We start from the raw sequence: 54,958 nt of genomic DNA, 5'->3' as shown, positions 1-54,958 counted from the left end.
CGGGCGTAGTCGCGGCCAATGGAACCTTCACCGTCGCCATCCAGCCGGCCCAGCTCGACGGGCAGGTTCTGTCCGTGACCCAGTCGGACGCCGGCGGCGCCTCTCCGTCGGTGACGGCGACGGCCCCGGACAACACCGCTCCGCCTGCCCCGACGGGCGTTGAGGTTTCGGCGGACGGAACGACCGTCACGGGCTTCGGCGTCGTGGGCCTCACTGTCACCCTGCGTGGTCCTGGCGGCGTCGTGCTCGGGACCGGGGTCGTCGGCCCCGATGGACGTTTCACTATCCTGCTGCAGACGGCCATGATCGATGGACAGGTCGTGTGGGCGACGCAGGCGGACGCCAGCGGCAATGTTTCCTCCCCGGGAACCGCCGTCGCGCCGGATTCGGACGCCCCATCCGCCCCGACCAATGTCGAGGTGTCGGATGACGGTGTCCTGGTGACGGGCTCCGGCCTGCCCGGCGCGACGGTGACGGTTCGCGGCGCCGATGGCCAGATCATCGGCACCGGGCTGGTGGCGGCGGACGGGACCTTCTCCATCGTCGTCCAACCGGCCCAGATCAATGGCGAGACCGTCTCGGTTACCCAGGCCAATCTCGAGGGCGTCTCGCCCCCCACGACAGCCGTGGCCCCGGACGTCACCGCTCCGCCCGCGCCGACCGAGGTCGCCGTCTCGGCCGATGGCGACACAGTGACCGGCGTCGGCATCGTCGGCGCCCCCGTGACGGTGCGCGGCGCCAATGGCGCGATCCTCGGCACGGGCGTCGTCGGAGCCGACGGAACCTTCTCGATCTCCATCTCCCCGGCGCTGACGGACGGGCAGACGGTGTTCGTCACCCAGGCGGACGCGGCCGGGAACATCTCGACGCCCGCCACGGCCGTGGCGCCGGACCTCGACGCGCCGGCCGCCCCGACCAATGTGGATGTGTCCGACGACGGGGCGACCGTGACCGGCTCGGGCCTCCCGGGCGCCAGCGTCACCGTGCGTGGCCCCGGCGGCGCCATTCTGGGGACCGGCGTGGTCGCCGCCGACGGAACCTTCTCCGTCCTGATCCAGCCCACCCTGCTCGACGGGCAGGTCGTTTCGGTGACCCAGGCCAACGCCGAAGGCGTGTCGCCGCCCGCCACCGCCGCCGCTCCCGACGTGACCGCGCCTCCGGCCCCGACCGACGTGGGCATCTCCGCCGACGGCGCGACGGTGACCGGATCGGGCGTGGTGGGATCGACCGTGACCGTGCGCGGGCCCGGCGGAGCTGTGCTCGGCACGGGTGTCGTCGGTGCTGACGGCACGTTCTCGATCGCGATCCAGCCGGCCCAGACCGATGGCCAGATCCTGTCCGTCACCCAAGCCGACGCCGCGGGCAATGTGTCCCCCGCCGCCACCGCGACGGCGCCGGATCCGGCCGCGCCGACCGCGCCGACCAATGTCGATGTCGCGGACGACGGCGCTGCGGTGACGGGCTCCGGCCTGCCGGGCGCCAGCATCACGGTGCGCGGCGCCGGCGGCGTCATTCTCGGCACAGGTCTGGTGGCCGCCGACGGCACCTTCTCGATCACCCTGGCGCCGCCGCTGGTCAACGGCGAGACCGTCTCGGTGACCCAGGCCAATGCGGAAGGCGTGTCGCCCCCGGCACAGGCCGTGGCGCCGGACCTGTTCGCCCCACCGGCGCCGACCAATGTGGACGTCTCGGACGACGGCGCCTTCGTCACGGGCTCGGGCCAGCCCGGCGCCACGGTGACCGTGCGCGATCCCGGCGGCGCCGTGATCGGCACCGGCGTGGTGGGCGCGGATGGCGCCTTCTCCATTCCGTTGCAACCGGCCCAGACGAATGCGCAGACGGTTTCGGTCAGCCTCAGTGACGGCGGCGGCGCCTCGTCGCCGGTCACCGCCCTCGCGCCGGACCTGACGCCTCCGCTGGCGCCGACGAATGTCGACGTGGCGGATGACGGCGCGTCCGTCACCGGCTCGGGCCAGCCCGGCGCGTCGGTGACCGTGCGCGGCCCCGGCGGCGCCATCATCGGAACGGGACAGGTCGGCGTTGACGGAACCTTCTCCATCCCGCTGCAGCCGGCCCTGACCAATGGCCAGATCGTCGCGGTCACCCTGACCGACGCCGGCGGAACCTCGGCGCCGGGAACGGCGGTGGCGCCCGACACCACGGCTCCGGGCCTGATCGTCAATCTGGATGTGGCGGATGACGGCGCATCGGTGAGCGGCATCGGCGAAGCGGGCGCGACCGTGACCGTGCGCGGCCCCGGCGGCGCCGTGCTGGGCACAGCGGTGGTCAACGTCGACGGCACCTTCACTGTCCCCCTGTCGCCGGCGCTCATCGCCAGCGAGGTGGTGACGGCGACCCAGGCGGACCCGGCGGGCAATGCATCCGGCCCGGTCTCGGCGACCGCGCCGGACCTGACCTTCCCCGGCGGTCCGCTGGGAACGGACGCGCCGACCGTGGTCATCGGAGAGGCGGCCGGCGGCGTGAACGGCGCCGAACTGGCCGATGGAATCCAGATCCGCGTCCTGCTGACGCCCGGCGCGCAGGCGGGCGACACCACCACCCTGACCATCGTCACAGGCGGGGCGCCGATCGTCCTGTCGCGCGCCCTGACGGCGGGCGAGATCGCGGCCGGCGTGATCGAGTTCACGGTCAGCGGTCCGCTCGCCGACGGCGGCTATTCCGCGACCGCGATCATCACGGATGCCGCCGGCGTGGCCTCGGGCACTTCGCCGTCGCTGACCTTCACGGTTGACGCCGTGACCTCGGCGCCGGTGATCCTGAGTGCGAACGGGCAGGGGCTGTCCGGCACGGCGGAAGCCGGCGCGACGGTGACCCTGCTGAACGCCGCGGGCCAGCCGATCCTGAACGGCGGCGTGGCCGTCACCGTGGTCGCTGACGCCAACGGCGCCTGGAGTCTGCCTGCTTCGGCGGTTCCCGGCGGACTGGACCAGTTCTCGGGCTCGGTGCGAGCCACCGACGTGGCGGGCAACACCGCGGTGTCGACGGTCGGTCCCATCGACGGCTCGACCCTTGCGCCCGTCATTACGGGCGCCAACGGCCTGGGGCTCACCGGCACGGCGGAAGCCAATGCGACGGTGACCCTGCTCGATGCATCCGGTCAACCGGTGCTGAACGGCGGCGTGCCTGTGACGGCGACGGCGGACGCGAACGGCGTCTGGACCATTGACGGCGCGGACATCCCGGGGCTGGACGGCTTCACGGGTTCGGTGCGGGCGGTCGATCTGTTCGGCAACGAAGCGACGACGCCGGTCGGACCGATCGACGCCGATGTGTCGGTGACCATCAGCGTGCTGACGGTGGCGGGCGACAATGTCCTGAACATCGCGGAGGCCGGAAGCGCCTCGGTCGCGGTGACCGGCGTGGTCACCGGCGACTTCACCGCCGGAGACCTGGTGACGGTCACCCTGAGCACGGGCGTTCAGGCGACCGGTCTGGTGGGCCTCGACGGGACCTGGACGGTCAACTTCGCAGGCGCGGCTCTGGCGGGTTCGACCCTGGCCACCGCCAGCATCAGCACCACCGACACCTCCGGCAACTCGGTCACGGTCGAGGGCGGTCACGGCTACAGCCTCGATCTGTCCGCGCCGGCCGCACCGGTGGTCGCCCTCGCCAACGGGACGGGTCTGTCCGGTTCGGCGGAGGCCGGCACGACGCTGGAGCTGCGTGATGGCGGCGGCGTCCTGATCACCACGGTTTCGGTGGGAGCTGACGGGGCCTGGTCCATTCCGAGCACCCTCGTGCCGGGAGGGCTGGACGGCTTCACCGGCTCCCTGACCGTGATCGACGCCGCAGGCAACGCCACCCCGTCGGGCATCGGTCCCGTGGACGGCGCCACCAGCGCTCCGGTCATCACTGTCGCCAATGGCGCCGGTCTGTCCGGCACGGCGGAGGCGAATGCCGTCCTGACCCTGCTCGACGCCAATGGCGCGGTCATCACCGGCCCCGGCGGCGCGCCGGTCACCGTGACCGCCGACGCCAACGGCGCCTGGACCCTGCCGGCCTCGTTGTTCCCCGGTTCGCTCGACGGCTTCACCGGCTCGCTGCAGGCCTCCGACATGGACGGCAACGTGGCTGTCGCCACGGTCGGGCCGGTCGATGGCGCCACTCCCGCGCCCGTGGTCACCGCCGCCAATGGCGGAGGCCTGTCCGGCACGGCCGAGCCCGGAGCGGTCATCCTGCTGGGCTCGGACGGAGAGCCGGTGCTCGGCGCGGACGGCCAGCCGATCAGCGTCACGGTCGCGCCGGACGGCACCTGGACCATCCCCGCGGCCCTCGTGCCCGGCGGTCTGGACGGGTTCACCGGTTCGGTGCAGGCGGTGGATCCGGCGGGCAACGTGTCCGCGGCCTCGGTCGGACCGGTCGATGGTTCGGTCTCTGTCTCTCTGACGCTGGATGCGGTCGCCGTCGACGGTGTGGTGAACGCCGCGGAAGCGGCCGGAACGGTGACTATCACCGGCTACGCCACCGGCGAATATGTCGTCGGCGAGGTCGTCACCCTGACCCTGGCGCCCGGCGTGACCTATACGGCCGCGCTGCTGGCCGACGGCAGCTTCAGCGTGCAGATCCCGGGCTCGGCCCTGGCCGCGTCCACCAACATCACGGCGACCATGACCGCCGAGGACGGGGCAGGGAACGCCGTCACCGTGTCCGCCGCGCGACCCTATCAGGTCGATGTCACGGCCGAGACGCCGGTCATCACCAACGCCAACGGTCTGGGCCTGTCCGGCACGGCCGAGCCGGGCGTCAGCCTGACCCTGCTGACCGCCGGCGGGACGCCGATCACCACGGTCACCGTCGGATTTGACGGGCAATGGACCATCCCGGCTTCGGCGGTGTCGGGCGGACTGGATGGCTTCGGCGGTTCGGTGCGCACGGTGGATGCCGCAGGCAATACGGCGACCGCTTCGGTCGGGCCGGTCGACGGTTCGACCCTGACCCCGACGATCGAGACCGCCAATGGTCTGGGACTGACCGGCACGGCGGAGGCGGGCGCCACGGTGACCCTGATCGGCGCGGGGGGAACCCCGGTGCTGGATACCTTGGGCAACCCCGTGACCGTCACGGCCGACGCCTCGGGCGGCTGGTCCATTCCGGCCTCCAGCCTGCCGACCAGTCTGGACGGCTTCACCGGTACGGTCAGCGCGACCGATCAGGCGGGCAACACCGCCTCTGCCGGCGTCGGCCCGGTTGACGGCGGCATCGCGACCCCGGTCGTCAACTCGGCCAACGGACTTGGACTGACCGGGACCGCCGAACCGGGCGCCGTCATCCTGCTGGATGTGAACGGCGTGCCGATCAACGGCACGGACGGACAGCCGATCCAGGTGACCGTCGCGCCGGATGGCACGTGGAGCATTCCGGCCGGACTGGTCCCCGGTGGACTGGACGGCTTCACCGGCTCGGTCCGGGCGGTCGATCCCGCCGGCAACAGCGCCAGCGTCGGCGTCGGCCCGATCGACGGCGAGGTCACCGTGTCGCTCAACGTCACTGCGGTGGCGGGCGACAACATCGTCAATCTGGCGGAGTCGACCGCAGGCGCGGTCACCATCACCGGCGCGGCCATCGGCGACTATGACGCCGGTCAGATCGTGACGCTGGTGTTGTCCAACGGCGCCTCGGCCACGGCGGTCATCGCCCCTGACGGCAGCTGGACCGCGACCTTCGCCGGCGCCGACCTGGCCGCCTCGACCTCCGTGACGGTCTCGACCACCACCACGGACGGCTCCGGCAACTCGGTCACGGTGGATGACACCCACACCTTCATCGTTGACGTCACGCCGCCCACGGCGCCGCAGATCACGACGGCGAACGGCGGCGGGCTGACCGGTACGGCCCAGCCGGGGGTGACCATCGTCCTGACCGGCCCGGGCGGCGCGCCTGTCGCCGAGGTGACCACGGGCCCTGGCGGCGGCTGGACCATTCCCTCGACCGCCATCCCCGGCGGGATCAACGGCTTCACCGGCACGGTCACGGCCGTGGACACGGCAGGCAACCAGACCTCCACCCCGGTCACCACCATTGACGGCGTCACCACCACGCCTGTGCTGACCGGCGCCAATGGCGACGGACTGACCGGCACGGCGGAGGCCGGCGCCACCGTCACCCTGCTGAATGGCGGAGGAACGCCGATCCTCAACGGCGGCGTGCCGGTGACGGCGGTCGCGGACGGCAACGGCGTCTGGACGATCCCGGCGGTTCAGGTGCCGGTCCCGCTGGACGGGTTCACCGGCGCGGTTCAGGCGACCGATCCCAGTGGCAACACCGCGACGGCCTCGATCGGCCCGATCGACGGCGCCACGCCGGCGCCGGTGATCACCGCGGCCAACGGCTCAAGCCTGAGCGGCACGGCCGAGCCGGGCGCTGTCATCCTGCTGGACTCCAACGGCGCCCCGGTCATCGGGACCAACGGCCAGCCGATCCAGGTGACGGTCGCGGCGGACGGAACCTGGACGATCCCGGCGGGTCTGCTGCCCGGCGGTCTGGACGGCTTCACCGGCTCCGTGCGCGCCGTGGATACTGCGGGCAATGAGTCCGAAACCAGCGTCGGCCCGGTCGATGGCGACATCAGCCTGACCCTGGTGGTCAATCCGGTCACCGCGGACAATGTGCTGAACGGCGTCGAGGGCGCGGCGGCTTCGGTCGGCGTGTCCGGCCGGGCGGTCGGCGAGTTCAACGCCGGCGATACGGTGGTGATCACCCTGTCCACCGGCGTGTCGCGCACCACGACCCTGGCCGCTGACGGCAGCTGGAGCGTGACGTTCACGGGTGCGGAGCTGCGCGTCTCGACCTCGGTCACCGCCTCGGCGACGACGACGGACACCTCGGGCAACACCGTCTCCGTGACGGATGTCCAGCTCTATACGGTGGACCTGACGACCGCGGCTCCGGTGATCTCGGTGGCCAATGGAACCGGCCTGTCGGGCACGGCGGAGGCCGGCGCCACCATCGTCATCCGCAATGCGTCCGGCCAGACGGTCGGATCGACGACGGCGGACGGAACCGGCGCCTGGAGCCTGCCGGCCGCCGGCTTGTCGGCCAATCTGAACGGGTTCACCGGCTCGGTGCAGGCGACGGATGCGGTGGGCAATGTCGCGGCTTCGCCCGTTGGTCCGGTCGATGGCGTGGTCACGCTGGGCGTCACCGTCGCCGCGATCACGGCGGACAATGTGCTGAACATCGCCGAATCCGCCGCCACCCAGACCATTTCGGGTACGGTGACGGGCGAGTACCGTGTCGGCGACACGGTGACCGTGACCCTCAGCAACGGGGTGACGGCCTCCACGACCGTCCTGGCGGGCGGAACCTGGTCTGTCGGCGTGGCCGGTTCGGCCCTGGCGGCCTCGACCGGATTGACGGTCGCCGTCTCGACGGTGGACGCCGCCGGGAACACCGCCACGGTCACGACCCCGCATGCCTATGGCGTCGATCTCTCGGCCCCGACGGCGCCGGTGCTTGTCAGCGCCGGGGTGCCCGGACTGACGGGTTCGGGCGAGCCGGGCGCGGTCATCCGTCTGCTGGACGGCTCCGGCTCTCCGGTCCTGAACGGCGCCGGTCAGCCGATCACCGCGACGGTCGGGGTGAACGGAACCTGGACCATCCCGGCGATCGCCTTCGCCGGCGGTGCGGTTCCGGCCAACTTCAGCGGCCAGCTGGCCGCGGTCGATCCGGCGGGCAATGTGTCCTCGCCGACGGCCATCCCGCCCATTGATGTGACCCCGCCGAACGGCTCGACCACCACGGTCACGCTGAACGCCATAGCCGGCGACGACATCGTCAACATCACGGAGTCGCAAGGCGCCGTGACGGTCACCGGTCAGGTGACCGGGGAGTACCGTGTCGGCGACGTGGTGACGCTGACGGCCGGGGCGGCCACCTTCACCGGCATGGTGCTGGCGGGCGGCGGCTTCTCCATCAGCGTGCCCGGCGCGGCGCTGACCGGCGGCAATCTGGGCGTCAGCGTCGCGGCCAGCGATGCGGCGGGCAACGTCGGCCTGATCACCGGCAGCCGCGCCTATGCGGCGGACCTGCTGGGACCGGGCGGTCCCCTCGGGACGCAGGCGCCGGGCCTGACCATCGCCGCGGCGTCGGACGGCCTGATCACCTCGACCGAGCTGGGCGCGGGCGTGTCGGCGGTGGTCACCCTGACCGCCGGTGCGCAGGCGGGGGACACCCTGACCCTCACCCTGACCCACGGGGCGACGGTCCAGACCATCCCGATCGTCCTGAGCGCCGCCAACATCAGCGCCGGTTCGGTGACCATTCCGATCTCGGCCAATCTGGCGGACGGCCTGTTCACGGCCCGCGCCATCATTCGCGATCCGTCGGGCAACGCTTCCGGCCCGTCCACCCTGCTGAATTTCGAGGTGGACACGGTGCCGGTGAACATCGGCCAGACCTCGGCCAGCGTCAGCGAAGCCACGCTGGGGCAGGAGATCGTGGGCACGATCCCGATCACCGGCACGACGGGCACAGTGACCGTGGCCCTGCAAGCGCCGGCCACGCCACTGACCTCGCACGGGGTGGCGATCACCTGGGCCATCGACGGAACCGGCGCCCTTGTCGGCTCCGCGGGTGGCCGTCAGGTCATCCGCGCCACGATCAACAGCTCGGGGCAGTACCGTATCACCCTGCTGGACGGGGTGGACCACCTCGGCGCCAACGCCGCCAGTCTGGCGACGCAGATCGGCGTCACCGTGACGGACGCGACCGGAACGGCGACCGGCTCCATTGGCCTGACCATCGTGGACGGCGTTCCGCAGCCTCACGCGCCGGTGGTCCTGACACCGACCGCGCCCGGCGTCATCGTCGGCGAACTGATCGACAGCTTCGGCGCGGACGGCGGTCGCATGACCTCCGTGACCGTCGACGGCCGAACCTTCACCTGGAACCCGACGACCGACACGGTCAGCGTGTCGGGCAGCAACACCACCATCCTGTCGTATGGGGTGCGCGACGGCATGCTGTCGGTTTCGACCGTTCGGGGAGAGGCCATCACGGTCGACTTCGAAACCGGCGAATACCGGGTGCAGGTCACGGGGCAGGACGCCGCCATTCCCGCCTCGGTGCGCCCGACGGCGGCGTTGGGCGGCGGAAACGGCCTGCTGGGACTGGTCGACGCCAATGTGCTGGGGCTGATCCAGCTGGGCCAGCAGCAGTTCTTCACCGCCTCCGACGTCAACAATGACCTCGCGTCGGTGGTGGTCCGTTACTCGGCGGCGATCGGTCTGGGGCTCAAGACCTTCAGCTACAACGCCGCCCTGGCGGCGGAACTGGGGCTGTCGGTGGTTCAGGCCAACACCTTCCTCCTGCCGGGCTCATCGCAACTGACGATCACGGCCATCGGCGGCGGGGCGGTGGACAACCTGAAACTCAATGAGTTCCTGGGGTCGATCACCATCAGCGGCGGCCTGTCCGGCCTGCTGGACCTCAACGTCGCCCAGACGCTCAGCATCACGGCCACTGATCTGGCCGGAAACGTCACCGCCGCATCGAACAGCAGCCTGGCCAGCCTTGGCGTTCTGTCGGGCCTGCTGGGCGGCAGCCAGATCTCGCAGATCATCACCGGCTCGGCCGCGGGCGAGACCCATACGGCCTCTGATGTCGGGACGGGCGCGGCGCTGGACAACCGCATGTACGGCTACGGCGGCGACGACACGCTGAACGCCGGACTGGGCAATGACATCCTGCGCGGTGGTTCGGGCAATGACAGGCTGAACGGCGGCGCGGGCAACGACCTGCTGATCGGCGGAACCGGCAATGACATCCTGAACGGCGGCACGGGCAGCGATGTCTTCCGCTGGGAAGCGGGGGATCAGGGCACCATCGCCCAGCCCGCCGCCGACATCATCCAGGACTTCAACGTCGCCAGCCTGAACCTGGGCGGGGATGTGCTGGACCTGTCCAGCCTGCTGGTCGGTGAAGGGCGGATCGGGAACAACCCCGGTAACCTGTCCAACTTCATCCACTTCCAGCTGACGGCCAACGGGACGCTGATCCACATCAGCACGACGGGCGGCTTCGTCGGCGGGTTCGGTTCATCGACCGCCAGCGGCGCGAACCAGACGATCCTGCTTTCGAACGTGGATCTGGTGACGGGCCACGGCACCGATCAGGCGATCCTGGCGGATCTGCTGGCGCGCGGGAAGCTGATCGTGGACACGCTCGGCGTCGACGGCTCCACCGCGCCCAACACCCTGACCATCGGCGGTTCGGCTGTTGACGGCGACGGAGACACAGCCGCCGGTGGCGGCGTCAGCATCAACACCGGCGGCGTGACGCCGCTTCCGCCTCTGGCCGGAAACGTCGCGCCGGTGGTCGAGGCGGCGGCCCAGAACCTGCTCGGCCTGATCGGTCTGGGTGCGCTCGGTCTGAACCTGAACAGCCAGGATCTGCTGGCGGCGGACGCAAACAACAACCTCAGCCGCGTCGAGGTGGAGTTCGCCCCGCTGGTGTCGGTCAGCCTGTCGCCGCTGACCTTCGCCTACTCCCAGGCCCTGGCGGCTCAGTACGGGCTGAACGTCGAGGTGACGCGCTCATCAGGTCTGCTGGGCATCGTCGCGCCGAGCGCCCGGATCAGCGTCACCGCGCTGGACGGTGGGGTGATCGACAATGTCGCGATCAACCGGTTCCTGGAGAGTATCCACCTGACCGATCTGAACGGCGGACTGCTTTCGGCGTCCACCCTCAGCCTGAACCTGCTCAACGCCCTGACCATCACGGCCACGGACGCTCTGGGTCTCAGCAGTTCGGCGGTGATCGGCTCTGTCGTCAACGTCAACGCCTTGAACAGCCTGGATGGGCCGGACGCGGCGATCCCGCTGGTGCAGCCGGTCATGGCGGAAGAGAAGTCCGCCTTCTCCGACGAAGGGCCGCTGGTGCGACCGACCGTGTCGGATGATCCCGTCAGCAAGGCAGCGGGCGAGGAGGTCCGACCGGAGGTTCGACCCGCCCTGTCCGACGAGGTGGTCAGCAAGGTGCTGGTCGGCGCGGACGATCCGCAGGTCCGCCCGGGAGTCCCGGAGCTCGCGGATAGTCTGATCTCAAGCGGAGGCCCTCGCCCCGTGCGCGCTCTGGGTGTGAGCGACGAGGACACGATCAGCCTCGGCTTCGAGCAGGATCGCCAGGAGGCATACGAGGGGATGCCCGCCGAACATCCGGCCTTCGACGCCTCCGGCTGGATCGACGCCTGGGTCGAGGATGCGCCTGACACCATCGGTGACGAGGAGCCCATGGTCCTGCCGCCGGCAGCGGAGACGGCGGGCAGCGACTACTCCGGCTGGGTTCCCCCGCCGCCGGAAGACGATCTGGTCGTGCATCCGTGAGGCGGTCGGCCCGCGCGACAGGACAGGGTGTGGCGACGGCGATCGTGCTGTGCGGCCTCGCCTGTCCCGCGTGGGCTGATCCTCTCGGCGACGCCGTCCTGCGCGCCCTGGCCCGCCATCCGGAGGTGCGTCTGGCCGAGGTCGAGGTCAGCCAGGCCGCGACCGAGGTCGAGATGGCGCGCAACGGCTATCTCCCCGCGCTCAACGCCTCCAGCGGTCCGGCCGCCGCCGGGCTGGGTTATGATGTCACCCTGACCCAGACCCTGATGGACTGGGGCGAGACGGCGGGGCAGGTCGATCAGCGCCGCGCCTTGCTGGCACGCCAGCAGGCCAATCTCGAAGTGGTGCGCGATGACGCCGCTCTCGAACTGGTCGAGACCTGGATGGACATCGCCAGCGGGCGCGCCCGGCTAACCGTCATCGACGACCAGCTGGCCCGACTGCAGGAACTGGCCGACATGGCCCAGACCCGGGTCGAGGGGCGCTATTCCGATCAGAGCGAAAGCGGACGGGTCGCCCTGGCCATCGCGACGGCCCGTGGCCAGCGGGCAGGCATCGAAGGCGAACTGGCCGAGGCGCTGGACCGCTATGATCTTCTGGTGGGCGCGCCGGCCAACGGCGTCAGCCTGCCGCCGTCCCCGACCTTCATGGACTCCGTCCGGGAGGAGGGGGCGCTTGAGGCGGCGATCGCCGCGGCGCCGCTGTTCCGCAAGGCCAGCCTCGGCGTCGATATCGCTGACGGCGGCGTGCGCGAGGCCCGCGCCGCCCGTTTCCCCCGCCTGAATCTGGAAGGATCGCTGCAACGCCGCGAGATCGGCGGCCGGATGGTCGATGACAGCGCGGTCGCGGTGCGCTTCCGCATGGACACCCAGCAGGGGTTCAGCGCCCTGCAACGGCCCAGGCTGGCGATGCAGCGCCGTGAGGCGGCGCGGTGGGAAGCCGAAGGCGTCGGACGTGATCTCCAGCGCCTGATCGAGTCCCTGATCCGCTCCGACGCCGCCCTGGGCGCGCGCATCGCCGCGCTGCAGACCCAGGTTGAACAGGCCGACGCGGTCAGCGGCCTGTATCAGGAGCAGTTCATCGTCGGTCGTCGCGACATCCAGGATCTGGTGATCATGGAGACCGAACGGTTCGAGACCGAACGCCAGCTCATTGACCTGAATATCGAACGACTGCGCCTGCAGTACCGCGTCGCCGCCCAGCTGGGCCTGCTGACCCGGGCCATGGCGGGGGACCAGATGCAGATGCCGGTGGAGACGCCATGACGCTTGCGTGGGACAGCGCGGTCGCCGCTTCATCGGGCGATCCCTTGCGTGAGGGGCTTTGCCTGCTCGCGGCCCGGCTGGGCCGTCAGGTCACCGTCGCCCGGCTGGGGGACGGCCTGCCTCTGCGCGAGGGGCGGTTGCCGCTGGAGGAGGTCGAGAAGGCTATGCGCCGCGCCGGTTTCGCCGCGCGGGCCGTTCGCATGGCGCCGGCCGAGGCGCCGGGGAGCCTGCTGCCCGCCTTGCTGCTGATGAATGACGGCCGCGCTGTCGTTCTGGCGGGGCGCGACGGGGATGAGGCGATCCTGCTGAGCCCCGAAACCGGCGGCGGCGAGGTGCGGACGCCCTGGCCCGAGGTGCAGGCCCTGCACGGAGGCGTCATCATCTTCGCCCGTCCGCTCTACGCCGGGGACGAACGGGCCGGCGGCTATGCCAGGACCGCGCCCCGCCACTGGCTGCGCGGCACGATCCGCGACGCCTGGCCGTCCCTGATCGAGGTCGGGGCGGCGGCGGTGTTCGCCAACCTTCTGGCCATCGCGACGTCCCTGTTCTCGATGCAGGTCTATGACCGGGTCGTGCCGACCTCGGCCTTCGGCACCCTCTGGGTGCTGGCCAGCGGCGTCGCCCTCGCGGTCGCGGCGGAGTGGCTGCTGCGCATGCTGCGGGCGCATCTGCTGGATGTGACGGGCCGGAAACTGGACCTGCAACTGTCCTCGCGGCTGTTCGAGCAGGTCATGCAGATCCGGCTGTCGGCCCGACCCGGCTCGACGGGCGCCTTCTCCGCCCAGGTCCGCGAGTTCGAGACGGTGCGGGAGTTCTTCACCTCCTCAACGCTGGCGGCGCTCAGCGACGCCCCCTTCATCATCGCCTTCCTGGGGGTGATCTTCCTGCTCGGCGGGCCGGTGGTTCTGGCCCCGGCCGCGGCGGTGGTGCTGATGGTGGTTCCGGCCCTGCTGCTGCAGAAGCGCATGGCCGCCCTGTCCCGCGACAACCTGCGTGAAGGGGCCGTGAAGCAGGGCCTTCTGCTGGAAACCGTCGAACATCTGGAGACGGTGAAGGCGACGGGCGCCGAGGGTCGCAGCCTGCGACTCTGGGAGATGCTGTCCGACCAACTGGCCGAGTCCGGGGCCAAGGGGCGCAACATCTCGACCGCCCTGACCCTGTGCGCGTCCGCTGCCCAGCAGTTCGCCTTCGTCGGCGTCATCCTGATCGGCGTCTATCAGATCGCCGCCGGCAACATGACGATGGGCGCCCTGGTGGCCTGCTCGCTGCTGGTCTCCCGCGCCGTTTCCCCCACCACCCAGTTCACCGGCATTCTGGCCCGCTGGCAGCACGTGAAGGTGGCGCTGGAAGGGTTGGATCAACTGATGGCTTCGCCCGTCGAGCGTCCGGCGGGGCGCCAGTTCACCCGTCTGCCGGAGGTTCACGGCCGCCTGATCGTCCAGGAGCTTCAGGTCCGCCCAGATCCGGAGGCGCCGCCGATCCTGATCGTGCCGAAGCTGGAGATCGCGGCGGGCGAGAGGATCGCGCTGATCGGCGGCAATGGCGCGGGCAAGTCGACCCTGCTGCGGGCCTTGTCGGGCTGGGCCGACCCCTCGACCGGGGCGGTGCTGATGGACGATGTCAGCCTGACGCAGATCGACCCCGCCGACCGTCGGCGGGCCATCGGCTACCTGCCGCAGGACAACGCCCTGTTCCATGGGACACTGCGCGAGAACCTGACCTTGGACGGGGCCGCGCGGTCGGACGCCGAACTGCTGGAGGCGCTGGATGTGGTCGGCCTCGGAGCCTTCACCCGCGCGCATCCGGCGGGGCTCGACCTGCCGCTGGCGGGCTCCCGCAGCGTCTCTGGCGGGCAACGGCAGGCCATCGCTCTTGCACGCCTGTTCCTGCAGGATCCGCGCGTGGTCCTGATGGACGAGCCGACGGCCGCCTATGATCAGACCAATGAGCGCCGGGTGGTCGACTTCCTGCAGACCTGGACCGCGGGGCGGACGGTGGTGATCGCCACCCACCGCCGGGCGGCGCTGGCGGTCGCGGACCGCATCGTCGCCCTGTCCGGCGGTCGCATCATCGGCGACAGCCCGCGCGACGCCGGAGGCCAGGTGACCCTGATGAGGAGCTCCAATGCTTGAGGCCGTTCACGACGAGAAGGCGCTGCGGCGGCTGTTGTCCGGCTCCCGCGTCGGGGAGGCCCATCCGGCGGCGCGCCCCATCCTCTGGGCCTGTGTCGCCATCATCGCCATCTTCGTCGGCTGGGCCGCGTGGGCGCCGGTGGATGAGGTGTCGCGGGGCGAGGGCAAGGTGGTGCCCAGCAGCCGGGTGCAGGTGATCCAGAGTCTTGAGGGCGGCATCCTCAGCGACCTGCTGGTCAAGGAGGGGGATATCGTCCAGGCGGGCCAGCCGCTGGTTCAGCTGGATCGCGCCCGCTTCGAATCCTCGGCGCTGGAATCGGGAGCCCAGGTCACCGCCCTGACCGCCGCCATCGCTCGACTGGAGGCCGAGGTGCTGGGGCAGGGCGCGATCGGGTTCCCCGCCAGCATCCCGGCCAATGATCCGGTCATCGCCTCGGAGCGCGCCCTGTTCGCCGCCCGACGCCACAACCTGAACGCCACCGTTCAGGCGCTGGCGCAGGAGACGGCCTATGCCCGCCAGCAACTGAACCTGATCGAACCGCTGGCCGCCCGCGGCGCCGTGAGCGAGGTGGAGGCCCTGCGCCTCAGCAAGGATATCGCGGCCCTGACGGGACGTCAGACCGAGGTGCGCAACACCTATATGCAGGAGGCCTATGCGGAGCTGGCGGCGAAGAAGGCCGAGCTGGCGGCCCAGACCCAGATCTTCAACCAGCGCGAGGACCAGCTCAACCGGACCCGACTGGTCGCGCCGGTCCGGGCGCGGGTCAATGATGTCCTGATCACCACGCGCGGCGGCGTCGTGCAGCCGGGCGAGCCGATCATGCAGCTGACGCCCGTGGATGATCAGCTTCTGGTCGAGGCGCGCATCCTGCCCCGCGATGTCGCCTTCCTGCGGCCCGGCATGCCGGCGCGGGTGAAGATCACGGCCTATGACTACACCGTCTATGGCGATCTGCCGGGACGGGTGGAGCAGATCAGCGAGGACACGCTGGAAGAGGACACGCCGCGCGGCAAGGTCGCCTACTACAGCGTGCTGGTTCGCACCGACCGCGCCTTCCTGCGACGCGGCGCGGAGACCCTGCCGATCCGCCCCGGCATGGTGGCCCAGGTGGATGTGCAGTCCGGACGCCGCACCGTGCTGAGCTATCTCCTGCGGCCACTCCTGAAGGCGCGGCTTGGTTAAGGGGGATTGGTTCCATGACAAATACGTGCGTTTCAGCCGTTTCCCTCCCGCGCGGGCAAGCTATACAATCAGAGGTATTGCTTCGGTTTTGGATTCGGGATGGCGTCGGTCGAACGCAGTCACCTTTCGCTAGCTGAAAGAACCTTCCGCGATTTCGCTGAGGACGATGTTGTCCGTGCTGAAGGGCGGGCGGCGGACGCGATCCGCTCCGCCGACTGGTCCGGTACGCCGCTGGGCGATATCGGCGGCTGGGACCGCGGATTGGTCGCCGCGCTGAATCTGATCCTGGATGCCCGCTTCCCGATGTTCATCGCTTGGGGCGAGGCGCTGCATCTCTTCTACAACGACGCCTACGAGCCCGCCCTGTTGGGCAAGACCGTCCCCCAGGGGCAGCCCATGCAGACGGTCTTCCCGGAGGCCTGGAGCAGCATCGGTCCGCTCATGGGAAAGGCGTTGCGGGGCGAGGCCAGCTATTTCGAGGACTTCGAGGTTCCGCTGGTTCGCAATGCGGTCCTGGCCAGCACCTGGTGGTCGTTCTCCTATTCCCCCCTGCGCGCGGAGGACGGTCAAATCGGCGGGGTGCTGGGCGTGGTCTATGAGACGACCCGCCGTCTCCTGTCCGACGAGGCGTTGAGGTCCAGCGAGGCCGCCCTGCTCACCGTCACCGAGATGACGCCGGGCCTGCTCTGGCAGTGCGAGGCCGACGGGCGGCTGACCTGGGTGAACCAGCGGCTCCTCGACTATTTCGGCCTCGAACACATCGGCGACGCCCACTGGGATGACTTCGTCCTGCCCGAGGACATCGAGGCGGCGCGGAAGGTCTATCGGGTCTGTCTGGACGAGCGACGCCCCTTCCACTGCCAACAGCGGCTGAGGGGCGTGGACGGCCGCTATCGCTGGTTCATGGTCCGTTGCCAGCAGATGTTCGATAGCAAGGGCGATCTCGCCGGCTGGTGCGGCTCCGCCATCGACATTGATGAATGGCGACTGGCGACGGACGGGCTGTCCGATCAGAACGAGCTGCTTCGCGACCTGAACGGGGCCGATGCGACCCTGCTGTGGGTGGCGGACGTCGAGAGCCGGCAGGTGACGCCGGTCAACGCGCAGTCCAATCCCGCCTGGGCCCTGCCTGCGGATGGCGCGTCCTTCACCTGAGACAGCTGGACGGACACGGTCCACGCCGACGATCGCGCCCAGTTCCTCGCTGCGTTTGATCGCGCCGCGGGGGGAAAGACCGCCCAGTGCAAATTCCGCCGGCTGGCCGGGGCGGGGCCCGCCAGGCGGTTCCAGCTGACCGCCTTCCCGATCGTGGATGGGCAGGGGCATCTGCGCCGGATCGGCGGGCTGATGGTGGAGATCGGCAGGGAGATCGACCCGCGGGCCTATCTGGTGGATTCCGATCCCGTGCGCGCCAGCGCCTTTTCGCAAGCCTTCGCCCGCAAGGGCTTCCGCATCCGGACCTTCACCTCGCCCGGCGAGCTGGAGCACGTCGCGGATGATCTGGTGGCCGGTTGTGTGATCGTCGGGGTGGATCACGACATGGACGCCGTGCTGAAGGCGGCGGCCACGCTCAAGCAGGCGTCCCATCTGCGCTGGCTTGCGGTCGGCGACTTCTCCCATCGGCTGGAGGATGTGGTTCGGCTGATGAAGCTGGGCGCGGCGGATGTCCTGTCCTGTCCCGACGCCGCCACCGTGGTGGAAGCCGGGCAGGCGGCGCTGGCCCTGGCGCGTCCCGAGCCGGACAAGACCTCCGCCCCGGAAAGCGCCCGCCAGAGGGTCGAACTGCTCAGTCGGCGCGAACGCGAGGTCCTGGACGGCCTGGTCGCCGGCGGCACCAACAAGACCATCGCCCAGAAGCTGCAACTCAGCCCGCGCACGGTCGAAACGCACCGCGCGCACCTGATGGATCGTCTGGGCGCCTCCAGCCTCGCGGACCTGATCAAGCTGGCGGCCGAGGCGGGTATCTAACTCGCCTTCGGGTCAGGATTTTCTTCTCGGAGTTATACTCAGTAGCCCCCCGGATGACGGTGCCGGGGCTTTCCGGATGATGGTCGAACGCCGGGGATTCCAGGCAGAGACAGAGGAGAGTTCCTGATTGGCCGCGAATGACCAGTCGATGCCCGAAACCCAGTTTACGGCCCTGAGAGCCGAATTGCTTCGCGTATCGGGCAAGATGTCCTGCACCCAGGCCCTGGACCTTGCCGACCTGCTTCACACCGTAATCCGGATGCGGAAGCCGCATCGCCCGCTTCAGAACCTCGAAGCGCTGTTCGGCGACACCAACTGCTCCTGAGGCAGGCGCGGAAGCGCGACCCGGACTTCAGAACACCCCGAGGCAGCCGCGATCCGCTGATGCGGCGGATCGCGCCCGTCGTCGTGCGGGGGCGAAATCGGTCAAATGGGGATGCGGACCCGGCGCCCGCGGTCAGCAGGCGCCCTGATCAGGCCGGTGGCGGAGAGGGGGTCCGCCTTCCTAGCCTTCGCGGGCCTTCGCTAGCATCCACAGAATTGCCGCCAACCCTCTTGAATTCCTCGCTTTTCCGTCGCTGACATTCGCGGGCCTTCGCGGGAAGCCTCTGCACGTTCTTAGGGAACGGCTTAGGGATGCGACCAATCCTGACGTAGGTGTATGTTCTCGTTCCGTTCTAGGTGAGACATGAGCCGCGTTACGAACAGACTGACCAGTAGAGGAGCCCTCGCAATCCGCGCGCCCGGCATGCACGCGGACGGGAGAGGACTCTATCTGCGGGTCGATCAGGCGGGCGGCAGAAGCTGGGTGCTGATCTACCACCTCAACCGCCGACGTCGGGAGATGGGGCTTGGCGGTCTGGATGCTGTAGGCCTCGGGCGGGCCCGAGAACTGGCCGAGGAGGCCCGCGAGGCCGTCCGCCGAGGTGACGACCCCATACTCATGCGCAAGGCCGCCAAGGCCCCGCCGCAGGGCCGAACATTCGAGGCCGTGGCGTCCGACGTCCTGGATGAACTTGAGAAGGGCTGGAAGTCACCGAAGTCGCGGCCGCAATGGGAAGCCTCGCTGACCCAGCATGCCCCGGCGATCTGGAAGGCTGACGTCGCCGAAGTCGACACCGACATGGTGCTGGAATGCCTGAAGCCGATCTGGACGACCCTGCCGGAGACGGCGCGGCGGGTCCGGGGGCGGATCGAGCGGGTCTTGGACGCCGCCAAGGTGAAGGGCCTGCGGACCGGGGAGAACCCGGCGCGCTGGGGCGGGCACCTTGCTGTTCTTCTCGCCAGCACCCGGGCGATGAAGAAGCACCACGCCGCCATGCCCTACGCCGAGGTGCCGGCCTTCATCACGAAGCTGGCGAGCCGGGAGAGCATTTCCGCCCTGGCCCTGCGGTTCATCATCCTGACGGCCTGCCGGTCGGGGGAGGTGAGGGGCGCCCTGTGGTCGGAGATCAAGGGCGACGTCTGGATTGTCCCGGCCAGCCGGATGAAGGCCAAGGCGGAGCATCGCGTCCCGCTTTCGGACGCCGCTCTGGCAGTCCTTGCCGAGATCCCGGTCGAGGCCCGCCGCGATCTGATATTCCCCGGCACGACCGGCAATGCCCTGACCGACGCTGCCGTGTCGAAGGTGCTGCGCATCAACGGCCAGGCCGAGGCGACCGTGCACGGCTTCCGCTCGTCATTCCGGGATTGGGGTGGGGACTGCACTACCCATTCCCGGGAGGTGCTGGAGCAGGCACTCGCCCATCGGGTGGGCGACGCCACCGAGCGCGCCTATCGCCGTCGGGACGCTTTCGAGAAACGCCGCATGCTCATGGATGCGTGGGCGGACCACTGCCTTGGCCGATCCGGCCGTGTGATCCAGATGAAGGACCGGGCATGAGCGACGATGTGAAGCTGGCCACCCTCCTCACTGAGTGTCTGAACGAGCTGAGTCGAGACACGCCTGCTGGCGACGTGCGCGCGGTCGATGCGCTCCGCCAGATCGAAGCGGCGGCGCCGGGCGAGCTTCGCCAGATGGCCGACCGGCTCAAGCTGGCCCGAATGCCCCGCACGACGGCGCACTAGGCCATGTCGCGCCCATGGAACGGGAAGGTCTCCGAGATACCGGAGGGGCGGTGCATAATGGCGGCGTGCGTCCGCCCGGCCTGCGCCGGACATCGCTACTTGCCGCGCGCATACCTTCTCGAGAAGGTTGGTGACATCCCCCTGTTCGAGGTTGAACGGCGGCTGCGTTGCATCGAGCCGCCGCGCCTGAACCGGCGAGGGCCGCCCTGCCGTTCCTCCATGGTGCTCGACTGGGTTCCGACCCCTGAGAACGACAGGCCCAGCAACTGGCGCGGCGATGGGACATAACCCGCGCTTCCGGATGTGGGGCAACGAGGACTGGCAGGGCTACTGCCCCACCATCGGCGACATGGACCGCCGCGGCTGGTCGCTGACGGCGACGTGCAGCACCTGCGACCTGAAGATGGAGGTCCGGGTCGAGGTTGTGATCCGGGAGAAGGGCCGCGCCTGGAGCCCTTGGGGCAAGACCGCGAAATGCCGGCGGCTGCACTGCCATGGGCGGATGTATCTGCGCGGCTATGCGCCCAGGGCGGGCGAATACGTCGACATCTGACCGTCAGACGCAAAGAAGCCCCGGCGACAGGGGGGGCTGTGGGGGTCGGGGCTTCCATCGATGGGAGACGTTTGGAAACGGTCCGGTCGTCGAACCGGGCGAGGCGGCGTTGGTTCCTATGCCGATTTTCGACACAGGAACCCCGCTCGCCTAACGGCGCTGACTCCCGCGGGAAACAGGGAGGTCGCGCCATGCCGATGCGCAAGACACCCCTGCGGGAGACGCAGGGCGTGAAGCTGATCCAGGTCGAGGAGGTCTCGGCCGACGGGACGAAGGTGCGATCGACGCACTACCGCCTCACCACCCTCAGACCGAACCAGCCGCGCCTGATCGCCGACGAACGGGATGCGCTGGACGCCTTCGATCTGGAGGTGATCGCCTCCAGCGCCGACCCGGTCGTCCAGCAGTTGATTGATCGCGGGCTGAACTGAGGCGCTGCGGCATTCCGCCCCTGCGGCTGCGAGGCGACAGAACGCCAGGCAACGGCTAGCGTGGTTGTTGCGGATGATCCGGGCCTTGGAGTTGTCCGCCGCGACCCGGCTGAACTCCCCCATGATGCAGCCGGGTCGCACTCCATCCCCGACTCCACAACCCGCCGCCGTCATGTCAGGCTCCGCCCCATGACCCTGACGCCCCGCCCGCGCGAGCCTGAGTTCGCCGACACCGAAACCGACCGCGCCGCGCTTGCGGCCGTCCTCACCGCCGCGGGACAGGAGGCAGCGCCTGATGGCGACCTCGCCGAGATGAACGTCCGTTGGGACAAGCTCTCCTACGCCCTGTTCAGCGCCCAGCCCGAGGCCTTCGATCGCTGGGCCGAAGCCCTTCACGCCGCGACGGCGAAGGCGGACAAGCCGGTGCGTCAGCGCATCAGCGAACTGGAGGGCCACCTGGTCGGCTGGCGGATCGGCGATGTGTAACCTCTACAGCGTCGGCAAGCACCAGCAGGCGATCCTGCAGATGGCCGAGGCGATGACGCCCGATGTCGGCAACTTCCCGCCGATCCCCGGCGTCTTCCCCGACTATCAGGCCCCGGTCCTGCGCCGGAACGCCGCCGGCCAGACCGAGCTGGCGATGCCGCGCTGGGGCATGCCCAGCTCGAAGAAGGCGATCTTCGACGCCGCCACCACCCGGGCCGACAAGCTGAGGGCCAAGGGCAAGGACGTCGACTTCGACGAGCTGCACAAGATGGAGCCCGACAAGGGCACGACCAACATCCGGCGTACCGACAGCCGCCACTGGGCGCCCTGGCTGGGCGTCGAGCACCGCTGCCTTGTGCCCTTCACCGCCTTCAACGAACCCGATCAGGTCGAACGCGGCCCGTCGGTCTGGTTCGCCTTGGACGAGGAGCGCCCGCTGGCCTTCTTCGCCGGCGTCTGGACCGCCCATGCGGGCGTGCGGATGATCTCGAAAGGGTGGGAGGATCTGGAGGTTTTCGCCTTCCTCACGACCGACGCCAACGCCGATGTCGCCCCTTTCCACCCGAAGGCCATGCCGGCCATCCTGACGACGGCCGAGGAGCGGGATGTCTGGATGCGGGGGCCTTGGGCGGAAGCGAAGGCGCTGCAGAGGCCGCTGCCGAATGGCGCGCTGACGATCGTGCAGCGGGGCGGGAAGAAGGATCCGGCGGAGGAGATGGCGTGAGCGACGACGGCGAAGCCCCGATTTATCCGCTCATGGCCTTCGGGACCGGAATCGCCGACGGGCAGGTCGGCCTTGAGCTGGAACTGGCCACAGACCGGGAGGAGTACGAGAAGCGGGAAGGTTCGGTGCTGGCCATCGTTATGACGCCGGACCATGCGATCGAGCTGGCGAATGCACTGATCGAGCGGGCCGAGCTGGCGAAGCGCGGACCGGTCAACTGAACCGACTCGGCCTATAGGCCGCGCCCATGACCGCCGATGAATTGAACGACCGCCTCGACGCCATGATCGCCGCCGCCGGCGAGGAGCCCGACAAGCTGCCGGGGTTGATCACCGTCAGGACCGAAGACTGGATCTACGGCGGGACCGGCGACGTGCGCGCGACCTGCAAGGCGCTGAACGACGGCCTCCGCCACCGCGACGTGGTGATCAAGATTTCGACCGACTACGAGACGAAGGTCTTCATGCGGTCGGAAGCCAGCGGTCGCGGCGAGCCCTATCGTGATCCACTCCCGAGGCCCTGAACGCGGGAAAGGCCCGCCTCCCGAAGGAAGCGGGCCTCGAACGCCTCATGGGGCGCTGATTATCGAACTGTCCGGAAATCCCGGAGGGTTGCGGCTAGCCGGGATCAGGGCGCCGCCCCGCACACCACCTTCGCGTCTGCTCGATCCTGCTTTCCAGCCGCGCCGTGCGGGCGTCCTTCTGGGCCTCCGACAGCTCGCGAGCGCTGAACCGGTCCGCGCCGAGGATGCGTATGCCGCCCACGTCGAGCGCCAGCCGCTCGTCTTCCGTCACAGGCACGGCGCCCGGCCGGGGCTCCAGCGCCGCCGTTGCTGATGCAGGGCAGGGGTCGAGGACCGGGGCCGAGATCACGGGCTCTGGCGTGGTCGTACAGGCGGCCAGCGCAAGGCCGGCCATGAGGATCAGGATGCGGGGCATTGAGACCTCCCGATTGCGATGCCGACCTGACGTCCACGGGTAAAGAGTTCGGCGCCCTCGCCCTGACAGACGATGGCGGCTTCCTGTGCCTGAACAGCGCCGTCCGCCTCGGCGCGGGCGGCGGTGCGAAGAGCGTCGGTCAGCGCGTTGCGGGAAGCCTTCAGGTCGGCTTCCAGCCTACGGACCTCGGCGCGCTCGTGACGCAGCTGCCGACCCTGGACCATCAGACCGGCAGTCTGGGCGAGCAGAGCAGCGGCGAAGCCCAAGGCGACCCAGCCTTTGGTGGTGAGCATGGTCAGGCCTCCTTCCATTCAGGCATGGGCACGATCAGACCTGCGAGAGCGTGCGTGGAATCCGAGCAGAATTCCCAATGCCCAGAGCGGATGAAGCTGTGGCAGTGGCCCGGCGGATCGCCCTCCTCGCGAACGTACGAAGGATCAACCGCTTGCCCGGTCTTCACCGACAGGCTGGGCGAGAAGGTTGGGGCTTCGAGGTTTCCGTCGAAGGTCCAGCGGGCACCGTTCGGGAGCGGCTTCTCGACGGCGATGTGATGCCAGGTGTTGCAGCCCGGGCATTGAGCGAAGTAGCCGCCATCGACCCGGCGGAGGAAGGGGCCGGCGGCACTCACAGGATCAGCCCCTTGGCCTTGTTCGTCTGGGCGAGCCGCTCAGCCTCATGGTTGGCCGGGCGGTCCGACTTCGGATTTCCCCGGTTCACCCCGCGCGAGCAGGCCGCGACGTTGTCCTGGTCGGCCCAGGCGTTCAGGCCCATCCGGGACCAGAACAGCGTGCTGGCCAGCAGGCCGAGCGAGGGGTTCGACAGGAGTTGCGGGTTGCTCTCCAGATCGATGCCGAGGGTCCGCCCGTCGCGACGATAGTTGGCCCGGCCCGTGGTCTGGATAGGCCCTCGCCCTTTGAACCGTTTGCCGTCGCCGGGCTGGGTGTTGCCGAGATCGGCGCGGCCCTCATAGGCAGCCCCGCTGGCGATCTCTTCCATGTAGCGGAAGCCGCCGGACTCGTGTGCGCACTGACCCATGAAGTGCGCCAGCCTTAGACCGGTATCGAGGATCCCATAGGTGCGGAAGTGGACATTGGCTGCGAGACCCAGCTCAGCGGCCAAGACAGCCGGAGCGCCCATTCGCTGGAACAGAGCGGCGAGCGTGCCGGCCCCGATTATGCCGTCGACGGTCACGCCGAGACGAGTTTGCAGACGCCGTGCGTCGAGCATGCTTAGGCTCCTAAGTAGTTTCATTGGTGAGACGGGAGGGATCGGAGCGCCGGCTCGATACTTTTCACATGCGGGAAAGCCCGGATCCTCACACCGGGAAGACCCCGGCGGCGGCGCACCGAACCTTCACTGGCTCAGGAGCGTCGCCGCTAGCATTCCCGGAGACCGGCTCTATGGTGTCGCTGCGCGCATCGTGCACCGCGGCTCGGCCCTCGTTCGTCCCCCGGCGACTGAAGCCGAGCCGCAAGCGATGGACGAACCGGGTTTGTCCGTGACAACTTCGCGCCATGACAAGACTGACGAAACCCGAGAACCGAGCGTTGCTGGTGATGAACGCCTGCCCCCACTCGTTTGAGATCGCCGCGTCTCTTGGCCGAGGGGTTGGACCGAAAACGCTTCAAGGTCTCGTGGATCGCGGCCTCGCCCTGACGGGACCGGATCGCCAAGGCAACAAGGGCTACGCAATCACCGAAGCCGGTCGAGCGTGCCTTTGATGCCCGGCCTCAGTTAGCTTCCGCCGCCGGCGTTTAGGGCGAGAAACACCGCCATCGCGGCCAGCACCACGATAGCCCCCAGCATGATCGCCAGCCGACCCTGACGCTGGCGCTTCGGTTCGTCGGGCGGGGGCAGGTCGCCAACGGCGGCGGGCGGAACGGCCATGGCTGCAAACTTCACCGGTCCGTCGCGACCAATCAGGGCAGCCAGTCGCATGAACTGCACCGACCACGGAGGCGGCGCGCGGTCCCGCATCACCCAGTCCAGTACGGCGAGCGAAAGGCCCAGCACCAGCAGGCCGCCTAACGGGGCCATCACGCTAATCCGGCTGACCTCGACCAGCTTGCCGGGAAAGATCAAGGTCAGCCCCCGGCACATGGCGATCAGCGCTCCGCACCACGCCAGCCAGCGCCAGACCCTTTTGACGGTCTTCACGCTGTCGAAGGCAGGGCCGAGCAGGCGCGAGACCTCCAGCAGGATTCCACCGGCGGCGATCCACAGAAGGCCTGCGGTGATGACGGTCAGAGGGCCGAGGCTCATGACTTGGGCTCCTGGTTGAAGACGGCGCGGACGACACGCTCCATCATGTTGAAGAGACCCCTCGGGTCGTTGGTCACCATCCAGCCCAGCACAACGCTGACGAAGCGCATGTCGAGGGCTGGAACGGTCCGCAGTATCCACATCACTGTGGCCTCTGCGATGACCAGACCGGCGGGGACGCCGAATACCAGCCTGAGCCACGCCTTCCGCCGCGCCTCGGGCGTCCCGGCCTTGGCCGAGTAGGCCGTCACCAGACCATAGGCCCCGGACAGCAGGCCGCCGCAAAGGCCCCAGAAGCCCGGATAATCACGCGGGTCGAACATCCACCCCTCCAGAATGTCGGCCAGTACAGATCAGCCGACGCGAAGGCGTGGCGAACAACGAAACTCAGGTCGCCGGTTCGGCCGGCGGCTCCGGCTCGGGCGCCGGTTGCAGGTCGGCGGTGATGCGGTTCAGCCGCCCCTGCAGGCTGTCGAAGCAGCGCACGGTGCTTTGGGCCAGCGTGGCCAGGTCCAGGCTGGCGCCCGGCAGGCTCGTCAGCACGGTCCGCAGCGCCTCGACCGGACCAGCCAGCCCGGCGACGGCGGTCGCGGCCTCCTCCAGCGCGCCCAGCGCCTCGACCCGCCGGGCGTTCTCGGCCTGCACGGCCTCGAGCTGTTTCTGGAAATCGTGGGCGGCCAGCTGCGCGCGCATGGCCGCGGCCTGTTCTTCGGTCAGGGGTTGCGGATCGGCCATCAGGCGTCCTTTCGGTTCTGGTGTTGAGGAATGCGGTCAGCCGCCAGCGACCCACTGGACTTCGAGGTAGACGTCCACCCCGCCTGTGATGTTGCTCGTTCCCGAGGCGCGCTGGATCTCCAGGACCAGCGACGTCGCCCCGCTGGCCACCGAGGCCTTCGCCGCCGCCGGCACGATGATGTCGGCGGTCTGCGCCGCGGAGTCGCCCAAGAACGATCCGCTCCACAGGACCGTCGCGCCCTGACGGATGCGCCAGTTGCCGCTGAACAGGGTGGTCGGCGAGATCGTGATCGCGAGGGCCGAAGTGTTGACCGTCGCCTTCAGCATGCCGCCCGTCGGCAAGGCGGCAAAGGCGACGCTCGCCCAGGCCACCCAGGTCGTGTTGTTCGACGTGTTGTTCGACGTGCTCGCCGATTTCAGCAGCGCCCCGCCCGATGCGCCCGCCGAGGGCAGGCCGGACCCGCCGACATAGGGCGTCGCATGGGCGCGATAGAAATACGCATTGGCCCGGCTGATGGCCGAGAAGGCCACGGTGTCCGGCCCCATCCACTCCCGCAACTGGCCATCCGTCCCGAACGAGGCGCCCAGCGCCAGCACCGACCGGACGCCGTTGCTGGTCGTCCTGAGCGTGTCGGTCGCGTCGTCGAAGAAGGTGTTCTCGCCGAAATAGATCTTGTCGGCCATCAGGCCCGCGACCGTGCCGTGAACGTCCGACAGAAGCGACAGGATGGCCGCGCCGCCGGGCGAGGTCGCCGCGACCTGGAAGCGGGCCAGCGCCGACTGGTCTTCCAGATCGGCGACGGCCTCCGACACCGTAGTCACGCTGGCCGACAACGCCGGCAGGGCCACCCCCGCCGCGATCTCTTCCGGCGTGGCCGGACGCCAGCCCAATACATGCCAGTCGATCACCGCCGCCCCGGCCGGCGAGAAGCCGGACCAGCGGTTCAGACCGATCAGGTCATACCGATCGACGTCGGTTCCTCGCGCGTCGCGCAGGATGGACCAGCGATAGGTCCGACCCGCTACGCCCGCACCCCGCACGGTGCCCGTCGCGTCCGGGATGGCCGCCAGATTGTGGACCACATAGTTGACCGAGCTCGCCGGGCTGCGCGCATCGAAATAGACGCCCGCCCCCTGCAGCGAGCCGCTCACCAGCGTCAGCTCCACCGACAGGACGACATACTCGCCGCCCGTCGAGGTCGCCCGCGTCTGCCCCGCCAGCAGGCCGACGTTGCCGGTCCCCGTGTTCGAGATCCGCGCGGCGTTCGGCTGGCCATTGCGACCGGTCGCCTTGCTCAGGGCGCCGTTCGCCGGCGTCCACAGCGACCAGCTGGCCGGGGCGGTCCCGGTCCAGTTGGCGAACCGGCTGTTCGGGTTGGCGTTGTTCGAACCCAGCGACGCCGCGACCGATGCGGAGGCGGCGGCCGAGGTCGCGCTGCCGCTGGCCGCGCTGGCCTGGGCGGTCGCCGTCCCTGCTGCGCCCGTGGCCGTGTCCGCCGCCGTGCCCGCGGTCAGGCTGGCCGAGACCGCATCCTCCGCCGCCTCCGACGCCTGCTGCTGATAGGTGTCCGCCTGCCCCGCCGACGCCCCGGCCGAGGTCGCATGACCCAGCGCCGCCAGGGCACGCTCCTCGGCTTCGTCGGCCGAGACGCCCGCCACGGCTGCAGACCCCGCCGCCGCCGTCGCCGACCCGTCCGCGCTTTCCGCCGCGACCAGCGACGCATCGCGCGCCTCGATCGCGTCGGCGATTGCATCCATGATCGACGGATAGCCGCTCAGGATCTCCTCGGCCGCGTCATGGGCCGCCTCGGCCAGCGCCTCCGCCGACACCAGCCGCGCGTTCAGCAGATCCGACGCGACACCGCCCACGTTTTGGGTGTCGTCCGAGATCAGGTCCGGGGCGACGTAGGGGCCGTAGACGTAGCGCGCCGAGTAGTTCTGGTTCCGCTGGTACTGGACCGCGATAAAGTAGGTCGCGCCCGGCTGAAGGCCATCGACCGGGATCGTGGTGACCGTCGGCGGGCCTTGATAGGCCTGCGCCCACGGACCCGTGGCCGACGGTCCGGTCTCGACAATGATGGCCGTGGCCGTGTCGTTGGATACCACGCCGGTCAGGTCAAAGCCGGGCTGCTGACCGCCGCCGGGCGCGGGCGGGCGCAGCGTGATCACCCAGTCGCCGGGCGTGGGCGGGCTCACCGTGCGCGGATCGACCGGCGTTAGCACCTGAGGCTCAGGCGGGACCGGGTTCTGGCCCAGTGCGAAGGGATACTTGGCGTCGGTCTCGCTGACGAACGACACCCGCACGATCCCGGTCGACGGATCATAGTCGGTGTTCAGGCACAGGCACTTCAGCCCGTTCAGGACGAAGCCCTGTTCGGTGATGGTGAAGGCGTCGCCCGGACGGATGCGCTGCATGTGCGGCTTCAGCGGGATCACCCCGGCGATGCCCTCGCGGGTGTTCGCGATCTGGAGCGCGGCCAGCTGGGCCGCCTGCTTCGCATTCGAGACATAGGGGTAGTCGATACCCCGGGTCCGGACCCCACCATCCTCCGTCCGGTACGAGGCCGCAGTCACCTCGCCGTCCAGCGCCGTCATCTGCCAGCGGTGCGCTGGGCTCCAGAAGCGCGGGCGCAGGGTGTTGATGCGGTCGATCCGGCTGGCGGCGGTGTCGATCTCCAGCGGGCCGGCGGTGTCGGCGGCGCTGATGGTGACGATGCTGGTCCGCGGCGCGGCGCGGCTGATGCAGCTGATCTTCCCGGCGCGCTGGGAGTAGATCGCTCCACCAGCCTGCAGGAAGGTCTTCAGCACCTCGTGCTTGTCGTCGTCGGTGTTCGGGTAGGCCGAAACCGTCCAGTTGTTAGCCTTGGCGATGTTGGATGCGTTGACGAAGGCGGGGACGTCGATCCCGGCCAGCTTCGCCCCGATGCCACCGACCTGAAAGTCGGTGCTGCTGCCGTGTGCCGGGGCGCCCTTTAGCGTCGGACCCTCCCACAGGCCCAGCGCCCACTTCAGCGCCCACAGGATCGGGCAGGTCAGCGTGACCCAGGTTGAGGGATCGTTCAGGCGGCAGGTTCCGACGCCGCCCGGGTAGGTGCTGTCCTTGGTCGGATCCCAGCCCTTGAGGCCCACCAGAGTGACGAGCGGCTTCACCTCGCCGGTCGGGAAGGCCGAACCCTTGCTGTTCTCCGCCATCACCATGAGGAAGGCGGCCTTGCCGGACAGCTTGTGCGCAGCCGTCCAGCCGGGCAGTGTCGAGCCGTGCTTCAGTCCGGCGGGGGTGCTCAGCGCGACCGGCGCGGGCTGATGGCCCAGCACCGAGCGGAAGAAGAGCTCCTGATTGTAGGGCTCGACCGTCGCCCCACCATTGGCGTCGAACGTCTGCGGGTAGTCGTCAGCTCGGACCGCCTCGATCGCTGTGATCGGCCCGGCGCCCGACAGGACCGCCGGGATGCCGTAGTACATCAGGTCCGGGCCGAAGGTGTCCCGGTGGATGACGGACCCGGCGACGCCGATCCGGCCCGCGGCGAATGGAATGGGGCCGTCGGGATCAATGACGAACTCGAACGTCCGGCCTCCACTTCCGACCTGCGGCTGGAAGGCCGACATCGCCGCGCTCAGGGCGACATTCGTCAGGACGTTCAGGGCGACCGTCTTGAGCGTCGCCATCAGCGAGAACTTGGCTGCGGCGGCAGGAGCTACGGCGGCCATGGCGCTCGCGGCGGCCGGGAGGGCGAACATCAGACCCTCCAGGCGCAGACGAAGAGATGAGGGACCATCGGCTCGATCAGGCCGGTGGCGGCGTTGGCGGCCAGAACGCGGCCATTGTCGAGTGCGACGGCCAGCGAGCAGCCGAAGGCGTCATCCTCGCCGACCGGGAGGGCAATGATGTCCCCCGGCAGAGCCGCGGCGGGAGCGATACGCTTCAGCCCCGTGGCGTCCATCAGCTCGACCAGATCCTTGAACCCGAGACCCCGGACGTATTTCAGGACAGCGGGCCAGCTCTTGCCTTTGCAGCCGTTCAGCAGCTTCGCCGACCGGCCCATCCGATGCATCGCCATCGCGGCGGGGCGGGCGCAATGAACCTCCGGGGTGAGCGGCTTGAAGGCAAAGCGGTCCATACAGGCCTGCGTCGCCGCAGCCCGCTTGAGAAGGTCGGTCATGTCTGAGGTCAGCCCCCGAAGATCTTCAGCAGGCGCTTGAAGACGCCGGGGTTCTCCGGGCGGCTCCGCCATTCCTTTTTGCGGGTCACGCCATCGACGAAGGAAAGGCCCTTCTCACCGGGCCAGATCAGCTGATGGAAGGAGTCGTTGAGGCGCCAGTCGGCATTCTGCTCAAGCTGGCGCTCGGCTTGCGTCCCGCACTCCAGCGTCAGCAGCCAGTTGTCGCCGACCTGAAACCGCGCCTTGTCGATCTCGCCGTCGAACTTCAGTTCGGGCTGGCCGATCAGCAGGCCGGTGTCGCGGTTGATCGCGCCTTCCCACCACTGGACGCGAGTGCCTTGGGTCGTGGGGGAGGCGAGGGCGGCTGCGGCGTTCTCTGAAGCCGGAAAGATCGGCACGTCGATCCGGGTCGTCTCCGCCTCGCTGCCATCCTTGATCGACCCGATCTTGTCGAATGAGCCATAGGTCGGATGGTTGCTGACGTAGGTCTCCGGCCCATTGCCCTCCGCGGCGTCGAAGACGACGAAGCCCCCGTCCGTCAAGCAGATCGCCCCGCCGACCATGTCCAGCCGGATCAGAGTGCATTTCAGGACCGCCGCCTGCTGGAAGGCGGTGACGAGGGCGGCGTCCATCAGCGCTCCCTAACCGTGAACTGCAGGCCGACAAGGCGATCGATCCCGACGGCCCACTCGCCGAGGTCACGGACGAATCCCTCGATCATGGGCTGGGCGATCTCGACGGTGCTGTTGTCGGCTGGCGAGGTGCGCAGCATGGTCCGCAGCGGCACAGTGGCCTGCCCGGAACTGTTCGCCGTCGCGGTCGCCCGCGCCCGGTACAGGAACCGGCGACCGCCCGTGATGACCGACAGAAACTGGCCCTTGCGGATCGCATAGCTGGGCGTCAGGCCGTCGATGATCAGCGAACTGCCGGACTGGCCGGCGCCGTTGACCAAGGGAACGCCGGGCGCACCGGTGTTGAAGCCCGGCTGGTGAACCTTCATCACCACGGTGTCGCCCTCGGCCATGAGGTCGTCCCACTCCATCGAGCGGAAGTAGGGCATCACCGGCATGCGGAAAGTCAGGGCGTAGCGGCTACCCTTGCGGGCGATCTCCTGCTCGCCGTCCCCATAGGCCGGCGCGAGGACATTCTTCGAGGTGACCAGATCGATCCCCATCCACGACGGAGCGGGATAGATCGGCAGGACCAGCGCAGCCATCAGCGGCGGCGTCCGAGGGTGTAGCGGTCGCGGCGGGCCATATCGTCCGGCACGGCCTTGCGCGCGGAACTGAAGGCGGCTCCGGCCTGCGGGGCCGAGCGGTCATCGACGTAGGCGTTGAAGCGGTCGTCGTTCGGCTCGACGATCACCCGCGTAACCCCGCTACCACGCCGTTCGCCGGCGCCCGCCGCCATCCGCATTGAGACGTCGTGCGGGATGATCTGAGTGCCGTTCGGGAGGGTCATCAGCTCGCCTCCCAGTTCATTGAAAACGCCCATGCCGCCTGCCCATGACAGGTCACCACTGGCCCGGCGGGGCAGAAGCTTGCCCAGCCAGCCGAACAGGCTGGAGCCAATGTTGCCCGCGCCGCCGCCGAACCCGCCGAGGCCTCCACCGGGGAACAGCGTGCCCGCCAGCGGCTCAATGATGCCGCGACGGATCGAAATCTGGAGCAGGTCGGCGAGGATCTGCTTGGCGACGTTCGAGAAGACCTCGCCCAGGTTTCGGCTGTTGATGATCGCATCAACCAAGCCGTCGTTCAGGGCGTCGAGACCGTTTGCCGCGACCCGCTCATAGGCCTCGGAGATTTCGTCGGCGGTCTTCAGCGAGGCGTCCCGCCACTCGGCCAGCGGGCCTTGATTGTTGCGGATCACCGCGGCGCGCTCAGCTTCCTCGCGGCGTCCGTTCATGTCCCAGGCGCGCTGGCGGTCATCGTCGGTCAGGCCTGGCGTCTTGTTCAGTTCGGCGTCCAGCGCGTCCCGGCGCTGCTTCTGGGTGATCGCCAGAAGCTCAAGTTCGATCTGCTGGCGCTCCTTGGCAGTGCGGGCGGCGCCGGACTGGAGCGACAGGAGGTCTGCGGTCAGGTCGGAGAGGAGACGGGCGTTGGCCAGTTCCTCGTCGCGGATTTCGAGGATCGACCGGTCGGTGAGGATGCGATCTTCGACGATGTCGGCCTGCTCGTGCGCAAGGCGCAGCTGTTCGGCCTCCACCTCCTTGATCTCGCCACGCGCGACCTTGGACTTGATCTCGGCGTCTCGGGCCTCGCGGTCCATGTGCAGTTGATCGACGGCAAGGTCCCATCGCTGCTGGGCGGTAAGCAGGTCGCCCTCAGACACATCGAGCAGGCGCTGCCGGGCGCGGTAGATTTCCTGTTCGACGCGTTCAGCTCTGCGGGCCTCGCGCTCGGCGGCGCGCTGGGCCGAGTTGTCGGACCGGGGCGTGCGTCCTACCGGAGTGAGCGTGGGGGAGCCGGGGGTGCGCGGAAGCTCTTTCGTCTCGAACTGGCCTACAGTCTGGTTCCACCAGTCGCGGCGGCTGGCGTATTCCTCGTACTCGTCCTCTCGGCGGCCCTGTTCTCCCGTGACAACCCGGATGCCCGCGCGCACCCGATTGCGGGCGAAAGCAAAGAGCGCGCCGGCAGCGCCGAACTTGGCCGCGTTCTGCTCCGTCTCATCCGGGAAGTCCCCGGTGAACTCGGAACGATCCCTCCACCGGTTCCACGCCGCCAAGAGGTCGTTGAACTTGGCGATGGCCTCTGCCAGCGAGTTGGCGAATGCGATGATCTCGTCGGAGGCGAGCACGAAGGACTCTGCCACTTCAACCGAAACGACGGAGGACAGATCCTCCAGCCTCTCTTGTGCTCTCGCACCTTTCACGATCAGCTCGGCGTCCATAACATGCCCGGCATCCCGCGCCTCGTCCCGAAGGTGGGCCACGGCGTCGCCGCCTTCACGGAACGCGCTGGCCATCTCGCCGAGGCCTACCTTAGTGGCGGCTGCCGTCCGATCAGTCTCCGTGCCCAGATCGCTGATGCGGTCGATGACGGCATCAAGGGCCTGTTCGACCGAACCGAAGTTACGAAGGTCTTCCTGACTGAATCCGAGCGCCTTGAAGGCGTCCAGGTCGCCCTTGGACAGGCCTGCGGCCGCGCTCGCGAACTTCTTCCCGAAGCTGTCGATTGCGGCCTCGGCATTGCCGAGCTCCCCGCCCGTCTTTCGGGCGACGAACTGGAGCTCCTGAAGGACGTCGGTGGACACGCCCACCCGCTGGGCGCTGTCGCTGAGGTCGGCCGCCATCTGGATCGAGGCCTTGCCCACCGCGACCAGTGCGCCTGCTGCTGCGATCGAAAATGCTACGACCGCTGCGACCGCGCCCCCGATCTTCTTCATCCCCGCAGAAATCCCGTCAGCCGATCGGTTGGCGTCGGCTTCCATATTCCCAGTGGCCTGCTTGAGGACCAGTTGAGCCTCAGCCAGGTCTTTCTTCAGCTTGTCGAGGGTTGCTCGGAGCTCGAACTCGGCGGAGCCGACGACACGATCAGACATCCGTCACTCCGGAATTGAAAAGGGCGGCTCCGAAGAACCGCCCTCTGCGTTGGCCTGCTTTGATCGGCCTATTTGAGCCGCGAGATGATGACGCACATCAATCCGGTCACGACCATGCCGACGCCGAAGATGGTCAACTGGATGCCGTAGGCGAGCATGGTAGCGACGCCGCCGAACTCCGGTGCGCCCTCTGTGCCCATGGTCATGGCAAGCGCCAGAACCGCCAGACCGAGAACGATCAGCACCCCACCGACGATTTTCCAGAGCATTCTATCCCTCCCAAGGTCGAGGTGAACGCTATCCGGCAGTGTCGATCTCCACAACCTCGATCCCGCCTACGAGGGATGGCTGACGTTATGGAAGGGAGGGCTCAAGCGGATTGGATCAAGCCGGCGTCTTCAAGTCCGACGCTTGGCCTGGGTAAAAAACTCTCCAACGCCGGCTTTGCTGCGTGCGCAGCGAGTTCAACGTACTTTCCAACCGCCTGGATCGCCTGTGCCCCGCCCAACGCCATGGCGTTGACTCTGGTTAGCAAGAGTTGGCACTTGGCAATATCGAGGTCGCCATCCAGTGCCTTTGAAACCTCCAAGGCTTGGGCTTGAAAATCCCTCAAGATGCCACGCTGATCTCGCGGAAGCATCGCGGCCGTTTCAACGGCTTTCCAGTTAAGTTTAGCCAGAGCGTCTCGCGTTTGCTGAACACTTTCGGCAGGCGCAGGTTGACCATCCGCAACCGCGTGATTGATCGCGGAAACGTTCACGTACACGTCCGAGATCAAACTGTTCAGTTCCTTCAGGTTGGTCAGTACGTATTCAGAACGCATTCTTTGTCGTTCGAATTTCTCAGTCACAATGGGTGAAAGCCAAGCCGCTAGGAGGGCGAGCGAAACTGTGACGATTAAAGGCGTCTCCGTGCCCCAAGCGACCCTCCATAGCGCCTTCCAGCCATGCCAGATCCGGAGCGCACAGAGTTTCAAGGTGGACCAGACAGAGGCAATCATCGGACGGTTGCCGGCGCAGACATCCCCAGCTTGCTTTGCGCATGCTGCGCCTGAGTTTCCGCTTTTGTCAGCACCGCCCCTCCAGCCGACTGGCCAGCCATGTTGATCATAGCTGTTAGCTCCGCATTAGCAGGGTCGTTAGGGGCCTGCTTGTTTGTGAATTCGATATGATCGCCGTTGCTGCAAGCGGAAAGGGCACCAGCTAGCGCAAGAGCGACAAAACCGTTTATCCACTTGGCAAGCTTAGCGTCTTTGTCTTTCAGGTTGTAACGGCCTGGCGACTGAAAACGCATTTGCGCTTCTGCTAGGGCGTCGTGATCATAGAACCGTGCGATGATCTGGTCGTAGTCGAGGCCAGTTAGGTCAGCCCGCTGCTCCATCGCGCGGTAAAGCGAGACGGCGAGGGCTAGAAGTTCCGCAGGCGGTACCAAGCTAAGAATGTCAGAGCCGTCATACTGCGGCGCATCCAGTGACACCCATGACCGGGCGTCCGTACTGTAGGCGTCGTACGCGAAGTCGAAGAAGCCTTCCGACCATCGATCTCGCCCGACCTCTGCGATAGCTGGCGGCTTCTCGAAGAACTTGACCAAGTGGGCGGGCAGTTCGAGTTTGGACCTCTTAGTCAGCCAGTTGACTTCGCGGACGGGCGTGTCAGCGAAGGGGAGACCCGCCGCGCGAATGCTCTTCTGCGGGAAGAAGGAACCGGCAACTTCGCCGAAGAGGACAGCTCCGCCAGCGCCTCGACCGGGGACAATTACCAAGTCACCAGCCATCATGCGCGTGGTCAGGTGCTTCACAGTCCGAAGATGAACAGAAACATCCGTATCGGCCGCAGTGGGGTAATCTGCGATGTGAATTGGCGTTCCGTCATCCCTGACGAAGCCCTTATTAGCCTTTACAGCAGTCGAGTAACGAATGCGTTGTCTGAGCAGACTGTCATCGGCGATTATCTCTGGCCGAAGGGCTAGCGCGGGAAACTCAAGGAAAACTACGCCAGCACTCTCGAAGGTGTCGATGTGGCTACGGTTCCGGCCAGGATGCACGATCCAAATTTTTTGCGCCGCGGGCACAACCTTTGAATTCAGGTCGACCGTTATCGTACTCATAAGCCCCCGCCCCGATTTTTCGTACTGCTACAACCGAGTCTGGGGATTTGTCGAATCTTCCCGTATTAAGTTTAAGCCCCCCCCCGCGAGCTAGCTGCTCCTCACTTCAAGTTCCACAACCTCGATCCCGAACTGGCGCGAGATCCGTTCAAACTCGGCGTCGGCCATGGCCTCAGCGTCTTGCTCTGCCTGCTCAGGATGCAGGAACTGCCGGACATAGTGCTGGGGCCCTTGTAGCCGCTCTTCGCGAGCGAAGCGCTCGCCGAACCACCCGCCGTAGATTGAGGCCTCGAACCGGGCCATGCCGCGCGCCTTGAGCGCCTGCCCCAAGCGGAAGGGCGTCAGCTTCCAGAACTCAGCCTCGGTGAGCCCTGCTTTCAGCGCTTCGTGAAGAGCCGCGCCAACAGGGTCGGGCGGCGGCTCGGAGGGTTTGCGGCGCCGTCCACGGCAGGCCTCCCTGCCGGGCCGTACTGCGCGATTTCCCACGCCTGCCAGAGTGCCTTCGTGGTCTGGACGACGGGATAGGCGGTGGGATCAGCTTGAACGTCGGCGACGCTGATCGCGCCGTCGGTGAAATGCTCGAGAAGCTGGGCCCGGGCTAGCGCCGATCCGGCCTTGCCCTTTGCGACCTTGCCGAACAGTTCGCCATAGCCTGCCGGTCCGATGGCATCGAGCCTTTCGAAGGTCAGGCTCAACGCCACCTCCCGCCCATCGGAGAGCGGGAGGCGCACGATGCCTAGGCGGGCGTCCTGCATTACGGGGTCACCGTGGCGCGGGTCGGCTTGGCCTCAGGGGTCAGGCTGTAGCTGTACGTGACGACGCCGCCGACGGAGCCGCTGATGGTCAGGACCGGGACGGCGTTGAAGACCTGGGCCTTCGTGCCGCGGATCAGGCGGAAGCCCAGCGGGGTGTTGCTGTCGCCGGCCTCGTGCAGCTTCTGCTGGGTCAGGCTGTCCGGGTCGTCCTGGAAGGTGCCCGTCAGGGGCTGGTTCGGCCGCGGTCCGGAGATCGATTCCGTCGAGCCTTCCGGAGTGTCGAAGTTGGTGGTGTCGATCCGGTTCTCACCGAAGCCGAGACCATTGGCGACGGTCACGCGATCGACGCGCTCCCAGTCCGGGGTGGAGGTGGACGACATGTCCACTTCGAGAGCGAGATAACCTTGAGCCTGCTTGGCGCCCATTGGTCAGTTCCTTTCCAAGAGAAGCCGGAGCGAGACGCGCCGACCGACCAGCGAGGGATCAGTCGTAGGCGCCGCCACCGGCCCCGTGGCGGTGACGAGAGAACAGCGCCCGCCTTCGACCGTCAGATCGTCAGGGCGGGCGTGGAAGAGGTCGCGGACAGCGCGGGCAAAGTCGCCGAGATCGGCAACCGAACCTGAAATCCTGGCATATGACCGTACGTCTTGGACGACCTCGCGGGCCGTATCTGTGAGTGTGGAAGCGTCGATGTCCGACGAAGGCGCAGCAATCACGATGCAGAACTTCTCCTGCACGGCGAGATAATCGTCCGGCGCCAGCTCCTCGAAAATAGCCGGAAGCCCGTCGAAGACGTCCAGCGCTGCGACCACATCAGGCGCACCGATCAGACGCTCATAAATGGTCTTGGTGCTGTTCATCCCTTGGCCCCTTTGACGAAGGCGTCTGTCAGGGCTCGCTGGTTCTCTTTCGCCGGCACATCCATGAACGGGCGGGCGGCGATGCGCTCGGTCCCTTCATGCAGCGGCTTGGCGTAGGCGGCGTTGGCGACGACCGATCCGACCACATCGTTTCCATCGTGCCGGACATTGGTGTCGGCGTTGGTGTTGGCGACGAGGTTTCCGAGATCGCGGGCAGGGGGCTGGCCGGGCGCAGAGGCGGTGTGCTTGCCGTACTGTCGTCCGGTGCCGGGACGGTTCAGCACGTCGGTCTTGAGGATGCGCTCGTATTCGCCCAGCGCGCCCCGCAGGCCCTTCTCAGCGGCGTCACCGGTCAGCTTGTCGAGGGCGGGGACGTCGATGGTGACGCGGGCCATCAGCGGGCCTGCAGCTTGTAGAGCGCCGCCGCCGGGTCGCCGGTCTTGGCGATAACCTCGAACGTTGCCGGGGCGAGACCCTTGGCCGGGTCAGGCACGGTGATCTTGTGGCCCTTGGCCGGGATGATCCCCGCGGGAAGACTGGCGCCGAGGACCAGCACCAGCCGGTCAGTCGCCGGGATGCCGAGCGTGAGACGGCGGTAGTCGCTGTAATCGGTCAGCAGCGCCTTGCAGGGATAGGTGGGCGCGTTGGTAGTCTTCCAGCCGCCTTGGCCATCAGGGACGCGCCCGCCGGGGATGGTTAGGGCGCCATCGCCGAAGTCGTCGCCGAAGTCGGCCAGTGCATCAGCGGCCACGCCGTCCAGAATACTCACAGCGGCCACCTCCGGATGGTGATGTATTCGTCGCAGCGACAGGCGATGACCTCCTCGGCGGGAGCGCCAAGGCTGCGGTCGCCGGGGTAGTGGAAGTGAGCGCCGCTCGGGCTGACGAACGGGGCGTCGAGGCCCCGGACCTCTTGGCCGTTCATGGCGTCGTGTGTGTCGCGCTGGCGTCCGTCGGTCGTGGTGCTCCAGCCGCGGACGATCTCCATGGCATCGACCCGGCGATCATCGAGCAGCTGCTGGAATGCCTCGCGCTTGGCGGCCCGAATGGCGGGGAGACCCTCGGTTCGGGCAATGACCTCGCCGCGGAGTTGGAGGAGGCGGGCCGAGTATCTTCCGGTGATGGTCCGGGCGGTCTCGGCCGGGATGGCGCGGCCCTCTCGGATGGCCTTGGTGATGGTGCGGTCGAAGCGTCGGTCGCGGCGGGCGCGGGTCAGATAGTGGCGAAGGGCCGCCGGGTCGCCGGAGGTCAGTTCGGCGTAGGCGGTGCGGACATAGTCACGATGCGGCCCAGACAGGCCGATCAGGCCGCCTTCCCGAGCGCCGGTGCGGGTTACCCGCCCCACAAGCTCCAAGGCGACCGACCGGGGCGACGCGCCCCGCGCCATGCCGTCGGCGAGGATGTCTCGCGCCTGCTGAACCTCATTCTCGATTAGACCGGCGATCAGGCTGCCGGCGAAGGAGCGGATCCACGTCGCGGCGCGCTGGTTGCCGGGGTCGAACCGGAAGCCGACACTCACGGCGACGGGCATCGAGGCGACGGCGCCCTGGCCGCCCGCGACGAAAGCTTCGGTGAGCTTGGCCTCCAGAGGATGGAAGGCGGCGCGGTTGAGGTTCAGGGCATCCTGGGCAGCTTGGAGGTCACCTCGCTGCAGGGCACTGATGACCCGCTGCAGCTGGACGCCTTCCTTGAGGTCGCGGACGCCCGCCATGAAGGCTTCAGCGACATCCACGCCAAACTTCGCCGCCAGCTCCCGGAAGAGCTGTCGTTGAGACGGTCGCCTTGCCATGTCGATGCTTAGGGCTTGAGGGCCCGGACGTGAGTGGCCGCCTGGGCCATCAGGTCGAGGTAACTTTCGGCTTGAGCCATGGCCACCTCCCGGATCTTTTGCTGCTCGGCGGTGCTGGCGTCGCGCAGGATGGCCTGTTGGAGGTTGTCGCCTGACGAGATCAGATCTTCCAGCGCCTCATTGGCCATGAGCATCGGCATCTTGTGCGCGGTGAAGCACGGATCGCTCGGGTCGAGATGACGGCTCATGGCCGGAACAGTGTCACAGGTCATGTCAGACCACAAACACCGCGATCTGCGGGGCGGTGAGGAACGGCGCGAGCAGTCCTTCGACGACGGCCAGACGCACCGTGCTGTCGGCAACAGCATCACCGCTGCCCTCAAAGAACTCCGTCTCAATGACGTCGATCTTCTTCCGCTTCACCTGCCTGGATGCCGAAGCGGCCGCGCTCAGCGAGCCGGGGTTCATCGCCTCGTGGAAGGCGGCGGCATAGCTGCCATGTTCGATGGCGACCGGGGTCACCGTGGACGGAATGGTCTGGCCGAGCGCTTCGGCTCCGGTCCGGGGCCATGCCCGCTCCTGTTGAAAGCCGTCGGCGGCAACGCCCACGAACCGAGACCCGTAAAGGCCGTCGATGTAGACGCTGCCGCGCTGGCGAAGGACGGCGGGCTCCGGCGCTTCGGCGGGCAGCTGGTAGCCATTGCTGGCCAACCAGTCCGAGAACCCCGCGTCTGATCCGTAGCCCGCCATCGGTCAGGCCTTGGCCTTCTCTTCGCGCGCCAGTTCGATGGCGGCGATGATGTCGGCCTTCTTGGTCGCGTCGCCGAGATCGACCGCCTCGGCCTCGGCGATGGCCTTCAGTTCGGCGACGGTCTTGTCGGCCAGCTCGTCACCCTGTCCGGGTTTCGAGCCGCCGCTGGCGCCGTCGTCGTCGTGGTCCAGCGGGTTGTGCTTGTCGAACCAGCCGGTCGCTTTCGCGGCCGCCAGTTCGCCCTCGCTGACGTCGAGTTCGGCGGACTTGCCGGCCTCGACGTAGACCAGCCCCTTGGTCGTGTGCACGCCCTTGGGGCCGGCGGTGTAGTTGGTGAACTTCGCCATGGCTTAGATCCCGTCCCGATAGGTGATGGCCTTGGGCAGGCGAACCTCGGTGCCGCCGACGTTCATGATGCCGCCGACCTCATAGGTCATGGAAGACTTCTGGAACGCGGGCAGGAACTCGTGGTCGCCCGGCAGGTGGAACTGGACGACCTCTTCCGAGGAGTCGTAGGCCGCCAGACGGTCGGTGCCCGAAGCTCCGGCGCCCTTCAGTTCGCGGATCGGCTTGAAGGCGATGTTGTCGCCGCCGTCCCGGTTGCCGCGGATGTACGCCAGGATGGTCGAGCCGGTGTCCGACATGCGGGTCTGCTCGATGTATCGCAGCTTTTCGGTCGGCAGGGCCACCGTGGTCGCGGTGTGGGTCTCGCCGGTCTGCTGCTCGACCGCGTTGACGGCGCCCCAGATGTCCCGGCTGATCTGGTCCGGGGTCTTGTTCGCCCAGGGCGTGGTCGAGCCGGTGCCGTCGGCCGCCACGTTGGCGGTCGGGACGTTCGGGTCGTTGACGAAGCCGGTCCAGCCCTTCTCGCTCGCCGCGGTGCCCGGGGCGCGGCCGGTCATGGCGATGGAGCGCTTGAAGAACTGCGCAGCCTTGCGGGCGGCGGCAGCCTTGTCGGTGCCCAGGGCGCGACCGAGCTTGGCGGCGCGCTGCAGCTCCTGCGTCGACCACTCGTAGCCGATACCCGCCAGCTGGAAGCCGCGGCTGTTCTGGTTGGTCAGGGTGCCGGCGTAGGGCATGTCAAAGCCCTTGCCCGACAGGAACTCGGCCCGGCCGACCTCGTCCATGCTGTAGAACACGGTTCCGACGTCCCACATGTCGCCGTTCGTGTTGATCGGGATCAGCCCGGTCAGGTCGGCATTCGGGTACTTGCGCATGTAGACCTGAGTCTCGATGCGATAGAGCTGCGGGGTCAGGAAGGCCCGGCCGATCTGGGCGTCGACGAAGAACTCCTGCGATTGATCGCCGAAGGTGGCGGCCAGGGCAGCGTCGAACGCGGCCCAGTTTCGGAAGGCGAGCTCGCGCTGGTTGGCGTCGAGCGCGAGGAAGGATGCGGCGTCGGTGCAAACACCGCCGGTCGCATCAGCGAAGTTGATGATCATGGTCTGATGCCCCTTAGCGCTTGGCGAGCTTGACCAGGGCCGCATTGGCGCCGGTCGTGTCGAAGGACCACCCAGTCAGGGCGGTGTTGCTGCCGACGGTGTCGACGATGGCGGAGCCGGTGTCGTAGGCCGGGGCTCCATCGGTCACGGCCTCATCGGCCGTCACCCAGATCACGCCGAGCGGCATGATCGCGACGCTGTCGTACTGCTGGTAGCGGTCGACGGTCTGGCCCGGCAGGAGGCCGAGAACCTCATGCGCGATGGAGATGCCGAGGAAGGCCCCGGCGGCGGGCGTGCGGGTGCAGCCGTGGTCGCCGACGCCGCGATAGACAGGGACGCCGAACGGAATGCCGGCGGAGTCTTCGCAGGTGCGCGAGATGCGGTTGCTGGTTTCACCGTTGGCGACCATGCCCGGATAACCGGGGGCCATGGTGTCGGTGTAGGTATCCTGATTGACGGCCATGTGCGTGGCTCCCTTAGTTCAGGCTGGCGAGACGCGCGGCGTCACGAATGGAGGCGGCTTGAACACCGCCGCCGGCGGGGGCGCTGTCGGTGATGGCCTTGCGGAGCGGGTCGCCCGGCTTCACATCGGCCGTCTTCAGGTCGAAGGCGGCGTCGACGTAGGCGTCCGACTTGTCCTTGGCGGCGTCGCCCAGGACGGCGCGCTTGATCTCGCCGTTGGTCTTGCCATCGGTGACGACCTTGGCGTCCAGCGCCTTGGCCTTGGTGACGACGTCGGCGCGTTCGGCGGCCATCTTGTCGAGGGCGGGGCCGTCGATGACCTTGGTCTTCAGGTCGTCGATCTCGGCGTCCTTCTTGGCCAGCTCCGCGTCCTTGGCCTCAATGGCCTTGGCGTGGTCGGTCTTGGCGGTCTGAAGAACGGCGCCGGCGTCAGCCAGCTTGCTCTTCAGCAGGTTGATCGCGGCTTCACCCGCGTCCGTGGTCTCGACCGGGAGGCCGTCCACGATGATGGTCTTGAGCGTCATGCGACGGTCTCCATGGTTGAGGGGCGGGCGGTGCGCATCGGGGGTGCCCCGATCCTCGATGCGGTCGTCTCCGATCCGGGTGTTTCCGGCGCGGGGATTGTTGTCGGGCAGGTAGGCGACGTGGTTGAACCGCAGCTCGCCGGCCTGCTTGAACTGGTAAGGGGTGCCGTCCGGGGCGATGCCCTCGGCGGGGACAACATCGACGGTGTAGCCAGCGGACAGGCAGCGAGCGCCGTCGTGCACCTCTTTCGCGGCGGTCGCGTCCATGATCGCCATTGGGGCGACGACGTGCTCACCGTCGCGCCGGATCACGCCGCCGACCTGGCCCACGGCGAGGTCTTTCCAGTTGGCCGCCGTAACGGCGTCCTTGGGGTGGTTGCGGGTGACCGGCCGTCCGGCCAGAGACATCATCGACGCGCTGTCGAACACGACGTCCGGGTCTCGGTAGACTCCGAAGCTCTTGGCGGCTGCGTCGCCCGTCAGGCCCAACTCGCGGCCCAGATACTGCTGGACGTTCCCGGCGCGGGAGACACGAGCCTCCCCGACGAGGAAACCGTCACGCGTGAGTTTGAGCCCCGACGCGTCGAGCGTCAGGCTGTCTTTGATGATCATCTGGACGGTCTCCGTCAGGCCGCTTCGGCGTTGGGCTCTGGCGCAATGGGCGGCGGGGGCATGGCGGCGTCCTCGTCGTCCCCGTCCTCTTCCTGCTCGGACAGCTTGCCGTACTCGTCGATGGCCGCTTCCAGACCCGGGAGGGAGCCGTCCTCGATGAACGTGTTCACCAGAGCGTCGGACAGAGCCTCGATCGGCAGCAGAGGTTCGGACGTGCCGCCGTTGCCGGCCAGCGCGCGGGCGCCGTCGGCCTTGGTCTTGAAGATGTCGGCCTGTTCTTTCTCGCTGATCTGCCACAGCGGGGAGAAGGCGAAGTGCACTTCCTCGGGCCGGGCGCCGAGTGCGGAGCGGATCAGCACCTCGTCCAGCTTCTCGACGTTCGGGCGAAGGTAGACGGTCTGCTCGGCGGCGAGGCGGTCGTAATAGTTGCGGAGGTCGCTCTCGCCGGTGGCATTCATGCCCGACGGCGCCTGACCGAGAAGACGGGTGACCGGAATGTCGGCCGCGCCGGCGGCGATCTGCAGGTAGAGCTGCAGCACCTCGGGCAGCTGGGCGAAGCTGATCTGCTTCTGCTCCCACTCCTCCTCGGCGTCCATGACGAGGGCGTTGGAGATCGACTTTCCCTGGTTGGCTAGGCTCAGGCGGGTCAGAACCTTGGTCCGGTAGGCCTCGTCGCCGACGTTGGCCATGAAGTTCTTCAGCTTGAAGACGTCGACCTTCGCCTCTTGGAGAAGCTGGGCGATGCTGGTGGACGCCAGCCCGGCGTTCTCGACCGCTTCGTCCACGGCTTGCAGGACGCTGTCGCCCCAGCCGTCCGAGAAGTTCAGGTCCAGCAGGTCGGCCCCGATGAACGGAATGACGCGGCTGGGGTGGATTTTCACGGCGCCGGAAGAGCCGGACATCTCGTACTCGGTCGGCTGGCCCCAGCCCGGCGAGGCCGGATCACGGTCGATCTGGCCGGCGCGGATCTCGTAGCGGTTGGCCACATGGACGAAGGACAGCCCACCCTGTGCGACCCGCTCGACGTCCAGCGGTGTGCTCGGCCGGTTGCTCCCGTCGCCGAGGATCAGCGCCGATCCGCCGTACAGGCGCGCCATCTGCAGCGCCCGGGCCAGCTTCGGCCAGACCTGAAGGCGCTTCTCTTCCTTCTCCAGCTTCTCGATGTCGGACTGATCAGCCTTCCAGTCCCGACCTTCCCGGACCATGTCGAACGCCGGGACGTTGACCACCTTCCGGGCGATCCAGTCGCCGCGGTACATGGTCAGCAGTTCAGGCTGCGTCAGCTCCCGCAGGTAGTGCCGCGTGTGGGTCGCCTTGTCCTTCTGCGCCCCCATGGCGCTGACGAGGTTGGCGAGGCGGTCACCGAACCACATCAGAGATTGTCCAGGCTGTAGGTCGAGCCGACCAGCATCAGCTCAGTCAGCGCCCAGACCAGCGCATCGGCCCGGTCGGGCGATCCCTCGCCGACGTAGCCGGCAGAAGTGAAGTTGCACATCTGGTCCTCCAGATCGGGGAAGTCGCCGACATGCGAAACGAGGCCCTGCTCGTAGAGGGCGGAAACTGGCTCAGCCCGGACGACCTTGCCCCGGCTGGCCTTCACGTCGTGGTAGGAGACCAGCTTGTCGGCCGTCTGGACGACGAAGCGGACCATGTCGCCGCCGAAGTTGGACTCGCCGACGACACGGTCTGCCTTGAACTCGTGATAGGCGCCGACCGCCATCCGCCCCCAGCCATCCGGCGATAGCTGGCAGGTCCGGTCGGCCAGGATGTAGGCCCGTCCGTCGACGCCCTTGCCGGCGACCACGATGCCGATGTCATCACCCCCGCCGTCGCCCTTGGTGCCTGACGGGTCCACTGCAACGACGATGCGCTGCATGGTGGGCGCCGCGTCCGCCGCGATCCGGGTGCTGTCGATGCCGGGCATGACCCGTTCATCCGGCGCGATCCGATCCTCCAGCGTCCAGAGCGCCCCGTTGACCTCCGACGCCCACTCACCGCGTTCGAAGCGCTGGCGCTTGGCCGCCGACATGCCGGCGAGGATGTCGAAGTACTTGGGCGGCAGGTTGGCCGCGTTGTCCTTCGGGTTGACCAGCATCTCTGCGTAGTCGTCCGGGTCGGGCAGGGCCTCCTTGGTGCCGGGCTTCAGCTTCTGCCGGAAGAGCTGGTGCGACCAATGCAGCTTCGAAGGCGGGTTGCAGTCGTAGTAAGCGCGAAGGGCGAGGTGCGTCCGGCCCGTGTGTGCGGCGATCTTCGGGTCAAGCTCGACATGCTGGGCGAGGCGCGACATGGCCGTCTCGATCGACGACCACGGGATCTGGCTGCTCTCGTTGAAATAGAGGGTGGCGTATTCCTGGCCGAGGATCTTCTCGACCCGCTCCTTGTCGTCCAGTCCGCCGATGACCAGTTGTGACCCGTTCGGCAGGGTGGCGACGAGGTCCGTCTCATTCTTGTCGATCACGAGGTCCGGGAAGCACAGCTTCTGGACCTTCGGCAGGGTGTCCTTCCAGATCGACGCCTTGGCGTGGTTGAACCGGAAGCGGAAGATGGCGTGCCGGCTCTCCGGCGCGTTCAGCCCCCGCTGGATCAGCGCCCGGATGATGAGGAACGTCTTGCCCGACCGGGAGCCGCCCCGGAGCATGATGTTTGAGGCCCGGCCGCCGAGGAGCTTGTTCGCCTCCCGCTGCCTCGGCGTGAGGGAGAAGGCCACCTACAGCTCGGCGTCGTCCGGCGTGATGTTGAGCGTCACCCCGCCCAGATCGACATTGGCGTCCACCGAGGACAGCTTGGGGTGCAGGAACGGCGCGGCGTCCTTCGCCACGACGTTCGCCTGCATGGCCTTGCCCAGGTTCACGACCTTGCCGGCCTCGTCGGTCGCCTGATCCCACAGGGTCCGCATCGTGGTCAGCATCACGTCGAGCGGCGAGACGCCTTCAGACAGGGCCTGCTCAGCCACCTCTTTGCGGCGGCGAGTTGCCTCGCTCACCGTTCCCGGCTTGCGACCCGCCCCCGGCCTTTTACCGCCTCGGGCCATTTTGATTTCTCTGGTTCCGTATTCAAACAATCAAAGCCCGGCATGATCCGCAGGCTGCGGTTGCCTTGGCCTTGCCGATCTCCGGACCACGCTGCGCAGCCTCCACGAGCGCGAGCGTCTGTCCTGCTGCGGCGCCGACGCCGTACCTGCGCACGACCCCGACGAACTCCTCTACGTCGTGTCCCTTGATCGCGAAGACCGGGAGGCCCGTGGTCCGGCTGAACTTCGGGGCACCGTACTGGTCGATCTCCTGACCACAGTGATAGAGCTCGTGCTCGATCAGGGCGCAGAATGTGATGTCGTCGCACTGGGCGGCGTAGCGGGCGTCGATGGTGATGACGAAGTCCGGCAGTTCGCCGAACCACGCCTCCATCTGTTGCTCCTGCCGGGCCTTGGACCACTTCGATCCTTGAAAGCGGGGCATCTCGGCCTGGCCGGCGATGGCGTTCATGTGCCGGGTCGCCATGACCGAGGTCCAGAGGAAACCGATCTCGGCGTTCTCAAGGTGGGCGTGGTCCGGGTTCCGGAGAGGGGCGCCCTCAGCGATGAATGTGGCCTTGGCCCAATCCGCCAGATCAGGCGCCGGGATGAAGGCCGGGGCGGTCACCTGATCGAATAGGGCCTCGGGTGGGTGAGGGCGCATGATCGGCTCCCCCTTGATTGGCTAACGCCGCAACCCCAGCTTCGCCATATCAACAACCATGGGGAGGCCAGAATGGCCGATCAAATCGAAGCCGGCGACATCGTGAAGCTTAAATCAGACGGGCCTTGGATGACCGTCACCAAAGTGGGCGCCATCTCTGGCATCCAGAACGCTTGGGTGGCGTGGTTCACGGGGGACGAACCTAAATCCGACCATTTCCCGCTCTCGGCGCTTACAAAAAAGCCCTGAGCCAGCCTTCGCCGTAGCTCTGCACATGGTCAGGGATGGAAACAAAGCGGCCCCGCTCTCGTGAGAGGCGGGGCCGATGAGGTGAAAAAACCCACCAACTCTCCAGCCAGACCTGCCCCGCAGGTACGTGCATGTCTAGTGGGCTGAACTAACGCGGGAATCTGGCGTTTTCCGCTGATGATCCGCCCGGGAAACGCAAGTCCCATAGTGCGCAGCGCTGTCGCCCGTCTTTGGGTTGAGCGTTTCTCGCAGGCACTTCCTGACGCGCTTACCAACCGGGACGCATTGGTCACCCTCATCGAATGCGGTGTCTCTGAGGAGAGATATCAAGAGGCGCTGAGGGTAGAGATCAGATCCGTAATGGAACCATGAAAAACGGCCCGCGCCGGGGAGGCGGGGCCGTTCAGGCGCGCGAAGCACCTATAGAGAGTGTCAGCGATTACCGTTCCCGGGTCAATGCTCAATCCTTCGATCTCGGGTGGGGGCCGGGATCATTTTTTTTGACGTTCTCCATCGGCGGAGGAGGCGGAGGCGCAGGGGGTGGCGGCGGTGCCCGGCGATCGTCGCTCATCAGGCTATCCCTTGGCCACGGGAATGAAGGGGAACTTCACCCCGCGCTGCTCAGTCCGCACTCCCGGCCCCTGAGGCTTGGGCTTCGCCGTCACGAACTGTCCGGTCGATGCGTTTCTCCCGGTGTGGTGGGGGGAATGCGGCTTCTGCTGTGGCCCCTTGGCCATGGGATATTCTCCAAGTCTTATCGAAGAAAATGACACCGACTGAGGCCGATGCAAGGACCATGAGCAAAACAAGGCCCATGAACCCTTGAGCGCGGTATTTGAACTTGTGCCGGTTTGATTTTCGGTTGTCGACGGCAGCTTCTGCATAGGCTTCGACTAGGCGTCGTCGCACGTCGACGATGGCGAGTTCCTCTGCTGCCTTCCGAGTTCGTTTCCCGGTTTTGTGAAACTTCTGAAGGCTATCCGCCCACTCCAGCAGTCTCTCTTCGTTTGGAGGCAACTTGAAGTCTCGCGCCCGCACGAGTTGGAACAAGCACCATAGGATGTTCGAGAAGATCGCGGTCGCGGACCCGAACAAAACGTAGAGAAAAGCGCTGGCAATCGTCCCCACCGGGGGCATGCGCACGACCACCTGGCTGAAAATGGCCAATACCAAGCCAAGCGCGGCTACGAAGAAAGGAAGAGAGCGAACAATGTTTTCGTCCTGCTCTGACTCTCTCTTGAACGCGGCTTCGAACACCTTCTCGAGAAATTCGTCCACATCCCCTCCTACGCTGCGGAATACCGATTAGCTGCACAGTCCAACGCAAGCCGCAAGCTTCCCGACAGCCGATGAATTGTCGAGCCGCTGGCGGTTTGGTGGCGGAGATTGATCCCCTTGCCAGCGATTTCTCGAATCACCCACACCGCGCGTCCGATCCGCTCCAGATCGGTTCGTCCCAGCGCCCCTTTGAACGTCCGGTCCTGCGCCTGGATGGCCCGCTCCAGATCAACGACAAACCGCTCCCGCTCGGCCCGCTTCTTCGCCCAGCCTTCTCCGCCGTGGATCGCCGCAGCCGCCCGGTCGAGGGCGGGGGGCGTCAGACCCTTCTCTGGATCCAGCAGCTCGTAATCCGCCCGGTAGCGCATGCCGGCGGCGTACTGTAGCTGGGTGATCGAGCCTGCGGTCAGCAAGGTTTCCAGACCATCTCGAGAGGTGATCCGCTTCCGGCCCGCATGCTCCTTCCGGTCTGACGTCTCGACCACTCCGCCGCGGGCCTCCTCCAGTGCGACCGTCTCAGCCTCTGCCGCCTTGCGGTGGGCCTCATAGGCTGCGGCGCCCAGCTCGCGTTCCAAAGCCAACAGCGCGATCCGACCGGCGCGCTGCAGCACCGGGTCCGCCGACGCCTCATGCTCGACCGCCACCTTGAAGCGGCGGGCCTGGGCGGCGTTCAGGGTGATGCCGTTGACCACCACGTCGTTGTCGTTGGCGCCCAGTTGGTGGTTGTCGTTCGACGCCCCGATCATCCGGGGTGCGGACGGCTGCTGTCGGCGCTGGCGTTTCTTTCGGATGCGGGCGGAGGTCATTGGCGCACCCCCATTTCCGCGCTCCATGATGCGCGCGCGGCCCGAACCACCTCTTCGAGTTGCCCCCATGTGATCATCGGGCGGGTCTCTATCGGCCCCTCCCAAATGAACGCCTCGTCCAGAGTTCTGGCGGGTTTGGGCGTCATCAGGATAGTTGCGGCGAGGCCTGCGATGATGCGGGCATTCTCCACGATTTGCTCGTCGTCTGCGAAGATATTCATGCGGCGTTCTCTTGGGGAGAGGGAGGGGTGTTCTGATTGGCGGCTGAGGTGGCCGCGATATGCGCGATCAGCTGGCGGCCGAGGTGTTCGGTGTAGGCAGGAGGGATGCACTCGTTCATCTCCTCCTTCGTCATCCAGTCGACGCCAAGAGCATCAGCCGCGGCTGCTTTCGAGCAGTTCCCGCCGCCGGTGACCTGAACAAAGGCGGTCATCTCGTCGAGCTGGCCGTAGTGCGGCTTGCGCTTGTCGTGGGTGAAATGGAGCGGGTGCTTCGAAGGACATCCTCCCGGGGCCGTCAGGTGGATGCTGCTCTCGAACAGCCGGTGGCGCTTCACCCGCAGGCCCGGGAACATCGTGCCGCACAGCAGTACGGGATCGAGCAGCGGCGCGCCCTGAACGTTCTCGATGATGTACGGCAGACCGCTGGCCTTCAGCATCTCACGCACCGGAGCGACCAGATCGGGGTGGCTGTCAACGGCCGCTTGCCCCGACCGCTTCGTCATCACGCTGTGGTGCTGGCAGGGCGGGCTGGCGTGGATCGCATCGAACGAGCGGAGGAACCGCATGTCGAGCGACAGTACGTCTGCCTGAATGAACGCGAACGGGTATCGGGGCTGTGGGGAGATGTCGACGCCGACGACCTCGAACCCGGCGCGGTGATAGCCCATTGCCGCGCCGCCAGCGCAGCAGAACAGGTCCAAGATCCTCATGCTGCTTCTCCATGGCTGACGGCGGGGGTGTCGTTGTTGGCCGGAGCGACCTCGATCCGGACCCGGCACCGCTCGGCCCAGCCGCCCAGCTCCTTCGCCAGCGTGGCGGCGATGGCGGGGGTTCGGGCCAGCAAGGTCCGGTCGGCGGCACGCCAACGGCAGTAGTGGTCGATGTACCGTCGGGCGAAATCCTCGTCCTTGGCTGCGACGATGGAGGTCCGAAGCTCGGTAGGGCCGTCAAAGGTGGTGGCCGGGATGGCTTCGACCTGGGCCCCGACCGCCGGGGCAGCGAACTCCTTCCACCGGTCCTTGTTCAGGATCACGGCAGCGCCGCTGGCGTACTGGCCTCCGTCCTTGGTGCTGGCCGGCAGGGCGTAGTAGGCCCGGATGGCAGCCAAGATCGCGGACGGCATTCCGCCGCGCCGCAGCGCGCCGCCAAGCGCCCTCTCGACGTCCGGCTGGGCCGACCGGCGCCGCCCATCAACGACCGGCTGGTCTTGATGCAGACGCTCCGCCAGTTGGCGGTACGAGCATCCGGCATCAGCAGCGATGGCCAAGGCCTTCGCGAACGACTTGAGGCAAGCCACGCCCCCTTGGGGGTTAGGGGGTCTTTCTTCTTCTGGTTCTGGTTCTGATTGGCTAGGTTCTGGCTGGCGTACCGCTTTGTTTTTACGCGGTTTGCCTGCGATTTCGGCCTGTTTATCCTGATATTTTCTCGTTTCTTCGGTGAGATAATCTGCCCGAAAGTTCGAGATAATCCCGTCTTCAGCCGCCAGCTTTCCCGCAGCGATCAGCTCGGCGCGGATCGCGGTCCACTTCCTGACGCTGCATCCGAGCTGGCCGGCGATGTACCGGGCGTCATCGGGAAGGCGCCCGTCGCGCATGTAGATCAGGTCGAGGACGATGGCGTAGGCGCCCTTCGTCTCGAACGAGAGGCCAATAGTCCCTTCGAGGAAGTCGCGCGGGAAGCGCTTGTAGTAGGGGAGGCTCATCGGTCCCCCTGGAACGAATAGACCTCACGCCTCTCCGGCGGCCCGGACGCATCCGGCTGGGCGAAGTTGTCGTTGTGGGCGAGGTTGCCGAAGGTGGTGGTCTCGTCGTTGAAGGCGAGGCGCACCGTGCCGATAGGGCCGTGGCGCTGCTTGCCGATGATGACCTCGGCCTGGCCTTGGGCCTGCTGCATCTTCTCGGTCCACTCGAGGTGCTGCTGGCTGCCGGGCTTCGGTTCGGCGCGACCGAGGTAGTAGGCCTCGCGATAGACGAACATCACGCAGTCGGCGTCCTGCTCGATGGAGCCGGATTCCCTTAGGTCGCTAAGCATCGGGCGCTTGTCGTCCCGGCTCTCGACCTGACGCGACAGCTGGGACAGGGCGATGATCGGCACGCCCAGCTCCTTGGCGAGGGCTTTCAGGGCGCCGGTGATGACGGACACCTCCTGCACCCGGTTTCCGCCCTTGGCGTGGTCCGTGGTGAAGAGCTGCAGATAGTCGGCGACGATCAGGTCCAGACCGGTCTTGCGGTGCTGGCGTCGGGCCCGGGCGCAGAACTTGGCGATGTGGATGCCGCCGGTCTCGTCGATGTGGAGCGGGATGGCCTCCAGTTCGGCGCGGGCGTCACGGATCAGCCCGACTTCGCGGGCGTCGATCTGGCCCTTGCGGATGCGGTCGTTCGAGATCCCGGTGAAGTCCGAGATAATGCGGAGGGCCAGTTGCTCCTTCGACATTTCCAGCGAGCCGAAGAAGACCCGGCCGCCGGCCACGGTCTTGCGACCATCCGGGGCGTCGGGGTCTTCCACGAAGCGGTAGTGCCGGGCGACGTTGAAGGCGATGTTGGTGGCCAGCGCCGTCTTGCCCATCGACGGACGGCCCGCGAGGATCAGCAGGTCGGACGGGTGAAGCCCGCCCAGCTTCTGGTCGAGGTCCGCCAGATGCGTCGACAGGCCCGTCAGCTTGCCGTCGCGCTCATAGGCGGCGATGGCCATGGCGATGGCGCCGGACATGGCCTCCGAGAAGCTGGCGACGCCCTTGGCCTGCTCACCGGCCTCGGCCAGGGCGAACAGATCGCTTTCAGCCTTGGCGACGTGCTGTTCGGAGGTGAGTTCGGGGTCAGCCGCGGTCGCGGCCAAGTTCTGCCCGATGCGGATCAGGTCGCGCCGGACAGCGAGGTCATAGACCGACCGGGCGGAATCGAGGGCAACCTTCGCCGGTGGCGCCTGTTCGACCAGCTGGTTGAGGTACTTCAGCCCGCCGAACTCGGAGAAGGCCGGATCATGCTTCAGCGTGTCGCTCAGCAAGGAGGGCTCGGCGGAGCGACCGGTGACAGCCGTCTGAACGATCAGGTCGAACAGGCGCTGATGAAACGGCTCGTGAAAATGCGCACCTCGAAGGCGTTCAGGCACACGGTCCAGCAGCCCGTTGTCGTAGAGCAGCCCTCCGAGGAGGTCTTGTTCTGCCTCCAGATTACAGGGCAGCGATAGGGTCTGGTCGCGGAGGTCCATCAGGCGTCCCCGAGCAGGTGGTTGAGCTGCGGCTTCAGAACGCAGTCCGTCGTGCAGGTCATCACCTCCCACGCGGATTGCATCGGACATTCGCGCTCGAAGGTCTCCCGAACACTCGGAAGCCACGACAACGCGGCTGACAAGCTGAACCAAGGGCCAGCCAGAACGGCGTGGTGTTTGGGCCCGACAGCGAGAATGTACGTCATCATTTCGGGCAGCCCTTGTCATTGGCCACCTGAGCGAACACCTGCTCAGCCCGGGCTCGGGCGAGCTTCTGAGGCAGGATGTTTCGCCCGGCCTCATAGGCCTGCTTGGACAGGAGGGAGGCCGCCGAGGGCTCGCCGTGGACGAGTACCAAAACGGCGCGCATCGACCCAGCCAAGCACTCAGTGAAGTAGGCGTGGTCGTCGTTGGCGACCTTGCCCATCCCAAGTGCGATCAGAGCGTCGGCCTGTGCCTGCAGCTCACGCTGTCGGGCAGTGCGATCTTCCTTGACGCTGGCGCGTTCGCGGCCGCGGTCGAGGCGTTCGACCATCATGTTCTCACGGCGGTTCACGCTGCCACCGCCAGAGAAGGGGCGGCGCGGCGCAGGTGGGTGACGTCCGCATGGCTGACGGTGCTGTGGTCGCGACCGAAGAACAGGCCGATTGCCTCCACCGAATAACCGGCGTCACGCAGCGCGCTCATGGCGTGTTGACGGGCGCGGACGACGTTCGGTCGGCGGGTGTCCTCGCGCAGGCCACGGACAGTCAGGCCATAGAGGCGCGAGACGTCTGCGACGATGACGCAGCCCGATGAACCGACGGTGGCGATGTGGCCCTTGGGGCGATGGTAGGTCTTGCTCACGCGACCCAGTCCTCATTGTCGTTGCTGGCCAAGATCACTCGACGCTTGGCGGTGTTCAGTGCGGCCTCGACCGCGGTCATGCCCCCGACATCACGGATGGCGCGCAGGGAGCCTTCGATCCTGACGGTCTCGGTCAAGATCACATCGGCCTTGAGGGCCGCCGTGCGGATGTCGGGGGCGGCGGTCATGCGGCCAGATCCTCTACGGCGAGGATCCGGAGCGAGACCGGGCCGGGCGGGACACGACCGGGGCGGCGGCGGTCCGACGCCTCCTTGATCACCGCCAGGGGCCGGCCAGTCGTCGCCAGCTTGGCGTGCCGGGTGCAGTAGGTCTCGACGGCCTTGTTCGCGCCTTCGATCACCGGGGCGCCGCAGCACATCTGCCGGGCCGGGCGCTCTGGCTCTCCGACCGGCCAGGAACACTGGAAGCGGCCGCGCTCGATCAGCGGGATCGCCGTGTCGTTCGCAGCTTCCGCGAATGCGTCGACGCGCTTCTGGCCCTCGGCGGCGGCGACCTTCCGGCGAGCCTCCGCTTCGGCAGGGGTGACCGTCGGGACGAAGTTCTCCGGCGGCGTGGGCTTGGGCGGCTTCGGCGCGCGCACCGGGCGCGGCGGGCGGACGGTGCGAACGGTCGGCGGCTTGGCGGCCTGCTCACGCCCCGACAGGCCGAGCCGATGAATCTTCCCGATCACGGCATTGCGAGAGAAGCCGCCGCCGAGTTCTCGGGCGATCTCGGAAGCGGAGCGGCCTTCGATCCAGCGCTTCTTGGCGAGGGCGGCCCGTTCGTCGGTCCAGTTGGTCATCAGACCTCTCCCAGGGCGGAGAGGTACAGGTCGAGGATCGCTTCGGCTTCTTGGCGCTTGGCCTTGTCCATGCGGCGGATGCGGACGACCTGCCGAATGATCTTCGTGTCGTAGCCGTCGCCCTTCGCCTCGGCGAGAACCTCCTTGATGTCGGTCGCCACAGCGGCCTTGTCTTCCTCAAGGCGTTCGATGCGGTCGATGATGGACCGCAGCTTGCCCTGCGCCGTGGCGGTCAGAACGTCGGGGGACGAGTCGAAGGTGGCGTCGTCAGCCATGGTCAGGCTCCTTGGTGGGTGGCACCGCGCAATGCGGCATGGGTGAAATCTCTGCGGGCTTGACGCTCGGCTCCGACGGCCCGGCAGCGGCCGTGACGGAGGGCTTCGGCCTCTCGGTCTTGGGAGGCGGCGTGGAAGGCGAAGAAGTCGTTGTCGTTGGCGGGCAGGGGGAGGCCTCCGCGCGTGACGAACAGGGCGCGCTGCTCCGGCATGGGGGAGGTGAAAGAGCCGCACTTCGGACAGTGGAGGCGGGTCATCAGATGAACCTCGCCGTCAGGTCACGATTGGCCCGGCTGGCGATGTCGCCTTGGTCGAAGACGCGGCGCTTGTTCAGATCGCCGCCATGCTTCGCGCCGATGGCTTTCACCGGCTCTGAGAGGCGAGACAGGTCGTCAGCGTCGAGGTTCAGCCAGTCATTCGTGAGCGCAGCGATTTCCACCATCGCTTCGGCGGCCTTCTCGATCTTCGTGAAGACACCCGTGCGGTTGGTGAGCGTCAGACCCGTGGGGACATG

60 protein-coding genes and 1 pseudogene (2 of these 61 running past the window's edge) are annotated in these 54,958 nt (G+C 67.6%); 17 read left to right on the top strand and 44 right to left on the bottom strand.

Annotated features, from left to right (window positions below; genetic code table 11):
* The 16 genes and pseudogenes from ACFQQC_RS07100 to ACFQQC_RS07025 all read left to right on the top strand — a co-directional run.
* Window positions 1-11,342, top strand: the 3' portion of a protein-coding gene (locus ACFQQC_RS07100) for an Ig-like domain-containing protein (protein WP_376861100.1). Its footprint begins 901 nt before the window's first position; 11,342 of the gene's 12,243 nt are visible here — the last part of the coding sequence; the start codon falls outside the window, past its left edge; the stop codon is at window positions 11,340-11,342.
* A gap of 29 nt (window positions 11,343-11,371) precedes the next feature.
* Window positions 11,372-12,607: a TolC family protein gene (locus tag ACFQQC_RS07095; RefSeq protein ID WP_376861098.1), complete on the top strand. Its 1,236-nt coding sequence runs from the start codon at window positions 11,372-11,374 to the stop codon at window positions 12,605-12,607.
* Window positions 12,604-14,739: a type I secretion system permease/ATPase gene (locus tag ACFQQC_RS07090; protein ID WP_376861096.1), complete on the top strand. Its 2,136-nt coding sequence runs from the start codon at window positions 12,604-12,606 to the stop codon at window positions 14,737-14,739. Before ACFQQC_RS07095 ends, ACFQQC_RS07090 begins: the two co-directional genes overlap by 4 nt.
* Window positions 14,732-15,922, top strand: a complete 1,191-nt coding sequence (locus tag ACFQQC_RS07085) for an HlyD family efflux transporter periplasmic adaptor subunit (protein WP_376861094.1) — start codon at window positions 14,732-14,734, stop codon at window positions 15,920-15,922. Before ACFQQC_RS07090 ends, ACFQQC_RS07085 begins: the two co-directional genes overlap by 8 nt.
* A 99-nt stretch (window positions 15,923-16,021) precedes the next feature.
* Window positions 16,022-17,077, top strand: a complete 1,056-nt coding sequence (locus ACFQQC_RS07080; protein WP_376861092.1) for a PAS domain-containing protein — start codon at window positions 16,022-16,024, stop codon at window positions 17,075-17,077.
* A gap of 12 nt (window positions 17,078-17,089) precedes the next feature.
* Window positions 17,090-17,254 (top strand): annotated as a pseudogene (locus ACFQQC_RS07075) (hypothetical protein); the annotation flags it as partial.
* A 15-nt stretch (window positions 17,255-17,269) separates the two neighbouring features.
* On the top strand, window positions 17,270-17,890 hold the full coding sequence (locus ACFQQC_RS07070) for a response regulator transcription factor (protein ID WP_376861091.1): 621 nt from the start codon (window positions 17,270-17,272) through the stop codon (window positions 17,888-17,890).
* A gap of 127 nt (window positions 17,891-18,017) precedes the next feature.
* Complete coding sequence (locus ACFQQC_RS07065) at window positions 18,018-18,215, top strand: hypothetical protein (protein ID WP_376861089.1); 198 nt, start codon at window positions 18,018-18,020, stop codon at window positions 18,213-18,215.
* Window positions 18,216-18,578: 363 nt separating this feature from the next.
* Window positions 18,579-19,772: a tyrosine-type recombinase/integrase gene (locus ACFQQC_RS07060; protein WP_376861087.1), complete on the top strand. Its 1,194-nt coding sequence runs from the start codon at window positions 18,579-18,581 to the stop codon at window positions 19,770-19,772.
* Complete coding sequence (locus ACFQQC_RS07055; RefSeq protein ID WP_376861086.1) at window positions 19,769-19,957, top strand: hypothetical protein; 189 nt, start codon at window positions 19,769-19,771, stop codon at window positions 19,955-19,957. The genes ACFQQC_RS07060 and ACFQQC_RS07055 overlap by 4 nt, the downstream gene beginning before the upstream one ends.
* A gap of 277 nt (window positions 19,958-20,234) precedes the next feature.
* Window positions 20,235-20,510, top strand: coding sequence for a hypothetical protein (locus ACFQQC_RS07050; RefSeq protein WP_376861084.1), 276 nt, complete (start codon window positions 20,235-20,237; stop codon window positions 20,508-20,510).
* Window positions 20,511-20,701: 191 nt separating this feature from the next.
* Window positions 20,702-20,941 (top strand): hypothetical protein, encoded by a 240-nt coding sequence (locus ACFQQC_RS07045; RefSeq protein ID WP_376861082.1) that lies wholly within the window; start codon window positions 20,702-20,704, stop codon window positions 20,939-20,941.
* Window positions 20,942-21,130: 189 nt separating this feature from the next.
* Window positions 21,131-21,427, top strand: coding sequence for a hypothetical protein (locus ACFQQC_RS07040; RefSeq protein WP_376861080.1), 297 nt, complete (start codon window positions 21,131-21,133; stop codon window positions 21,425-21,427).
* A complete protein-coding gene (locus tag ACFQQC_RS07035) occupies window positions 21,420-22,151 on the top strand; it encodes an SOS response-associated peptidase (protein WP_376861078.1) in 732 nt (243 codons plus the stop codon). Before ACFQQC_RS07040 ends, ACFQQC_RS07035 begins: the two co-directional genes overlap by 8 nt.
* Window positions 22,148-22,372 (top strand): hypothetical protein, encoded by a 225-nt coding sequence (locus ACFQQC_RS07030; protein WP_376861076.1) that lies wholly within the window; start codon window positions 22,148-22,150, stop codon window positions 22,370-22,372. The genes ACFQQC_RS07035 and ACFQQC_RS07030 overlap by 4 nt, the downstream gene beginning before the upstream one ends.
* 26 nt (window positions 22,373-22,398) lie before the next feature.
* Window positions 22,399-22,674 carry a hypothetical protein gene (locus ACFQQC_RS07025; protein ID WP_376861074.1) on the top strand — a complete coding sequence of 92 codons (276 nt, stop codon included), beginning with the start codon at window positions 22,399-22,401 and terminating at the stop codon, window positions 22,672-22,674.
* Window positions 22,675-22,768: 94 nt separating this feature from the next.
* Here ACFQQC_RS07025 and ACFQQC_RS07020 read toward each other — a convergent pair whose 3' ends face one another.
* From ACFQQC_RS07020 to ACFQQC_RS06865, 32 genes are all read right to left on the bottom strand, one after another.
* Entirely contained in the window at window positions 22,769-23,089 is a 321-nt protein-coding gene (locus ACFQQC_RS07020; protein WP_376861072.1) for a hypothetical protein, read from the bottom strand.
* Window positions 23,074-23,382 carry a hypothetical protein gene (locus ACFQQC_RS07015; protein WP_376861070.1) on the bottom strand — a complete coding sequence of 103 codons (309 nt, stop codon included), beginning with the start codon at window positions 23,380-23,382 and terminating at the stop codon, window positions 23,074-23,076. The genes ACFQQC_RS07020 and ACFQQC_RS07015 overlap by 16 nt, the downstream gene beginning before the upstream one ends.
* 2 nt (window positions 23,383-23,384) lie before the next feature.
* A complete protein-coding gene (locus tag ACFQQC_RS07010; protein ID WP_376861069.1) occupies window positions 23,385-23,717 on the bottom strand; it encodes a DUF6527 family protein in 333 nt (110 codons plus the stop codon).
* A complete protein-coding gene (locus ACFQQC_RS07005) occupies window positions 23,714-24,316 on the bottom strand; it encodes a glycoside hydrolase family 19 protein (protein WP_376861067.1) in 603 nt (200 codons plus the stop codon). Before ACFQQC_RS07005 ends, ACFQQC_RS07010 begins: the two co-directional genes overlap by 4 nt.
* Before the next feature lie 507 nt (window positions 24,317-24,823).
* Window positions 24,824-25,351 (bottom strand): hypothetical protein, encoded by a 528-nt coding sequence (locus ACFQQC_RS07000; protein WP_376861065.1) that lies wholly within the window; start codon window positions 25,349-25,351, stop codon window positions 24,824-24,826.
* Window positions 25,348-25,674, bottom strand: a complete 327-nt coding sequence (locus ACFQQC_RS06995) for a hypothetical protein (RefSeq protein ID WP_376861063.1) — start codon at window positions 25,672-25,674, stop codon at window positions 25,348-25,350. Before ACFQQC_RS06995 ends, ACFQQC_RS07000 begins: the two co-directional genes overlap by 4 nt.
* 64 nt (window positions 25,675-25,738) lie before the next feature.
* Complete coding sequence (locus tag ACFQQC_RS06990; RefSeq protein WP_376861061.1) at window positions 25,739-26,086, bottom strand: hypothetical protein; 348 nt, start codon at window positions 26,084-26,086, stop codon at window positions 25,739-25,741.
* A 36-nt stretch (window positions 26,087-26,122) separates the two neighbouring features.
* Window positions 26,123-29,824, bottom strand: a complete 3,702-nt coding sequence (locus ACFQQC_RS06985) for a hypothetical protein (RefSeq protein ID WP_376861059.1) — start codon at window positions 29,822-29,824, stop codon at window positions 26,123-26,125.
* Window positions 29,824-30,246, bottom strand: coding sequence for a DUF6950 family protein (locus ACFQQC_RS06980; RefSeq protein ID WP_376861057.1), 423 nt, complete (start codon window positions 30,244-30,246; stop codon window positions 29,824-29,826). Before ACFQQC_RS06980 ends, ACFQQC_RS06985 begins: the two co-directional genes overlap by 1 nt.
* An 8-nt stretch (window positions 30,247-30,254) precedes the next feature.
* Complete coding sequence (locus ACFQQC_RS06975) at window positions 30,255-30,878, bottom strand: hypothetical protein (RefSeq protein ID WP_376861055.1); 624 nt, start codon at window positions 30,876-30,878, stop codon at window positions 30,255-30,257.
* Window positions 30,878-31,462, bottom strand: coding sequence for a hypothetical protein (locus tag ACFQQC_RS06970; RefSeq protein WP_376861054.1), 585 nt, complete (start codon window positions 31,460-31,462; stop codon window positions 30,878-30,880). Before ACFQQC_RS06970 ends, ACFQQC_RS06975 begins: the two co-directional genes overlap by 1 nt.
* Window positions 31,462-33,786, bottom strand: coding sequence for a hypothetical protein (locus ACFQQC_RS06965; protein ID WP_376861052.1), 2,325 nt, complete (start codon window positions 33,784-33,786; stop codon window positions 31,462-31,464). Before ACFQQC_RS06965 ends, ACFQQC_RS06970 begins: the two co-directional genes overlap by 1 nt.
* A 68-nt stretch (window positions 33,787-33,854) precedes the next feature.
* Window positions 33,855-34,055 (bottom strand): hypothetical protein, encoded by a 201-nt coding sequence (locus tag ACFQQC_RS06960; protein ID WP_376861050.1) that lies wholly within the window; start codon window positions 34,053-34,055, stop codon window positions 33,855-33,857.
* 101 nt (window positions 34,056-34,156) lie between these two features.
* Window positions 34,157-34,609: a hypothetical protein gene (locus ACFQQC_RS06955; protein WP_376861048.1), complete on the bottom strand. Its 453-nt coding sequence runs from the start codon at window positions 34,607-34,609 to the stop codon at window positions 34,157-34,159.
* A gap of 173 nt (window positions 34,610-34,782) precedes the next feature.
* Window positions 34,783-35,892, bottom strand: coding sequence for a hypothetical protein (locus ACFQQC_RS06950; protein ID WP_376861046.1), 1,110 nt, complete (start codon window positions 35,890-35,892; stop codon window positions 34,783-34,785).
* A gap of 90 nt (window positions 35,893-35,982) precedes the next feature.
* The gene (locus ACFQQC_RS06945; protein ID WP_376861044.1) at window positions 35,983-36,195 is read right to left on the bottom strand and encodes a hypothetical protein; all 213 of its coding nucleotides are present in this window, start codon (window positions 36,193-36,195) and stop codon (window positions 35,983-35,985) included.
* Between the two features lie 74 nt (window positions 36,196-36,269).
* Entirely contained in the window at window positions 36,270-36,587 is a 318-nt protein-coding gene (locus ACFQQC_RS06940; RefSeq protein WP_376861042.1) for a hypothetical protein, read from the bottom strand.
* A gap of 59 nt (window positions 36,588-36,646) precedes the next feature.
* On the bottom strand, window positions 36,647-37,027 hold the full coding sequence (locus ACFQQC_RS06935) for a hypothetical protein (protein WP_376861040.1): 381 nt from the start codon (window positions 37,025-37,027) through the stop codon (window positions 36,647-36,649).
* A 48-nt stretch (window positions 37,028-37,075) separates the two neighbouring features.
* Window positions 37,076-37,507, bottom strand: coding sequence for a hypothetical protein (locus tag ACFQQC_RS06930; protein WP_376861038.1), 432 nt, complete (start codon window positions 37,505-37,507; stop codon window positions 37,076-37,078).
* Complete coding sequence (locus ACFQQC_RS06925; protein WP_376861037.1) at window positions 37,504-37,902, bottom strand: hypothetical protein; 399 nt, start codon at window positions 37,900-37,902, stop codon at window positions 37,504-37,506. Before ACFQQC_RS06925 ends, ACFQQC_RS06930 begins: the two co-directional genes overlap by 4 nt.
* Window positions 37,902-38,276 carry a hypothetical protein gene (locus ACFQQC_RS06920; RefSeq protein WP_376861035.1) on the bottom strand — a complete coding sequence of 125 codons (375 nt, stop codon included), beginning with the start codon at window positions 38,274-38,276 and terminating at the stop codon, window positions 37,902-37,904. The genes ACFQQC_RS06925 and ACFQQC_RS06920 overlap by 1 nt, the downstream gene beginning before the upstream one ends.
* A complete protein-coding gene (locus tag ACFQQC_RS06915; RefSeq protein ID WP_376861033.1) occupies window positions 38,273-39,238 on the bottom strand; it encodes a phage minor head protein in 966 nt (321 codons plus the stop codon). The genes ACFQQC_RS06920 and ACFQQC_RS06915 overlap by 4 nt, the downstream gene beginning before the upstream one ends.
* Before the next feature lie 65 nt (window positions 39,239-39,303).
* The gene (locus tag ACFQQC_RS06910) at window positions 39,304-39,543 is read right to left on the bottom strand and encodes a hypothetical protein (protein WP_376861031.1); all 240 of its coding nucleotides are present in this window, start codon (window positions 39,541-39,543) and stop codon (window positions 39,304-39,306) included.
* 25 nt (window positions 39,544-39,568) lie between these two features.
* Complete coding sequence (locus ACFQQC_RS06905) at window positions 39,569-40,045, bottom strand: DnaT-like ssDNA-binding protein (protein WP_376861030.1); 477 nt, start codon at window positions 40,043-40,045, stop codon at window positions 39,569-39,571.
* A 3-nt stretch (window positions 40,046-40,048) separates the two neighbouring features.
* Window positions 40,049-40,393: a hypothetical protein gene (locus ACFQQC_RS06900; protein WP_376861028.1), complete on the bottom strand. Its 345-nt coding sequence runs from the start codon at window positions 40,391-40,393 to the stop codon at window positions 40,049-40,051.
* Window positions 40,394-40,396: 3 nt separating this feature from the next.
* The gene (locus ACFQQC_RS06895; protein WP_376861026.1) at window positions 40,397-41,488 is read right to left on the bottom strand and encodes a DUF2184 domain-containing protein; all 1,092 of its coding nucleotides are present in this window, start codon (window positions 41,486-41,488) and stop codon (window positions 40,397-40,399) included.
* A gap of 13 nt (window positions 41,489-41,501) precedes the next feature.
* On the bottom strand, window positions 41,502-41,951 hold the full coding sequence (locus tag ACFQQC_RS06890; protein WP_376861024.1) for a hypothetical protein: 450 nt from the start codon (window positions 41,949-41,951) through the stop codon (window positions 41,502-41,504).
* Window positions 41,952-41,964: 13 nt separating this feature from the next.
* A complete protein-coding gene (locus ACFQQC_RS06885) occupies window positions 41,965-43,086 on the bottom strand; it encodes a DUF2213 domain-containing protein (protein ID WP_376861022.1) in 1,122 nt (373 codons plus the stop codon).
* Window positions 43,087-43,100: 14 nt separating this feature from the next.
* Complete coding sequence (locus ACFQQC_RS06880) at window positions 43,101-44,459, bottom strand: DUF1073 domain-containing protein (protein WP_376861020.1); 1,359 nt, start codon at window positions 44,457-44,459, stop codon at window positions 43,101-43,103.
* Window positions 44,459-45,793: a phage terminase large subunit gene (locus ACFQQC_RS06875; RefSeq protein WP_376861018.1), complete on the bottom strand. Its 1,335-nt coding sequence runs from the start codon at window positions 45,791-45,793 to the stop codon at window positions 44,459-44,461. Before ACFQQC_RS06875 ends, ACFQQC_RS06880 begins: the two co-directional genes overlap by 1 nt.
* Window positions 45,794-46,069 (bottom strand): hypothetical protein, encoded by a 276-nt coding sequence (locus ACFQQC_RS06870; protein ID WP_376861017.1) that lies wholly within the window; start codon window positions 46,067-46,069, stop codon window positions 45,794-45,796. It lies immediately after the preceding gene.
* A gap of 70 nt (window positions 46,070-46,139) precedes the next feature.
* Window positions 46,140-46,760: a putative metallopeptidase gene (locus tag ACFQQC_RS06865; RefSeq protein ID WP_376861015.1), complete on the bottom strand. Its 621-nt coding sequence runs from the start codon at window positions 46,758-46,760 to the stop codon at window positions 46,140-46,142.
* A gap of 72 nt (window positions 46,761-46,832) precedes the next feature.
* On the opposite strand from ACFQQC_RS06865, the gene ACFQQC_RS06860 reads away from it, so the two are divergent.
* Window positions 46,833-47,009 (top strand): DUF2158 domain-containing protein, encoded by a 177-nt coding sequence (locus ACFQQC_RS06860; protein ID WP_376861013.1) that lies wholly within the window; start codon window positions 46,833-46,835, stop codon window positions 47,007-47,009.
* 621 nt (window positions 47,010-47,630) lie between these two features.
* Here ACFQQC_RS06860 and ACFQQC_RS06855 read toward each other — a convergent pair.
* The 12 genes from ACFQQC_RS06855 to ACFQQC_RS06800 form a co-directional block, all read right to left on the bottom strand.
* Window positions 47,631-48,287 (bottom strand): hypothetical protein, encoded by a 657-nt coding sequence (locus tag ACFQQC_RS06855; RefSeq protein WP_376861011.1) that lies wholly within the window; start codon window positions 48,285-48,287, stop codon window positions 47,631-47,633.
* Window positions 48,288-48,295: 8 nt separating this feature from the next.
* Window positions 48,296-49,093 carry a hypothetical protein gene (locus ACFQQC_RS06850; RefSeq protein WP_376861009.1) on the bottom strand — a complete coding sequence of 266 codons (798 nt, stop codon included), beginning with the start codon at window positions 49,091-49,093 and terminating at the stop codon, window positions 48,296-48,298.
* Complete coding sequence (locus tag ACFQQC_RS06845; protein WP_376861008.1) at window positions 49,090-49,314, bottom strand: hypothetical protein; 225 nt, start codon at window positions 49,312-49,314, stop codon at window positions 49,090-49,092. The genes ACFQQC_RS06850 and ACFQQC_RS06845 overlap by 4 nt, the downstream gene beginning before the upstream one ends.
* The gene (locus tag ACFQQC_RS06840) at window positions 49,311-50,024 is read right to left on the bottom strand and encodes a DNA cytosine methyltransferase (protein ID WP_376861007.1); all 714 of its coding nucleotides are present in this window, start codon (window positions 50,022-50,024) and stop codon (window positions 49,311-49,313) included. The genes ACFQQC_RS06845 and ACFQQC_RS06840 overlap by 4 nt, the downstream gene beginning before the upstream one ends.
* Window positions 50,021-51,016: a DUF1376 domain-containing protein gene (locus ACFQQC_RS06835; RefSeq protein ID WP_376861005.1), complete on the bottom strand. Its 996-nt coding sequence runs from the start codon at window positions 51,014-51,016 to the stop codon at window positions 50,021-50,023. Before ACFQQC_RS06835 ends, ACFQQC_RS06840 begins: the two co-directional genes overlap by 4 nt.
* Entirely contained in the window at window positions 51,013-52,521 is a 1,509-nt protein-coding gene (locus ACFQQC_RS06830; protein ID WP_376861003.1) for a replicative DNA helicase, read from the bottom strand. The genes ACFQQC_RS06835 and ACFQQC_RS06830 overlap by 4 nt, the downstream gene beginning before the upstream one ends.
* Window positions 52,522-52,726: 205 nt before the next feature.
* On the bottom strand, window positions 52,727-53,056 hold the full coding sequence (locus ACFQQC_RS06825) for a hypothetical protein (protein WP_376861001.1): 330 nt from the start codon (window positions 53,054-53,056) through the stop codon (window positions 52,727-52,729).
* A 17-nt stretch (window positions 53,057-53,073) separates the two neighbouring features.
* Window positions 53,074-53,367: a helix-turn-helix domain-containing protein gene (locus tag ACFQQC_RS06820; protein ID WP_376860999.1), complete on the bottom strand. Its 294-nt coding sequence runs from the start codon at window positions 53,365-53,367 to the stop codon at window positions 53,074-53,076.
* Window positions 53,364-53,555 carry a hypothetical protein gene (locus tag ACFQQC_RS06815; RefSeq protein WP_376860997.1) on the bottom strand — a complete coding sequence of 64 codons (192 nt, stop codon included), beginning with the start codon at window positions 53,553-53,555 and terminating at the stop codon, window positions 53,364-53,366. Before ACFQQC_RS06815 ends, ACFQQC_RS06820 begins: the two co-directional genes overlap by 4 nt.
* On the bottom strand, window positions 53,552-54,169 hold the full coding sequence (locus ACFQQC_RS06810) for a GcrA family cell cycle regulator (RefSeq protein WP_376860995.1): 618 nt from the start codon (window positions 54,167-54,169) through the stop codon (window positions 53,552-53,554). Before ACFQQC_RS06810 ends, ACFQQC_RS06815 begins: the two co-directional genes overlap by 4 nt.
* The gene (locus tag ACFQQC_RS06805; protein WP_376860992.1) at window positions 54,169-54,444 is read right to left on the bottom strand and encodes a DUF2312 domain-containing protein; all 276 of its coding nucleotides are present in this window, start codon (window positions 54,442-54,444) and stop codon (window positions 54,169-54,171) included. The genes ACFQQC_RS06810 and ACFQQC_RS06805 overlap by 1 nt, the downstream gene beginning before the upstream one ends.
* Before the next feature lie 256 nt (window positions 54,445-54,700).
* Window positions 54,701-54,958: the 3' portion of a hypothetical protein gene (locus ACFQQC_RS06800; protein WP_376860990.1), read on the bottom strand. It continues 135 nt past the right edge of the window; only the last 258 of its 393 coding nucleotides appear in the window; the start codon falls outside the window, past its right edge — the gene reads right to left on this strand; its stop codon occupies window positions 54,701-54,703.

This window comes from Brevundimonas sp. GCM10030266, assembly GCF_042666595.1.
Classification (GTDB): Bacteria; Pseudomonadota; Alphaproteobacteria; order Caulobacterales; family Caulobacteraceae; genus Brevundimonas.
Note: the sequence above shows the minus strand (reverse complement) of the source record. Positions and strands in the feature narration are given on the sequence as shown.

What these genes read in the sequence shown, in the direction of transcription:
- ACFQQC_RS06860 (WP_376861013.1), top strand. Translation starts at nt 46,833, where the DNA reads ATGGCCGATCAAATCGAAGCCGGCGACATCGTGAAGCTTAAATCAGAC.
- ACFQQC_RS06985 (WP_376861059.1), bottom strand. Translation starts at nt 29,824, where the DNA reads ATGTTCGCCCTCCCGGCCGCCGCGAGCGCCATGGCCGCCGTAGCTCCT.
- ACFQQC_RS07090 (WP_376861096.1), top strand. Translation starts at nt 12,604, where the DNA reads ATGACGCTTGCGTGGGACAGCGCGGTCGCCGCTTCATCGGGCGATCCC.
- ACFQQC_RS06910 (WP_376861031.1), bottom strand. Translation starts at nt 39,543, where the DNA reads ATGAGCCGTCATCTCGACCCGAGCGATCCGTGCTTCACCGCGCACAAG.
- ACFQQC_RS07045 (WP_376861082.1), top strand. Translation starts at nt 20,702, where the DNA reads ATGCCGATGCGCAAGACACCCCTGCGGGAGACGCAGGGCGTGAAGCTG.
- ACFQQC_RS06950 (WP_376861046.1), bottom strand. Translation starts at nt 35,892, where the DNA reads ATGAGTACGATAACGGTCGACCTGAATTCAAAGGTTGTGCCCGCGGCG.
- ACFQQC_RS06905 (WP_376861030.1), bottom strand. Translation starts at nt 40,045, where the DNA reads ATGGCGGGCTACGGATCAGACGCGGGGTTCTCGGACTGGTTGGCCAGC.
- ACFQQC_RS07070 (WP_376861091.1), top strand. Translation starts at nt 17,270, where the DNA reads ATGGTGGAGATCGGCAGGGAGATCGACCCGCGGGCCTATCTGGTGGAT.
- ACFQQC_RS06990 (WP_376861061.1), bottom strand. Translation starts at nt 26,086, where the DNA reads ATGGCCGATCCGCAACCCCTGACCGAAGAACAGGCCGCGGCCATGCGC.
- ACFQQC_RS06935 (WP_376861040.1), bottom strand. Translation starts at nt 37,027, where the DNA reads ATGTCGTCCACCTCCACCCCGGACTGGGAGCGCGTCGATCGCGTGACC.
- ACFQQC_RS06840 (WP_376861007.1), bottom strand. Translation starts at nt 50,024, where the DNA reads ATGAGGATCTTGGACCTGTTCTGCTGCGCTGGCGGCGCGGCAATGGGC.
- ACFQQC_RS06895 (WP_376861026.1), bottom strand. Translation starts at nt 41,488, where the DNA reads ATGATCATCAACTTCGCTGATGCGACCGGCGGTGTTTGCACCGACGCC.
- ACFQQC_RS07015 (WP_376861070.1), bottom strand. Translation starts at nt 23,382, where the DNA reads ATGCTCACCACCAAAGGCTGGGTCGCCTTGGGCTTCGCCGCTGCTCTG.
- ACFQQC_RS07050 (WP_376861084.1), top strand. Translation starts at nt 20,235, where the DNA reads ATGGGACATAACCCGCGCTTCCGGATGTGGGGCAACGAGGACTGGCAG.
- ACFQQC_RS06850 (WP_376861009.1), bottom strand. Translation starts at nt 49,093, where the DNA reads ATGACCTCCGCCCGCATCCGAAAGAAACGCCAGCGCCGACAGCAGCCG.
- ACFQQC_RS06845 (WP_376861008.1), bottom strand. Translation starts at nt 49,314, where the DNA reads ATGAATATCTTCGCAGACGACGAGCAAATCGTGGAGAATGCCCGCATC.
- ACFQQC_RS07025 (WP_376861074.1), top strand. Translation starts at nt 22,399, where the DNA reads ATGACCGCCGATGAATTGAACGACCGCCTCGACGCCATGATCGCCGCC.
- ACFQQC_RS06925 (WP_376861037.1), bottom strand. Translation starts at nt 37,902, where the DNA reads ATGGCCCGCGTCACCATCGACGTCCCCGCCCTCGACAAGCTGACCGGT.
- ACFQQC_RS07005 (WP_376861067.1), bottom strand. Translation starts at nt 24,316, where the DNA reads ATGCTCGACGCACGGCGTCTGCAAACTCGTCTCGGCGTGACCGTCGAC.
- ACFQQC_RS07060 (WP_376861087.1), top strand. Translation starts at nt 18,579, where the DNA reads ATGAGCCGCGTTACGAACAGACTGACCAGTAGAGGAGCCCTCGCAATC.
- ACFQQC_RS06865 (WP_376861015.1), bottom strand. Translation starts at nt 46,760, where the DNA reads ATGCGCCCTCACCCACCCGAGGCCCTATTCGATCAGGTGACCGCCCCG.
- ACFQQC_RS07040 (WP_376861080.1), top strand. Translation starts at nt 21,131, where the DNA reads ATGACCCTGACGCCCCGCCCGCGCGAGCCTGAGTTCGCCGACACCGAA.
- ACFQQC_RS06890 (WP_376861024.1), bottom strand. Translation starts at nt 41,951, where the DNA reads ATGGCCGTCAATCAGGATACCTACACCGACACCATGGCCCCCGGTTAT.
- ACFQQC_RS06835 (WP_376861005.1), bottom strand. Translation starts at nt 51,016, where the DNA reads ATGAGCCTCCCCTACTACAAGCGCTTCCCGCGCGACTTCCTCGAAGGG.
- ACFQQC_RS07085 (WP_376861094.1), top strand. Translation starts at nt 14,732, where the DNA reads ATGCTTGAGGCCGTTCACGACGAGAAGGCGCTGCGGCGGCTGTTGTCC.
- ACFQQC_RS07000 (WP_376861065.1), bottom strand. Translation starts at nt 25,351, where the DNA reads ATGAGCCTCGGCCCTCTGACCGTCATCACCGCAGGCCTTCTGTGGATC.
- ACFQQC_RS06825 (WP_376861001.1), bottom strand. Translation starts at nt 53,056, where the DNA reads ATGGTCGAACGCCTCGACCGCGGCCGCGAACGCGCCAGCGTCAAGGAA.
- ACFQQC_RS06960 (WP_376861050.1), bottom strand. Translation starts at nt 34,055, where the DNA reads ATGCTCTGGAAAATCGTCGGTGGGGTGCTGATCGTTCTCGGTCTGGCG.
- ACFQQC_RS06995 (WP_376861063.1), bottom strand. Translation starts at nt 25,674, where the DNA reads ATGTTCGACCCGCGTGATTATCCGGGCTTCTGGGGCCTTTGCGGCGGC.
- ACFQQC_RS06810 (WP_376860995.1), bottom strand. Translation starts at nt 54,169, where the DNA reads ATGACCAACTGGACCGACGAACGGGCCGCCCTCGCCAAGAAGCGCTGG.
- ACFQQC_RS06930 (WP_376861038.1), bottom strand. Translation starts at nt 37,507, where the DNA reads ATGAACAGCACCAAGACCATTTATGAGCGTCTGATCGGTGCGCCTGAT.
- ACFQQC_RS07020 (WP_376861072.1), bottom strand. Translation starts at nt 23,089, where the DNA reads ATGCCCCGCATCCTGATCCTCATGGCCGGCCTTGCGCTGGCCGCCTGT.
- ACFQQC_RS06965 (WP_376861052.1), bottom strand. Translation starts at nt 33,786, where the DNA reads ATGTCTGATCGTGTCGTCGGCTCCGCCGAGTTCGAGCTCCGAGCAACC.
- ACFQQC_RS06945 (WP_376861044.1), bottom strand. Translation starts at nt 36,195, where the DNA reads ATGGCCCGGTTCGAGGCCTCAATCTACGGCGGGTGGTTCGGCGAGCGC.
- ACFQQC_RS06815 (WP_376860997.1), bottom strand. Translation starts at nt 53,555, where the DNA reads ATGACCGCCGCCCCCGACATCCGCACGGCGGCCCTCAAGGCCGATGTG.
- ACFQQC_RS06975 (WP_376861055.1), bottom strand. Translation starts at nt 30,878, where the DNA reads ATGGACGCCGCCCTCGTCACCGCCTTCCAGCAGGCGGCGGTCCTGAAA.
- ACFQQC_RS06980 (WP_376861057.1), bottom strand. Translation starts at nt 30,246, where the DNA reads ATGACCGACCTTCTCAAGCGGGCTGCGGCGACGCAGGCCTGTATGGAC.
- ACFQQC_RS06900 (WP_376861028.1), bottom strand. Translation starts at nt 40,393, where the DNA reads ATGGCGAAGTTCACCAACTACACCGCCGGCCCCAAGGGCGTGCACACG.
- ACFQQC_RS07055 (WP_376861086.1), top strand. Translation starts at nt 19,769, where the DNA reads ATGAGCGACGATGTGAAGCTGGCCACCCTCCTCACTGAGTGTCTGAAC.
- ACFQQC_RS06885 (WP_376861022.1), bottom strand. Translation starts at nt 43,086, where the DNA reads ATGATCATCAAAGACAGCCTGACGCTCGACGCGTCGGGGCTCAAACTC.
- ACFQQC_RS06955 (WP_376861048.1), bottom strand. Translation starts at nt 34,609, where the DNA reads ATGCGTTCTGAATACGTACTGACCAACCTGAAGGAACTGAACAGTTTG.
- ACFQQC_RS06970 (WP_376861054.1), bottom strand. Translation starts at nt 31,462, where the DNA reads ATGGCTGCGCTGGTCCTGCCGATCTATCCCGCTCCGTCGTGGATGGGG.
- ACFQQC_RS06805 (WP_376860992.1), bottom strand. Translation starts at nt 54,444, where the DNA reads ATGGCTGACGACGCCACCTTCGACTCGTCCCCCGACGTTCTGACCGCC.
- ACFQQC_RS07080 (WP_376861092.1), top strand. Translation starts at nt 16,022, where the DNA reads ATGGCGTCGGTCGAACGCAGTCACCTTTCGCTAGCTGAAAGAACCTTC.
- ACFQQC_RS07035 (WP_376861078.1), top strand. Translation starts at nt 21,420, where the DNA reads ATGTGTAACCTCTACAGCGTCGGCAAGCACCAGCAGGCGATCCTGCAG.
- ACFQQC_RS06880 (WP_376861020.1), bottom strand. Translation starts at nt 44,459, where the DNA reads ATGTGGTTCGGTGACCGCCTCGCCAACCTCGTCAGCGCCATGGGGGCG.
- ACFQQC_RS06830 (WP_376861003.1), bottom strand. Translation starts at nt 52,521, where the DNA reads ATGGACCTCCGCGACCAGACCCTATCGCTGCCCTGTAATCTGGAGGCA.